This window comes from Allorhodopirellula heiligendammensis (assembly GCF_007860105.1).
GTDB classification, from domain to species: Bacteria; Planctomycetota; Planctomycetia; order Pirellulales; family Pirellulaceae; genus Rhodopirellula; species Rhodopirellula heiligendammensis.
The window spans coordinates 484,206-541,876 of the sequence record NZ_SJPU01000002.1 but is presented as its reverse complement, the minus strand read 5'-3'; the positions used below and the strand labels follow the sequence as shown (position 1 = coordinate 541,876).

Sequence of the window (57,671 nt, the reverse complement as noted above, 5' to 3'; positions counted from 1 at the left end):
TTACGCATTTCGTCATATTCGATCCGCTTTCTCGAACCACAAAAAGAGAAGCAATCTACGAAGATCTTCTTTATTACTGATGTTGACGAAGCAGCCGGTACCATCGACCTTCGAATGGAGAACCCTCCATACGGGATATTCCGAAACGTACTCAGGGTAGACGGAGACGTGCTATGGCTCGCTTCCAATCATGAAAAACATGAACAACTTCCCAAGCAGTTGTCTCCTGGGGCGGGCTTGGTCTGCCTGCTGCTGACACGTGTCACGTCACCTAAAGAAGTTACGGAAGAACCAGTCGAGGAACCGAAGAACCGGTAACCGAGCGATCTGGCAACTGTAAACTAACTCCCGCGAATAGGTTATCGTGGCCGTTCTTCGGCCTGTAATGGATGCTCCCCCGTTTGCTAGATGCCTTCATCGTGTTGGATGTCTTCACCGAACCGAAACTAAGCATCAAATGTGCATTTACCGTGATCGCGCTGGCGACGATAACCGAATGCTCCCGTGGACATGACGCTCGACCCGCTAAGACGGATGAATTGCTTCGTGTGTGCCAATATTTGTCGTACGATTACTATCGTGAACGTGGTGAATCTCCACAGACACTACGCGACCTGCAGGATTACGTTGCGCAAACGGAGTGGGAATTACCAAAACTGCTCACACCAAATACATACGAGCACGGCATCCGAATGCTACATTCTGGACGCGATGCCTGGGACCGTCCTATCGCCGTCCGGCGCCTAAACATCCCGGGGCGACCGATGGCCTGGGTCAGCGCTGGTGACGATGGAGTGTTCGGCACAGATGACGATCGCGAGCGTGAGATGATGTGGACGTACCTCAGCGACAATGAGGACTGAGTGGGTACAATGAAGTGCAACGCAAAACTCCCCTGTTTTCCGTAATGGTGACGAACCATGCGTTGGACGCCGAGTCGCTGGTAGCGTTGTTTCTAAAGTCAAAATTGATTGGCGGCGGCCGGTCAACGTGTTCGTTACGCTAATGCTGGAATTTGCACAAATGTTCAAACCGACCCGCTCGTTTATGTTGTTGCTCTTGTTCGTACCTACCTTGACCATCAAAGCCAAAGATACCCAGGCAGCAGAAACGACAGACCAAGAAGTCACACTTGTTGTGGACGAACTTGAAAATGCAATCCAGGGTAAGTCTCATCGCCCGCTTGAAGAGATCGTCACCGAAGACGCAACTTTTCAAGGCACGCGTCCTCTGAGGGCAATGCTACGTGATGCCAAACCTGTTAAGTTTGCTCCAGATAGTCGCCGGTATTGGTTGAAACTGTCAGAGATCGAGCCGAACTCGAAGCTTAGCCAGTACATTCCCAAAGGGGTGGATGCAGACGAGTCCGTACTTGTCTTCCGAAACACGGACGATCGAGACGACCGTCGATTCCGTGTGTTTTACTGGCTTTCTAAAATTGATGGAAAATGGATGGTGGTTTACAACGCGGATGGTTGGGACTCGGCGGATCCTCTTGCATCTGCTGCCAAGGAGTTGTCCGCGCACATGGTAAATCAAAATGGCGTTGCCAAGCCATGAACCGAAGTGGCGGGATTCGTGTTTTTGAAGTGGCAGATCGTTCGCCGCCTCTTGGATATGGCCAGCGACTATGAAGTCCATGTGTTTGGTGGGTGGAATGAATGTAACCGGCAGTCGCAAGCTGCCGGGATCACGGGTTTGCGCCGCCAGTTTTAACGATTGGCTTCCACCCGTCGAACCTTGGGCTTACATGGATTCGTTCGCCGACAAAGACAAACTGACTCTCAATTGGTAGTGCAAATTGGTGCGACGCTTCGTCATCTTCGCCATGCTACTTGCGGCCTCATGGGTGGTGATGATCCTCTCACACGAATGCGGGCACATTATCGGTGGGATGACCTGCGGCGCAACGCTCACCGATTTTGACCTCGCTCCATGGCGCATGCCATATAGCTTGCACTCTCCTGATCCGCACCCGCTTGTGACGCTTTGGGCCGGCCCGATGCTGGGCATTGCTGTCCCAATTTCCTTGGCGGTGATCATCCGCAAGCGATGGGCATGGTTCGTCGCTGACTTCTGCCTCATCGCGAATGGCGGTTACCTCGCGTTGGCGTGGCTATCGGGCGACCGCTTTCTCGACACGCGTCGATTACTTGACGCTGGGGCACATCCGGCAACGATCGTGATATATTGCGTGCTGACGATCGCTACTGGTTACATCTGGTTTCGGTCCGACTGTATCCACTACCTCAAACGCACACCGAAACCGCAAACCGGCGGCGTGCCATGAATTGCACCGAAGAAGGCGAGCTGGATTACGTGGCTATTTCAAAGTCGTTCACGCGTTCTCGGTGAATGTCGCCGTTGTCCGACACAACATGCTCCAGTTCAGTCTTATCACGGTCGCACTTCTCATCGCACTGCCTTTCGTTGTGGGATGCGAAAGATCGCGTCAATCGGCTGCGACGTTGCCTCCGGAGGAGCGGCAACCGGCTGCGACGTTGCCTCCGGGAAAATCGCAACTGACTTCCTCCGATGCACTTTTGATCGCGAAGAAGACTGCGACCGAAGAAGGGCTGCGACTCGAAGACTACAACACCCCGACCGTTGTTTACGACGATTCGCACGACCAACGACGGTGGTGGGTGCACTTTGATGCAAAGCGGGAAATGTTTGGCGACCATTTTTCCGTGCGCATTAGCGATAGTACTCAGACTGCAGAGGTGTATCTTGGAAGATGACCGACTCATCGAAGAATGCGATTTTGCAAACGCGGACGCACTCTCAACGGTTGCGCCGCACCCCGCGATGCACACAAGGCGTGGAGTCGTCATTTCTTATAATGGAAAATCGTTCGCCGCGACTGGGCGATCGCGGTACTTATTTGACTGACGTACTCCAATGCATGCAGCAATTGAGAACCTCTACGCAACGTTCGCCCACTGTCGAATCGGCGACGACTTCACAGGCTGTGATTGTTGCGTCGGCCCCGAACATTCGGAAAAACTCGCTGCCCCACCGCTCCGCGAGTTGACCTACGAGGATCTCGAACGCTACTCGCGTAAAGCCATGTCAACGTGGGGTAACGTTCGGCACTTCAAGCATTTTCTACCACGCCTCCTGGAACTATCGATCGAGCATCGTGACGACTTTCTCGATCTCGCTGTAGTGTTTGGCAAACTCAAATACGCACAATTCGACTCGTGGCCCCAACGTGAACGAGACTCTGTGGACCGGTTCTTCTGCGAATACTGGGAATATCAACTTGATGAACCCATCGTTGGTGCATTCGAGGACTCAGTTGATACTGTCCTTTGCTCATTGGCGAGCGCCCTTTCGTCCGTTCAGCGATTTCTCGATGCTTGGATCGTAAAGCGTACTGACAACGCCACACGGCATCTCGCTGCCTTCATTCTGAATAATAGTGACACCCTGCTCACAAAGGGATGTTTATCGAACGCCTTTTGGGACACGTCCGGCCAACCGCACGCCGAAGTGATAAACTGGCTGCAGTCGGATGCAGTTTACCGATTCGCTGACGGACCCGACGATCCCGTACTTGTTGATGATTTCGCGTATGCATGGTCACAACTAGTGGCGATCCGCTCTGCTTTGACCGTGACCGAAATGTGACAGCAATTATCAAATAACATCGTTGCGGCCCCGGTTTGCACGAGGCATAGCGGATAGTGGTAGCGGCAGAAGACTTTTTTGCTTCCAATTTTTGGTTGCGAAGGTTTTCTAGCTTCCTGCTTGTGGGGATAACGGCCTGGGGCGATCGTGCGAATGGCTGCTGGCGAGGTTCTGGGGTTGCGAAGTCGGTCGCTCTCGTAACGACGATTGCGAAGCCGCATCAGACATCTATCAGAGCTCGCTTCAAGGCGGCCCTTGCGAGTCGGGCAGAGGTCTACCCGTCACGCTCTCAATCCTGGGATTTCCAAGTAATGGGTGTCTCTATCTCCAGGCTGGTCAACTGACCAAGGCACGCTACTTTGGCGGTTGGAGCAACAGTCAACTGGCGAGATACCAGCAACATTGCGCCGCCGACCTCGACGCAGCCGACTTACCGTATGCCTAAACGCTTTTCGCTTGCTGAGCTTCTCATTCTGACTGGTGGCGTTGCTATCTGGATCGCATGGTTTCGCATACCGCCTGTGGAGTTGGCCGGTTGCATTCAGGATAGGCCCACGAAGGCTGTGGAGCATATTGACGAGTATCGTATTAACGGGAGGAGGACTATAGGCGTTGGTTCCGGCGCACCATATCCGCGTCGCCAGTTGCCTCTGTTCCCGGATACTCATGGAGACTGGTAAACCAACGGTTGGACCTACTTGTGATCCCGGTGTTGCGATGCGCAGCAGGGTATCAACCGCCAGCAAGGATTGAAGCGCGTAGCCGGCTCAATGGCTCCTTTGAGTTCATACGGCATGTTTATGTTGAGGCGTCGACCGCAGGACAGCTGCTGGTTGTTTCATCCAATGCAACTGTGGTCCGTGGAAGTCTAGCAATTCCGTTCGTTGCAGATGTGTCGATATTGGCGTTGCCTGTCATTCGGGCTTGATGGGTTCGTACTCGCGAGCTGCCGTCCGGCTATATTTGAGACCGCCAACGGTTTCCAAGCCTTCGTGGATGGAAGGCTGAACTAATTCTTCGCTGACGGCCCATTTGAAGGCCCGCTTAATACGTCCGATACGTTTATTGATCTCGGTCCGGCAAAGACGGTCGTCGACGAGGGGTTGCCGAACGGCCTTGAGCTTCAGCGGCCAGAACTCATCAGCGGGCAAGTCGATCGGAGATCATCCGGATCGCCAGCCTCCGACATCTCCGCCAGCAAGCGAGCGTCGCGTTGACGACTTTTTAGCGAGTTAACCTTGCCAAGATAGATGTGCTCGCCATTGATTGAACGAGCTTGACCGGTAGCCCAGTGCAGGCGGTAAGAGGGCACTGATTTTCGGGGCCCGTCGTATTTCCGAAAAGAGGCTGTGGCCGAAAGGGGGAGTACTCCCACTTTCAACAACCTTTCCGATCACACTGCCTCTGATGGGGCAGGTAAGCTAAGTCGTGCGTTTGACTCGATTTATAAACAGTACGCCCGGCGGGATTCGAACCCACAACCTTCGGCTTCGGAGGCCGACGCGCTATCCAATTGTGCCACGGGCGCGGCTGGTAAAGCTCCGTCAGTTTGACGCAAATGCGAACACACCGCTAGGGGCGAGTTTTGCCTCCGCTTGCGTTGCCAGACTTCAAAATCCACAATCGGGGACAATCGACCCTTTACGTTTCCGCTTCACTTTTTGAACCATCCGATCCGCTGTGGCCAATCCAATCTCCCAGACTTCCGATAGCACTGCGTCCGATTTGACCGATCCTCATGCGGCGCGGCGACATAAACTCGAGGAGATCATTCGCCGGGGGATTGATCCGTACGGCCAGCGATTCGACGACCGGCAACTCGTCAAGGAATGCCGTGATCGGATCAGCGAAATTCGCTTTGTTACGCCGTCGGGCGAGTCGCTCGAACTGCCGGATGTTGAGAGTCCCGACGTGGATTACCGTCAGTGGAAGACCGACCACGGCCCCGGGGAAGAAATCGGTCCCAAGGTCCGCGTCGCTGGCCGCATCATGCTTTCCCGGCCTACGGGCAAGCTGATTTTTATCAATTTGCGTGATTGGACTGGAGATATCCAGATCTTCGTCGGCAAAAAACAGGTCGGTGACGAGAACTTCGAGTTGGCAAAACTCTTCGATCTGGGTGACCTGATCGGGGTCGAAGGCCGGCTGGGGAGAACGAACACCGGCGAGCTGACCGTGTTCGCTGAGGAGCTATTTTTGCTCACCAAAATGCTCGAGGTGCCACCGGAAAAGCATGCTGGCATGACCAACGCCGACCTACGACAGCGTATGCGATACGCCGATCTCGCGTTCAATGACGGGGTGATGCAGACGTTCTTGGACCGGACCAAGATCATTAAAAGCGTGCGGTCGACCCTCGATGATCGTGGCTTTTGCGAGGTCGAAGGGCCAACCCTGCACACGATCCCCGGTGGTGCGGCCGCCCGTCCCTTTGAGACGCATCATAATGCCCTCGACATGGGTCTGACGATGCGGATTGCACTTGAACTGCACCTCAAGCGATTGATGGTCGGTGGGATGGAACGCGTCTACGAAATGGGCCGGGTTTATCGCAACGAGGGACTATCGCCACGCCACAATCCCGAGTTCACCATGATCGAAATCTACCAAGCCTACGGTGATTACGAGTCGATGATGGAGCTGACTGAGCGGATCGTGTGTGATGCGATCGACAAGATTGGCGGTGGATATGAGCGTGAATTCAACGGTCAGAAGATTGACTTCACGCCCCCGTTCCAGCGTGCCACCTACGCGGAGCTTTTTGAAAAAGCAACCGGCGTCAAGCCGTCCGATGAAGCTGCAGTGATGGAACTAGCGGCGCGTCTGAAGATTGAAACCGCAGACAAGCACCCCGATGTCGTTCGCAATGAAATCTTCGAAGAGAAGGTGGAGGACTCGTTGCACGGTCCCATTTTCGTCATTGACTATCCGGCGAGCATCTGTCCGTTGACAAAACGCAAACGCGACAATCCTGAAATTGCCGAACGCTTTGAGATGTTCATCTGTGGGATGGAGCTGGCAAACGCCTACACGGAATTAAATGATCCCGACCTTCAGGAGGAGCTATTCAAAACCCAGCTTGCCGGGCTCGATGAAGAAGACTCGATGGCCAAGATGGACCACGATTTTGTTCGCGCTTTACGCTACGCGATGCCGCCGGCGGGTGGTTTAGGGATCGGTATCGATCGGCTCGTGATGGTACTCACTAACAGCAAATCGATTCGGGACGTCATCCTGTTCCCCATCTTGCGACCCGAGTGAAACTCGAGAATGGGTGGCTCGGGGACGTTACCCCGAGCCCGCACAATGTGTGTTCCAGGCCTGCGATCAAAAAGACGGAAACGCCACATCCAATCCATGCCCCTGCAATGCAGTGAGCAGGGTGGAGTGGCGACGCTAGCGTTCGAGTTCGCCAGTGGCAGGTTGGTCGTAGATCGGCTCAAACGAAGGCGAGGTCATCTTGCTGTCGCTGAGCGTGATGATCACGAACAGGCCCACAAAAACGAATGACGAAAGGAATACCATGATGTTGAATGGCTTGTCGAATGCCAGGTGCATGAAGAACGCACCCACCAGGGCCGCTTTGACCGTCGCGATCGCCATCACGATGGCGATGTCGAAGGTACCGAGATCGAGATTAGCCTGCGCGACGGTCAGAATGGTCAGGAACACCAACGCGAAAAATACCGTCAGCAACGCCCATACGGGCAAGGGGTGAGCAAAATCGGTTCCGTCGTCGGAATGTCCGTGAGCAGCCATGAGGTCGATATTGAAAGGGGAGGATGGAATGGGTTGTTTGCGAGGCCTCGCAGCATGATGGCCGCCTACCGCCCTAACGAGCGGCAGGCAGTGTTGTCACGCTGTTCAGCGAATGAGATACAGCAGCGGGAACAGGTAGATCCAAATTAAGTCGACCAAGTGCCAATACAAACCGATATAATCGACAGGACCAAAGTATTGGCGATTGAAGTCTTTGCGGATCGCGCGGACGAGCAACCACACCAGCACGCCAATACCGCCCAGGATGTGGATCGCGTGGACGCCGGTCATGCAGTAGTAGATGCCAAAGAACACGCCGGCTTGGCGTTTCGTTTCGACGCTCCGCTCGATCCGATGGATACCCATATCGACTTTCGCGTCAGGAGCAACAACTTTACCTGAAGCTAGTGTGGCTTGCTGCTCCTTGGCAGCGAGCATCGCCTGGGCTCCCGTGTTGAGATCACTCTCCGCGAGCAGTTCCACGGCCGCATCATCACGACTGGCGTCGAAGGTCGTGGGTTCCGTGTAGGTCGCCGCAACGTCGACCGCGTTATCGTGTTCATCTGCAGCGGTCGCCCCATGCTCGATGTGACTGTGCTCAGCACCCTCATGTGCCGCTGCGATGTGCTCGCCACTGCCGTGCTCTTCACTGCCGGTGAGAATCATGCCCAGTCCGACGCCACCGAAAAAGCTCAGGCAGACAACGACCAAGGGTTTTGCGCAGGCAAACTGAAACTCGTTTTTCTTCACCTTGGCAATGATCGCCCAAATCACGACACCGATTAAAACCAGCAGGAACGGAGCGCACAGAAAGTACAAGCTGTGGGTGAGGAAATACGCTGTGTTCTCAGTGAATCCGTGCTGAGAAACCAGTTGTTCGGCTGTTGGGTGCGGATTGCTTTCGTCATAAAAGTACGTTCCCGGAGGAAGCAGTCCCATACCCCATTTGTGCGAATACTCGATCGTCTTGACACCGAGGAAGACCATCGCACACGACAGTGTGCTGGCGATCATGACAACTAATTTCTTGTGCTCTTCGGTCTGGGCACAACGAACCGCCCAGGCCATCGTCAGGGAACTGAATAGCAGCACACCCGTGTTGATCGCACCGAGCTTTGTATCGAGAAACTGGCTCGAGCCTTCAAAGATCTCGGGGCGGAGCATGCGAAACATCGCGTACGCACAGAACATCCCACTGAAGAAGAGGATTTCGGTTGTCAGGAACAACCAAATGCCTAGCTTGCCGCTATCGAACTGCTGTTCAGGAGTATCGAAATGGTGGGCCAGCCAAGCGGGATGATCATGGTCGTGCCCATGGTCGTCGTGTGCTTCGGATTCAGGAGATAGTGTGTCAGTGGTTGCCATGTGCCGAAAACCGTTCGCTAGGTAACCGCCCAGCTTGGGCGACCGCGGTTAGTGTGTCGAGGAAAAAGGTGGCGGTCAGAAAGGTGACCGCCAGGAATCTGTACAAACTTCTTAGTGGTGAGCGGGTTGTTCGCTCGGCTTTGGATCGGGAACCAAACGACGTGGTGGTTCCGTGATAACGTAACGCTCACCCTCGGCGTCCCAAGCGACATCATGGAAATCGTAGGGGTCGCCAACGACAGGTGGACGCTCGAAGTTGTAGTAAGGCGGAGGACTGGTGCAGCTCCACTCCAACGTGGTGCCGCCCCATGGATTAGCAGGAGCTCGCTTGCCCTTGGCCAGCGATATCATCAAGACGACGAAGGCGTAAAGCAGGCCACATCCGAGCACCAATGCACCATAGGTGCTCAGTTGGTGCAGGAACGCGAATTCGGGATCGTAGGTGGCGTACCGGCGAGGCATGCCTCGGCTGCCCAGGAGAAACTGTGGCAGGAACGTGCCGTTGAAACCGAGGAACACGATGATCGAAGCGATCCGAGCTTGTCCGTCGTTGTACATTTTGCCAACCATCTTCGGCCACCAGTGGAACACACCCCCAAGGAATGCGATCAGGGTGCCGCCGACCATCACATAGTGAAAGTGGGCCACGACGAAGTACGTATCGTGCAGGTGCAGGTCGGTCGCCAACGTGCCTAAAAACAATCCCGTTAGGCCGCCAATGGTGAACAGGAACACAAACGAAATGGCATAACACATCGGTGTCGTCAGGCTGATGGATCCCTTGTACATCGTCGCAATCCAGTTGAACACCTTGATCGCCGACGGAATCGAAACCGTGAATGTCAACGCGGAGAAGACGATTGTCGTCAGCGAGCTCATGCCCGATGTGAACAGGTGGTGACCCCACACGAGGAAGCCCAGCAAAGCGATTGCAATGGACGAGTATGCGATGAAGCGATACCCGAAAATATGCTTGTGGCTATGCACGCTGATCAATTCACTGACGATGCCGAATGCCGGCAAAATCATGATGTACACAGCGGGGTGACTGTAGAACCAGAAGAAGTGCTGGTAGGTGACGGGGTCACCGTTGTACTCGGGATCAAAAATCCCCACGTGCATCGTCCGTTCGGCGATTAGCAACAGCAGTGTGATGCCGAGAACCGGCGTGGCCAAAACCTGAATGATACTGGTGGCGTAGGTCGCCCACAGAAACAACGGCATCTTGAACCAGGTCATCCCCGGTGGCCGCATCGTGTTAATCGTCACGATGAAGTTCAGACCCGTAAAGATAGAACTGAACCCGAGGATGAATGCTCCCAGGGTCGCCAAGATCACGGACGTGTCCGTCGTCGTGCTATACGGTGTGTAGAATGTCCAGCCCGTATCCAAGCCACTGCTCAGTAGAGCGGAGACGAAGAAAATCGCGCCGACGCACCACAGGTAGAAACTGCTGAGGTTCAATCGCGGAAAAGCGACGTCCTTCGCACCAAGCATCACCGGGACGAGGAAGTTCCCCAGCGCCGCCGGGATACTCGGAATGATGAACAGGAACACCATGATCGCCCCATGCAGGGTGAACACTTGGTTGTAAATGTTGTTGCCCTCTGGGCCGGTAAACAGCATCCCGTCCGGGCGGAGGAGGTGCAGCCGAATGCCGAGCGCCAGCAAACCGCCGACGAAAAAGGAGGCCACGACACCTGCCAGATACATCAAGCCAATCCGCTTGTGATCGAGCGTGAAGATCCAGCTCAAAATACCGGAGGAATTCGTCAGGTAGTTTTCGCGATCGGTGGGGTAACCGGGGTCTCGAATGGTCACGGCGGTGGACATGGCAGGGTTGTCCTTCATAAGGGCGATCGAACTTGATTGTGGGGGCGACAGACGGGGAATCTGTCACTGCTGTGTTGTTTGTGTACCTGTCTCGTGACCGCGGCGTTAGCCGCTGCTAGAGACCATCGATTTTGTGAGTCGAGCTGCCGAAGCCGCTGAGCTGGCGACGTTGCCCGGTGCCTCTCGGCACTCGGCTCACATCGTGTCGCCAAAGTCAAGTGATTCGACAGCCCACTAGCGGCGTCGGATCCGAATTTCAGGTTAGTTGTGGTGTTTCACTTCGCCCGTTCACGAAGCAGGTGTGGTTTCTACCTCGGTGTCCGCATTCTCAGTGTCGCCGTCGGCAGGACTCTTCGCCGACTCACCATTCGCGCTGAGTGTTTTCAGGAACTCGATAATCGACGCAATATCATCGTCGCTGAGCTGTCCTTTGAACGTTGGCATCACGGGTGAGTAGCCGGCGACCACTTGGGCTTTCGGATCGAGAATCGACTCACGAATGTAATTGTCATCGGCCATTAGCTCTTCGCCGGACGCCATTGCGTGACTGAACCCATAAACGTCCTTGAATGAGGGACCGGTGTAACCATCTTTAGTTCCGTCGAGTGAGTGGCAGCCCACACATCCACGACGATTGAAGAGTGTTTGTCCCCATTCGACCATGGAGATGTCACCACGAGAGCTGTTCGCTTTGATCCAAGCGTCGAGTTCTTCTTGGGTTTCATGGACGACGACGGCTGTCTGCATTTCGGAGTGGTCTTTGCCGCAATATTCGGCACAGTAGAGGTCATAGAAACGATAGCCCTCTGGCGTGAACTGGTACTTGTCGTAATCCCAGACTCCGCCACCTTCGCTCTGCTTTTTGGCCTTGGCGAGCTCTTCGTCGGAAACCTTTTCGCTGGCGACAATTGGCTTGAACCAGAGATAATTGTACCGGCCAGGCACGATGTCTTTCTTAACCCGGAATGCGGGAATGAACAACGCGTGGATCACGTCGGTGCTGCGCATTGACAGTTTGGTGGGCTCATCTTTGACAACGTGCAATTCGTTGTGGAACGTCCCCCCACCATAATCCATGGTGAAATTCCATTTCTGTGCCTGGACTCCGATGTCGTACGACCCTTCCGGCGGCGTCCGCATGTCGAGGTATGAAATCGAACCCTGGATAAACATCCACACGAGTACGAACGATGGACCGATCGACCAAGCGAGTTCCAGCGGTGTGTTGTGAGTGACTTGGCTCTCTGCCTTTTCACCCTTCTTCTTGGTGTATTTGAACATCGAGTACGCCGTGAACGCCATCATTGGAATGAAGAAGGCGAGCGAGATGTACAGAATCAGGTCGTATACCCAGTCGACTCCGATTGCGAATGACGAAGCCTGCTCTGGAAACCAAAAGCTCTTGTGGGCGTCCGCAAGCAACGGCATCGCAATCGTCATGTTGGTAAGTGCCGGGATCATAGTCATCCAACCAAATTGGTTGTCAAAGGTATCGGTGAAGGTAATGTGTCAGTATCGGAGGCCGGAAAGCCCATCGTCGTCTTAGCCACCAAACCACTGGGTGGGTTTTAGCGGTGTCGTGCCGTCGGCTGCAGGTGTGTGTCCAGCGGCGGGTTGCTGCCGCGCTGCGGCATTCCCCTTGCGACCAAGCCAGTACGGCACCAAGGCCAGCATGAGCAGCAGCAAAGTCGCCGCGCCCCCCAAACGCATGATTTTCCACGCTTGAGGGACATAGCTATTCGCATCCGGGTCGTACGAGTAACACAGCAACACGAATTGGTCGATGAAGCTACCAATTTTACCTTGGCCTGCTTCGACCAACGCCAGTTCCATTTGGTCTGGAGGAAATGCGACACCGAGCGAATACCGCGTGATCACACCATCGGGTGTCAGGAACGCCAGAAAAGCAGGGTGCGCGTATTCTTTCGTCGCTTCGTTATAATTATACGAAAATCCAACTTCTGTCGCTAATTGATCGATCACTTTTTGCGTTGTGCGACAAAATGCCCAGCCTGTTTCAGCCTGAGGGTGGGACGGGAGCTGCTCGACATACCGAGCTTTGGTCTCGATCAATCGTTCGTCAGTTTCAGTCGGATCGATGCTGATACTGATGCAACGAAAGTCCTTGCCAATCTTCAATCCGCCCTTTTCGAGCGACTGGGCAAGTTGATTGAGTTGGATGTTACACAGCATTGGGCAATTGCTGTAGTTGAGCGTCAGGATGAGGGGTCGCTCACCATCGAGATAGTCGCCCAGAGTAACGCTCTGGCCGTCGGAGTCTACCAACGCCAGGTCCTTGCTGACGGAGTCGCCCAGATTCTGTTTGACTTCGACGCCGCGTGCCTCACGCGGTACCGAGTCGTTGAGAACGATCTCGGCATCACCATCTTGCATAATCCCCGGGGCGGGCTGTGCAGATGCCTGGTCGCCGCTGAGCACCATCGCCACCACAACCGCCAGCACTCCGAGTCGCAGGTAATGTCCAGCTACCGACGCGCTACCGTCACAGCGAGTTGCACCACCTCTGACGGACAAAGCCGTCGGTCGACAATCGAACGTGCCGGCTGCAGCGGCACCCATCGCCGCGGGGCGAACGCCTGCGGGAAGTGGTAGTCGAATGGGGGTGAATGAAGACATCGGTGCAGATGATGGGGTGAGGTGAAGGCGAATTTCAGGCTCTCGAGCCTGGCGGAGGAGTGCTAAGTCGTTAGCGCTCGTCGCGTATGACTAAGTGGATTCATTATGCGCGTTTTTGGCTTCGGCGACCATTTTTTTCATCATTTCATCGACCGGGATCGTGATGTTCCCAGTCTCTGGATTGACGCCGTACTGGGTGAGTGCCTGTGATTGCTGCTCCAGAGCGTGGTTCGAGCGGGTGTAGGCGGAATTACGGATCTTTTCGGAGTCGACCATGTCGGCCATCGCGAAATAGATCACTTGCACCGCCAAAACGGTAACCGCAGTCACCACGATCGAGATCACACTGACCGTCGCGAGTCGTTTGCCGTTGATGTCGTCGTAGGCAGCCATAGCAGATTATGAATGAAGGGTGAGGACTGAAAGAGTAGAAAGCGAGGGGACGTGAGCGGCGAATCAGATATTCTCGAAAGCCAGCGATTCCCGTAGGCGGGGGTCGCGAACCGGAATCAGGCGGGTCCGAGTACCCACAATCACAACCATGCCGAGCATCAGGCAGACCATGCCGACGACAGTCAACAAACTCGCCACAACGCCCATGGCACCGCCTGCACCAGCGCTTGCTTCAGGCATGATTGCCCAATACAGATCGACAAAGTGCATCACAAGAATGTACGCGGACCAAAACGCGACGGCCCAGGGGCGACGTCGAACGTGCCGACTCATGATCCCTAAGAAGGGAATGCCGAAATGCAGTACCATCAGCGCGATCGAAATCGGCCCGAAGCTTTCCGAAAAACCGGGGTAGCGAGTGAAGAACCAATCCGTTTCTTCGGGGATGTTCGCGTACCAGATCAGCATGTATTGGCTAAACGCGATGTACGCCCAGAAACAAATGAAACCATGAATTAGTTTTCCGAGGTCATGGTAGTGCTCAACGGTGACTTCATCCCGCATGGCACCCTGTTTCTGCAGGATGAAGCTCAGCAGCGCAATCGCACAATGCGCTGATAAAATGCTCCCTGCGAAAATATAAACTCCAAACATGGTCGAGAACCACATCGGTGCCAAGCTCATCACCCAGTCGGCCGCAGCCAGCGACGTCACGAGTCCGAACAGGATAATTGCTGGGCCACTGCGGGCCTGCATCGACTCAGTCAGTGTGATTTCGCCTGTCTCATCCTGACGCTGGCTCTTGGAGTAAAAATACCAGCCGATGCAACAGTAAACGCCCAGATACAGACAGGCGCGAATTGTGAACCACTGTGGATTGAGCCAGCGGACCTTTTCGCTCCAGGCGACTTCTGGAATATGATGATCCGCTTGATAAGTCGCTGCATCCGTCCAGGAGTACAGTGAGCCGTTCCAAACCGCCCATCCAATGGGGATAAACAACACGGCCAGCGGCACGACCATGATCATGAGCAATTCGGCTACGCGGCGGACCACCACGCTCCAGCCTACCCGAGCTAGGTGCTGGATCAGCACGAAAAACATCGCGCCAATTGCGATGGTCAGAGCGTACATGTAGGCCGTCAAATAAGTCGACATTCCGAACCGACCGCCCACGGCACTGGTGCCCAGGAACGAACCACCGACCAGGGCGATCAATCCGACAACGCACAACGGGAGTGACAAGCCCGACAGCATCGCTGGCATTGAAAATGCCGGGTCATCAGCGGGCTTGGGAGCGACTGCGTGGTGATGAGACATGGGAATCGAGTGAGGTAATAAGCACCGTCCTCATTGCCGTTGGCAAACGGGGATCAAGGACGACGTCGGGGTTGGGAATCGGTATGTCAGTAAAAGTAAATGGTGGGCGTGCCCTGCTCTCAAGCTCTCGGCCTGTGGGCAGAGTTCTCAGTCGGGCGATGGAGACTATGTTTGAGGGGCGTCCGCTTTCGCCTTGGCTTCAGCTTCAGCGGCAGCTTTCTCAATCGCTGCTTTCACTTCGGCTTGCTGCTTCTCGATCGCGGCGCGTCGCGACTGCGGTACATCTTCGAGCGTAGCGTCTTGGCTGGCCTGGAGGGCACGCACGTAGGCGACGATCGCCCAGCGATCCTCGGCGCCAATCTGGGCCCGGTATCCAGGCATTTTGCGAATGCCGTTGCTGATGGTGCTGAACAGTTTGCCGTCGGGGTAGGCGTCCTGAAACAGGGTTTGGTCGTGTAGGTTTGACGGCGGCGTCCAGGTCGTCGCCAAAATCAGTTGGGCACGCTGATTGACGAGGCCGTTACCGTTGCCGTCCATGCCATGGCAAACCGAGCAGTACACACCAAACGCCGTTTGGCCTCGACGCAGCATCGCGTCGGTCAACTCGACCGGGTTTTCAGTGAGCCATGGCGTCGTATCCACCGACGGTCCCGACGCCGGGGCGAGCGAATGTGGCTGCTCGTCGCCGGATGGTTCGCCAGCGGGCTGGTCAGCGGTGTCTTTCTCCGCAGTGTCTTTCTCCGCAGTGACATTGTCCGCAGGAGCTGCATCGGTAGCGGGCTGACTATCCGCATCGGAAGCGTCTGCCGTGGGTGGCTCCGAGCTATTGTCTTCGCTTTGCGGTTCTTCTGGATCGTCTGCCTCGGCGACGTCATCGCCTTCGTCGACAGCCGCATCGGACTGCATCATCGCAACGAGCTGGCGGGCGCGAGGGGCGTCGATCTGCGAAAGTTTCTCCAGGTCGATTCCGGTTTGGAAATCGAGGTTCCAATCCATCTCCCCCCGATTGACCGTGCCAGGCACATCGGGACGCATCGCTCGTCCGTCAGCAAACAGCGTCGAGGTTTGCTGCATGTCTTTCGCAGGCGAGAAATCCATGTCGGGAAAAATATGGAATCGTGGTGCCGTGCTCTTCGTCACCCGCATGCGGGCAACCAGCAACGCGGGGATCAGTGAAAATGCGATCAGCACTGCGATACCGACCAACAGGAATTTAGGAATCGCTTTGGGGGAATCGTCCTCGCGGACCGTCTCGATGTACTCGCCACCGAGTTCCGACAGGAATGATTTGGCACCGGCCTCTTCAAAGCGGGAGTCCTTGGCGTCCAAAAACAGAAAGAACGTGTCGTCGGTAACACGGTCAAATCGGGGGCTCGTGAACATCGGATTGCTAAATTTCGGCAAGCCGTTGAGGGCCCACATGCCCAAGAACGTTGCGAACGAAGCAAACAGAATCGTTAACTCGAACGCTACTGGAATGGACGCGGGCAGCGAGATAAAGGGTTTGCCCGAGATGATGTATTGGTAATTGACACCGTTCATCCAGGCTTGCATCGCCAATGCCGTGCACGTCCCCACGCCGCCAGCCGCCAGCGAAATCCAGGGCAACACGGTTGGTTTAATACCGAGTGCTTTGTCGATGCCGTGGACAGCAAACGGGGCGAACGCGTCGGCCTTCGTGTAACCCGCGTCGCGAACTCGCTCGCAAGCCGCCAGCAGCGCACTGACGTCAGTGAACTCCGCGACCACGCCACGCACGACGTTATCGTCATCGACCGCTTTTGGTGAAGTTTTAGGTTTTGACATGGGATGAGCCGTCGGAAGCAAACCGAATGAAATGGGAAGTTATGAAAAAATAGTACGGGCGACGTCGTTGATCGCAGGGTCGGACCCCTGGTCAGATCAAGCCTAGATCTCGGTTGCTGTTTCGCCCTGATGAGCAAGGTGCATTTCCTTCGCCAACGTTGATTTGGTCTCTGCCATGTTGACGATCGGCATCAATCGGCAGAACAGGAGGAACAACGTGGAAAACAATCCGAACGAACCGATCAACATGGCCCAGTCGACCCACGTCGGCGAAAAGTATGCCCACGCACTCGGCAGGTAGTCACGTGACAAACTGGTGCAGGTGATCACGAATCGTTCAAACCACATGCCGATGTTCACGAAAATCGACACGATGAACATGATCCACGGGGTCGTGCGAGCTTTCTTCCACCAGAAAATATTCGGCGAAATGACGTTGCAGGAAATCATGATCCAATAAGCCCACCAGTAGGGACCCAACGCGCGGTTTTTAAACGTGAAGGCTTCCTCGCCAACTTGGCTATACCAAGCGATGAAGAACTCGGTTCCGTAGGCAAGGCCGACCATCAATCCGGTAGTCAAGATGATTTTGCACATGTTCTCCAGGTGTCGGATCGTGATCAGTTTTTCGACCGCAAAGATTTTCCTCATCGGGACCATCAGCGTGATCACCATCGCGAAACCAGAGAAGATTGCCCCCGCAACGAAGTACGGCGGGAAAATTGTCGTGTGCCAGCCGGGCACTTGCGACACAGCAAAGTCAAAGGACACGATCGTGTGCACCGAAAGAACCAGTGGAGCGGCAAACGCCGCCAACAAGGCATAGGCTTTTTCGTAGCGCATCCAGTGCCGCGACGACCCACTCCAACCCAGCGACAAGACGCCGTAGACGGCACGCCGAAACGGGTTCTTGCTGCGATCGCGGAACGTTGCCAAATCGGGCACCATGCCCATGTACCAGAACAGAAGCGACACCGATGCATAGGTACTGACGGCGAACACGTCCCACAGCAGCGGGCTGCGGAATTGTGGCCACATCCATAAATTCAAGCTCGGGTAGGGTGCCAGCCAGAAGGCCAGCCATGCCCGGCCGACGTGAATGCCGGGGAACGTACCGGCGCAAATCACGGCGAAAATCGTCATCGCCTCAGCGGTGCGGTTGATACTTGTTCGCCATTCCTGGCGGAACAAAAAGAGAATCGCGCTGATCAGCGTCCCGGCGTGACCGATACCGACCCAGAACACAAAGTTGACAATCGGCCAGCCCCAAAACACAGGACTGCGATTTCCCCACACACCCACACCCATATAGAACAGATACAGGATGCACAATCCCAGCATGGTGGCCAAGTTCGCCGCCACGATGAAGCTGAAGATCCACATCTTCGATGGCGGGTTCTCGGAGATTCGGCAAACCGCTTCGGTGATCGAATGGAACGTCGAATTGCCGAGCACGAGCGGAGCACGCTGGCCGGGGCGTTCGACGGTATTGTCCAAACCGTTTGAGACTGCGAGCGACATGAGAAGAAATGGAAGTTGAAAGTGCGAAGTTTAAAAAATCAATGCGGCGAATATGTCATGGTGGAACAAAGGGATGCCCCCAAGGTTCCAGGAACTCTAAACGATCGGCAGGGTGTACCGAGCGCGATTGCGACGCGCCTGATGCTCGCCATTGTCATGAGCGTGCTCGCCGGAGTCGTGACCGTGCTCGCCACCTTCACCGTGGCCATGTTCCTCGTGGCCGTGATGCGGTGCTTTGAGATTGGTCAGGTCATCGAGCTGCGCCCGCGTCATCAATGCGACGGGGGTGTTGCGAATGCGTGATAAGTAACTGGTGCGCGGTTTGACATTGAGCTGGCCGAGCATGCCGTAGTTGCGAACATCGGCTTTCGCCTTGGATACTCGCGACTCAGGGTCGGCAACGTTGCCAAACTCAATGGCGCCCGTTGGGCAAGCCGCTTGGCAAGCAGTCACAATGGCCCCGTCGGCAACCGTGGTGCGGCCTTCCTTGCGGGCGTCGATCTTGGCACCCTCGACACGCTGCACGCAGTAGGTGCACTTCTCCATGACGCCGCGACCGCGAACAGTCACATCGGGGTTCAGGACGAGGGCCTGCAGTTTGCGGCTGGCCTCTTCGATACTGCCTGGATAAGCGTCGATCCCGTAACCCACTCCGATATCTTCGTTGAAATTGAAGTAGTTAAACCGGCGGACCTTGAACGGGCAGTTGTTAGCACAATAACGCGTGCCGATACAGCGGTTATAGGCCATCGCGTTGATACCTTCATCAGTATGCACTGTGGCCGCGACGGGACAGACCTGTTCGCACGGTGCCGTTTCACAGTGCATGCAGGCGACCGGTTCCTGCACAATATCGGCGTGATCTTCGTCACCTTGGAAGTAGCGATCGATCCGCAGCCAGTGCATCTCGCGGCTCATGCCAACCTGCTCTTTTCCAACGATCGGCACATTGTTTTCACTCTGGCAGGCGATCACGCAGTCGTTGCAGCCGAGACATTTACTCAAGTCAACGGACATGCCCCACTGCGGAACGAGCTTCTCAGTCTTTTCGATTTGATTGATCGGCTCTTGCCACAGCGAGCCATCAAATCCCACCTTAGGAACATGAGGACCTTTGGCCTCGGTGAACTCAGGCAGCTTCTCAAGCAATGCTGTTGTGCCTTCGCGAATCAGCATGAAGCTACGATCTTCCGTCTCGTCTCGGCCCAGTTCATCAATGGCCCAGTGATCCTGCGTACAACAAAGTTCGTATTCGGTCAGACGCGGACGTGCCTGCAGCGATGTCGCTAGCAGCATCGAGCTCGTCGTGCGGATTGGCGAGACATCGACTCCCACAGTCGGCACATCCTCGTCGGCCATCCCGCCGACCATGCCCACGCGATTGCGACCGTAGCCGATGGCCACGCTGACGACGCCCGGCGCGCATCCAGGGACTTCAAATACGGGCAGCTCGACCTCGCCGTCGGCAGTACGCAGGGCCACCATCAAGCCGTGCTTGGTACCCAACGCCCGAGCCGAACGAGGACTCATGATCGCGGCGTTGTCCCAAGTCAGCTTTGTGATGGATTGCGGCATTTCCTGCAGCCAGCCATTGTTGGCAAATCGACCATCGTACAGCCCATCAGCGGGCGTGAAGATGACTTCAAATCGATTGTGGAATGACTCTTCGTCGTAGTCCCATTCCAACACAGGTGACGCGGCGGGCAATTCCACTGTTGTCTCTTGCTGCTGCACCGCATCCACTGCGACGACCATGTCGTCGGCATAGCCGTCGTGCAGGAGCTTTCGCCATTGACGATCACTGATAGCCGATCCAGTAATGCTATCGGCAGTGCGGCGAACGAGCTTCTTGATGTCGTATTCTGCTTCACCCAACATCACCGCCAGCACTTCGGCTGGGGTTTGGCCCCCGAGCAGTGGTAGGATCTGCGGTTGGCAGACACCATAGTGTCCTTCGCGTCCTACGCAGTCGCCCCAGCTTTCAAACGGATGCGCCATCGGCAGCGACCATTCACACTTCGCCGCAGTCTCATCGTCGTACATGCCGAGATAGATCGAATGCTCGACCCGACTGAGGGCTTCCGCGAAATCAATGTCAGCGGGTGAGTTGTAAACCGCATTGGTGTCGACGATGAAAATCGAATCGACGTTTCCAGAGAGCATCTTCTCGGTAAGCTGACTCAGGTTGACCTGGTTCTTCAGGGCCGAGCTAGAGACAGGCGTGAATTTTTGGATCGCGCCCAAGGAACCGAGTTTGGAATTCAAATCGATTCCTGCGGCGATCATGTCCACGCCGAGAGCGTCACCGACAACCACGACACCCTTGTCGCCAGCAGCGGCCAGGTCCGACGCGGCGGAATCGAGGAATCGTTCGAGTCGATCTTGAGGATCGACTTCGTTATACGCTTGATCGTCTTCAGTCACCGTCTCCAACTTCATGCCGGCTTTGGCAAGCGATCCCGACTTTGCCTGCTCAATGCGGCGGCCGAGTTCAGCAATCAGGGCGGGCATCTGCGTCGGCCGAAGGGCGATGCGAGCGTCCGCGGCGACGCCCGTAGTCGTGAAGCTACCCTCAGCGACATACAGTCGGCTCATTTTGCCGACAACTGGATCGGCTTCACCCGTCAACGGATCACGGGATTTCGAAAAGGTTCTAGCATTGTCGCCTGCGCCAGCCTGGGTGCCGAGCAGGTCGGACTGAATCGATACAATTACCTTGGCATCGGTAAAGTCAAAGTCTTGGCGAGCTTCGGTGCCGAACACCTTTTGGGTGGCCTCTGCCATCACGCCGCCGGTAACGGAGTCGTGGAAACAAATCGTAGCGGCCGGCAATTTTTCCTGGAGCTTGGCGAGCATCCGCAGCGTGGTGGGCGAGGTCGTCGGCGACATCAATACGGCCAGACGCTCTCCCGTGCCGCTGGAGCGGGTCAGTGCAGACCCATACTTGATGAATGAGTCCCAATCCGAAGGCACACGTTTTTTGCCTTCGCGACGGATCGGAACACCCGTTTCACCACGAGCGCGATCGGGGTCGTACAGCTCCAACATGGCGGCCTGCGCGTAAGTCCCGGTCACGCCGCCTGCGGGGTGCTCTTTATTTGGTTCGACCTTGGTGGGACGACCATCGACGCACCGAACCAATAGGTGCCGGACTTCGCCGGCAATTTCAACGTTCGTCGCCGAAAAATAGGTTTCGCCGGGGATGCGGCCCTCAGGGCGAACGACGAACGGAGCGATCAGCTCCTCGGGATAGCGACACCCAGCTACGCCGGCCATCGCAAGCGAGGCACTCATCAGCTGCATCCAGCGTCTCCGCGAGACGCCCTCAGGAAACTCCGAGGCCGCTACAGGGAACTCTCGATGCAGAAAATCATTCGTAAACGACTCATCGCCGTTAAGTTCAGCCAGACTGCGCCAATAGCGAGGCGCCTTCGCCACTGCGGTAGCGTCAGGAGCGTCGGTGCTGGATGGAGCATCGGTGTGCGAGGTGGTGGTCATATTCTGAAGAATGGCTGGCGGTTAGCTGAAAACGATGTGCTGACGAAGAATCGAAAAAACGGGAACGCTTACTCAGCGGTGGCAGACCGCACAGTGGGTCTGAGGGTTGATATTGAGTTTCTCACGCTGCTCCTTCGCGAACGCCGCTTGATCCCAGTCTTCCGGCGGAACCCAATCGAGTTTGGTCACTAATTCAATCGGGCGAAGATGCTCGTCGGGGTTGCGGTGACACTCAATGCACCATGCCATCGACAGTTGTTCCGCTTGGAAAACCGTCTCCATTTGGTCAATGCGACCGTGGCAGGACTTGCAGCTCACTCCAGAATTCACATGCACCGCATGATTGAAATACACAAACTCAGGCAAGTTATGGACGCGTTTCCACGCCATGCTGCGACCCGAACGCCAGCTCTCATGGATCGGCTGCAGTCGCTCGCTCTCGGTATGCACCGCGGAGGTTGCAGGTTGGCCATTGCTACCCGCAGGAGCATGGCAGTTGACGCAGGTCGCTGTGGGTGGAACCGCTGCGTGAGCGGCGTCAAAGACGGTGTTGTGGCAGTAGCGGCAGTCCATCTTCAACTGGCCTGCGTGCAACGCGTGACTGAACGGGACCGGCTGCGTAGGCATGTAGCCCACGTTGAGGGTCTGCGGATCCGTGACCAAGCCACCCATTGCCGTCGCGTACACCAGGCCGCCAAGGATCGCTAATCCGAGTACGCCCAGGAACGGATTGACCCATCGTGGGAACAGAAATCGCTTCATGATCGACCTAATGAACTCGGTGGCAAAACAGCGTCGCGTCGGGTACTTATAACCGCCTGCCAAGTCCCTCGGGGGTGGCTGCGGGCAGGGATTATCAGCCGCAGACCGCACCGATGACAAGGCCAGCACCGCGTCCGCGACATTGTGTCGCACAGAAGATAGCACAATCTCGGCGGGCAAAATTGCGGTGGCAGTGGAAAAAGATGGCGTAAAACTATGCGCGACTATCAAATCGCACAAGCAGGGTATGGGAAAGCTTTTGGAGCTTGAATTCCAAGCCCGATTTCAGCTCTTGAGTTGGTCATTCATCTCTTCGGTGGCCGCTCGCACAGCATCTTGCCACTTCGCGTCCCCGTATTTCTCTGCAAACTCGCTGCGAGCGTGGGCGAAGATGATCCCGCGTGAGCTGTTAATCACAGCCCCACGTCCTGAATCGTCCAACGCCACCCGGACATCATCGGCGGCCCCGCCTTGGGCACCAAAGCCGGGCACCAGCAAAATGCTGTGGGGCATCGCGGCGCGTAATTCGGCGAGTTGCTCAGGGTATGTCGCCCCGACCACCGCTCCGATCGGTCCGTATCCGTCGGCATCGAGCCGATCCACGTTGAGTGACGTGACCAGCTCCGCCACCGCTTGGTAGACCATCTGCTCGCCGCACCGCAGGTCTTGCAGGTAACCGCCGCCAGGGTTGGAGGTTTTGACCAACACAAAGATGCCCGCTGCCCGCTGGTCACATACGTCCACAAAGGGCTCGATGCTGTCGCGACCGAGATATGGACTGACCGTCAGTGCGTCGCTGCCCCATGGGCTCGCCCCTGCCGGATCGCCGCCCGCTGCAGCAATTGCGACCGCACTGCCCAGATACGCGTCTGCGTACGCAGTCGCCGTGCTGCCGATATCGTTGCGTTTGCCATCGGTGATGACAATCAAACCGGCCTGGGTGGCGTGGTGAATCACCTCACCCAGAGACACCATCCCGGCCGGGCCGAGTTGTTCGAAAAACGCTGCCTGAGGCTTCACACAGGGCACAATGTCTTTGACAACATCAATGATCTCACAGCAAAACTGGGTGTAGGCTTTCGCCCAGGCATGCGGCGAATTGTCGCGGATGTGCTCGCGAAGTGGCGCGGGCAACTGTGACTTTCGAGGATCCAGCCCCACGCATGTTACCGAACCTGTGCGGGAAATGGCTTGGTTAATCCGGGTAGCAAATGTCATGATGTATAGGATTGTGGTTAAGTGTGAGCTTTGGTCGCTCGCAAAACGACGGCGGGGACGAGCGGTTTTCGAATGTTGTTGTTCGCTTTGATCGGGCTTGCACGCTGCGAATCTATACCGATTCGCTGGCATTCAAGAAATAGTCCCCAAGGAGGCGGCTTAGTCGAATGAGTCAGCTGCCTGACGGGCTCTCGATCTTACCCCAGAATTGTCGCGACCGGCATCTGTTGGAACGAAGGTTGGCGCGGTGGGGGCCACTGGATTTGATATGATGGAGTTGCCGATCGTTGCGAGCGGTGATTTGCAAAACTCTTTTTTGTCGCGAGAAACTATTGCTCTGGCACGTCACGTCGTACGCTTTGCTGATGTTAGCCGGATTTCTCGCGGGCATCGTCAACACGGTTGCGGGCGGGGGCTCGTTCCTGACACTCCCCACGCTGATGCTGTTCGGCTTGGATCCCAAAATTGCGAATGCGACCAATCGCATCGCGATATTGTGTTCGACTGCAGCCGCAGTCGCCACGTTCCGCAAACACGGGCATCTTGATCGGACGCTCACGATCCGCTTGGGTGCCCCGACCCTGCTCGGTGTTCCGGTGGGGGCTCTGCTTGCCGTGTATCTCTCGGCAGACGCATTTGAGAGCATGTTTGGCGTCCTCTTCATTGCGATGGCCATTCTCTTGATGGCCAATCCCAAGCGTTTTCTCCAGTCCGGTGAGCATCGGACATATCCTGCCGCCTTTCAGATCCCAGTCTTCTTTGCCATTGGCGTCTACGTCGGATTCATTCAAGCCGGCATGGGGATCCTGCTGTTGTTGGGGATGAGCTATTTCACGGACTCGACCCTCGCTGGTTCTAACGCAGTCAAAAACAGCATTGGGTTTGTCGTCACCTTGGCAGCGGCAATCACGTTTATCGCCTATGGCATGGTGGATTGGGTGCCAGGCTTGACGATGGCAGTTGGCAATGTGTTCGGCGGCGTGGTAGGTGCCAAGCTCGCGATCAAGCGCGGCAGCCGTTTTGTGTTTGTGTTTCTGGTGGTCGTGATGTTGGCCACTGGCATTAAACTTGTTGTAGCTTCAACGTGATTCGACACACCGCTGACGGGGCCTTGCCTGTCGACTTCCCAAATCAAGTGGCGGTCGAGAATGCCAATTCGCTGCTGTTGGTCTCCCCCCGGCTTAAAACGGAATAGGTCTCCGTGCGCCGAGCCGTCGCCCAGCCGCCATTTTCTGAGTCCTGCGGCGGCAAGCACGCATCAATCAGATGGATTTTCAGAGGTTTTAATCACGGGCCGAAAATTGAGACGTAGAGTTGGAAATTCTGGTCACACACTCTTTCCTGGAAAAGCGAAGATGTCACGCGTTACCTCCCTCTGCGTCAGCCTGTTCCTTACCATCGCCACTTCATCTGCTGAGGCTGGCGACCACCACCATCGCGCTGGTGCGGTGCGCGGCCAGTCAGTGACGATCGGCGGGGGGTATGTGAGTGGATATCGCGGATACTCTGGCCTTAGTGATTTCAATGGGATACCCTATTACGGGTATGGGTATGCCTACGATCCATACCGTCACGGAAGCTTCCACGCCCCGGACTTGCTCAATGAGCCCTATTTCCGAGCGCAACACAAGTTCGATAGTCAGTTCCCTGGTCGCTATTCACGACGTCCGCGATTGCAACTGAGAGGCGCTGTGCCTGGCCATTGATACGCAGGAATCACCACGATGTTTGCCAGCGAAGTACTCAGCGGCGTCCGCGTTGCCGACGTGGTCGACATCGCAATTGTTTCGTTGGCGCTCTACCTCCTATTGAACTGGCTGCGGAGTCGCGCGTCGCGTTCCCTGGGGATCGCGGTGGTGTTGATGTCGGGGATTTTCCTGCTGGCCCGATGGCTCGATCTGTACATGACGACGGCCGCGTTCCAGTATGGATTTATGGGAATCTTGCTTGCGTTTGTATTGGTTTTTCAACAGGACATTCGGCACGGTGTCGAACGGTTAGGCGCTTACCGATGGTTTTCCGGATCCTCCGCGAATACACCATCTGACAATGTCAGTGACGCGATTGTCGAAGCGGTTGCCGCGATGGCGAAACAACGCATCGGTGCATTGATTGTGTTCCCCGGCCGCGAACCACTCGACCGTCATGTGCGAGGTGGAATCAATGTGAATGCGGATATCAGCTATCCAATCCTGCTGAGCATTTTTCACTCCGAATCACCGGGACACGATGGTGCCATCGTGATTACTGATTCTCGGATTGAACGACTCGGTGTTCATCTGCCATTGACTTCCGAGCTACAGAAGATTGGAGGTGGTGGAACGCGACACGCTGCCGCACTGGGGCTCGCCGAACGCTGCGATGCCATGGTGGTGGCCGTTTCCGAGGAAGTCGGGACCATCACGATCGCTCGTGACGGTGAACTCGATGTCGTGGATTCGTCCGTGCTAACTGAGCGATTGCGCAGCTACTTCGTTAGCCAACTGCCGTCTCCGGGGACGTCTTCGTCACCGCTGCTGCGAAATCTTGCCAACAAGTGCCTCGCGGTCGTGTTGGCCACGAGCCTGTGGTACCTGTTCGCCTACCGGACCGACACGATCCAGCGGACGTTCGACGTGCCGGTTGAATACCGTAATCTGGCAAAGGACTGGGAGATCGACGAGCCGAAGCAAACCCTTGTGAAGGTCACTCTGTCAGGGTCCGAACCAGCATTTTCTATGTTGGACCCAGCGGACATGGTCGTTTCATTCAAGCTTGACCAGATGGGTGATCAACGTATGATCCGCAAGCCAACGGCAGCAAGTCTTAAGAACGTTCCGAAGGATTTGACGGTGGAACGCACCATTCCCACCGAAGTCGTGGTCTACATTCATCCCAAGTCGGGCGAGTGACTCACCGAGCGAAGCAGTTGTTCTATCGCGGATTTCGTGACCGGTTTGACAAGGTGGAAGTCGAATCCTGCCGCGTCGCTACGCGCCCGGTCTTGTTGCTGTCCCCAACCCGTTAACGCAAATAGTTTCACGGCATCACCGCCGGGCAATTGGCGTATCTGTTTGGCAACCTCGTAACCATCCATCTCGGGCATGCCGATATCGAGAAACATGCAGGACGGACCAAACGTTTGAAACCGCTGGATTCCTGCTGCGCCAGATTCCTCTGTCGCGACGTCGTGGCCCATTGCGACGAGCAACCGTTTCAGACTGTTCAGAGCGTCGACGTTGTCATCGACTGCCATGATTTTGAGAGCGTTGCATGCAGTGGTATCGTCGGTGATGACAGCCTCGCTGGGCGCGGATTCGCTGGTGAGCAGGGGGAGAGCAATTCGGAATGCAGCGCCCTGGTTCTCCCCGTCGCTGGCTACCGTAACGGTGCCGCCGTGCAGCTCTACAATCCGTTTGACGAGTGCCAAGCCAATGCCGAGTCCACCCTCACTTTGCTTGAGTTTTCGGTTTACCTGAGCGAAGAGTTCGAAGACGCGTTCTTGCATCTGAACCGGGATTCCGATTCCGTTGTCTTTCACCGTGATATAGGCAAATGACTCGTCCGAGGTGACGCTCAGCGAGATTTGACCACCGCTGGGTGTATATCGCGCGGCATTGTTGAGCAGATTGGAAATCACTTGGGCGAGTCGAGTCATGTCGCCGTTAACGATGAGCTGCTCAGTGGGTCCATGGATGGCGAATTGGTGTTGTCCTGCTTCGATATTGGGTTCACTTGTTTCGATGGCGTGCTTGACGACATCGGCTAGATTGATGGAGCTTGTCTGGAGGTGAATTTTGCCGCTTGTAATCCGGCTGACTTCGAGTAGATCATCGACAAGACGAACCATGTGGTGCACCTGACGCTCGATCATTTCGAGCATTTCCGCGTTCTCCTCAGGATTGCTTTCCTCGCTCGACATCATGCTCAGCAGTTGGATTCCACTGAGAATGGGTGACAAGGGATTGCGAAGTTCGTGAGCGAGTGTCGCTAAGAATTCATCTTTGCGTTGATCGGCACGCTGAAGCGCTGCGGCAAATTGCCGGCTCTCCTCGAGCAGTCTCGCGTTTTCACGGCTGATCTTCGCCATCTCGTCCCGCTGGCGAGTCACCTCCTGTCGCTCGGAGTAAAGATCAAAGAACACCGTGGCCTTGCTTTTCAAAACATCGTTTTCAATCGGCTTTTGCAGGAAATCGACAGCCCCTTTTTCGTAGCCCTCAAATCGGCGTCGTTGATCGGTCGTGCCTGCGGTGACGAAGACAATCGGGATCCTGCGAGTGCGGTCCGAACCACGCATCAACTCGGCCAATTCGAACCCGTCCATACCAGGCATTTGGACGTCGACGAGAGCCAATGCGACGTCGTACTGGAGCAACAATTCCAACGCCTCGGCACCGGATCTCGCTTTGAGCAGATTCAATCCGTCACGTTGCAGGAGTCGTTCAAGGGCAATCAGATTGGCTTCACGATCATCCACGATCAAAAAATTGACAGCGGCGGGTGTCTCGTTACTCATCTGCTCAAATCCGATCATTCAAATATTGTGAAATTTCCATAAGGTTCATCACCTTGGCAGTGGGGCAGGCCGCGATGGCTGCCTCCGGCATCGCGCGGCAATGAGCCTCACTGGGTTCCTGGACCAAGCCGTGTCCGCCGGCTCGAATGATTTCGCTGAGCCCTTTCGCGCCGTCTTTGTTCGCGCCAGTCAAGATAATTCCGAGTGCGTGTTCGGCAAATACGTCCGCGGCTGTTTCAAAGAGAACATCAATCGACGGACGCGAATAATTGACTTGTTCGTCGCTGCTCAGCGCCAATGAGACTTCGTCCTCGACTAACACGTGGTAGTCGGGGGGGGCGAGATAGACGTGTCCGGGATCGAGTGACTGCTTGTCCTCCACTTCGATCATGGGGCGTCTACATTTTGATTGTAACAAGGTAGCGAGCTGGCTGTCTTTGGCCGATGGCATGTGCACTACGATCACGATCGGGGCGCGTAGTTCCAACCTCAAATCAGATAAAATGGCGGAGACGGCCTCAATGCCACCGGCAGAGGCGCCCATCACGACCGAATGAATTTCTCGATTCATAGTTCACCTCGGCGACGATAGATTCTTTCCTTGGGATCGAAGTCGATAAAGCCATCGGCATGCTTGGAGAAACGGAGACTTTCTTTTGCTCCCAGCCCGAGGAAACCGTTGCGGGGCAACGAGTTCTTGAATAGCGCAATGGCACGATCTTGAAGTTCCTTACGAAAATAGATCAACACGTTGCGGCAGGAAATCAAATGGACCTCCGCAAATACGGCATCCGAGGCCAGGCAGTGATCGGAAAAGACAATGCGTTTCTTCAGCGTTTTGTCGAAAATTGCCGCCCCGTACGCCGCTGTGTAGTAGTCCGACAAGGAAGTTGTCCCGCCAGACAAGCGGTGGTTCTGAGTGAACAATCCTACCCGATCCAACGCGTAGCGACCCGCTTCGGCACGTTTGAGCGCCTCGGCGTTGATATCGGTGGCGTAGAAGATCGTCCGCTCCTCAAGTCCCGCTTCGCGGAACAAGATGACCATCGAATAGACTTCCTCTCCGTTGGCGCAACCCGGGATCCATACTTTCAGTGAAGGGTAGGTGCGCAGGTGCGGGATGACTTGCTCTCGTAACGCCTTGAAGTACGGAGGGTCCCGAAAAAGCTCGCTGACTTGCACCGTTAAATAGGAGAGCAAATCGGGGAGTGTCGCCTCGTTATGCAAAACCAAATCCTGTAACTGCGAGATCGTCTCACAGTCAAAACGCTCCAGAGCAAGGACCAACCGACGTTTCAATGACGCAGGTGAGTAGTTGCGAAAGTCGTAATGATATTTGAGGAAAATTGCTTCCAGCAACAACCGCAGTTCAATATCGTGAATCTTCGCTGTCAAAATATTATCCTGAATGCAAACTTGGCATTGGCTCTGGTCCTGTGATTGGTTCTTTAAAATCTTCCGTCAGCGTGCCCCACCGTCGTTTAGCGTTTGCGAATCCAGACTCTCACCAGTGACAAGAGCTTGTCGATGTCCAGTGGTTTCGCCATGTAGTCATTCGCTCCTGCATCAATGCACTCGAGTTGGTCGTCCTTCATTGCCTTGGCTGTCAGCATAATGATCGGCAGGTCGCGAAACCGAGCCTGTTTGCGGATCTCTCGGGTCGCTGTCAAGCCGTCCATCTCCGGCATCATCACATCCATCAGTACCAGATCGATTCTCGCATCGGCATGTTCGCCCGTTTCATCGAGCGCAGCCAATGCCTCTTTGCCATTGCGGGCAATCTGCACTTTCGCACCGCGAGGTTCCAGGATACTGGTCAATGCAAAGATATTGCGCACGTCATCTTCGACCACCAGGATTCGGCGATTTTCGAGTGCCGCCTCCCGACTTCGGGCTTTCTTGATCATCTGCTGCTGTGCTTCGGGCAACTCTTCGACGACCTGGTGTAGAAACAGAGTTACTTCGTCGAGCAGTCGTTCAGGGGACATCGCCCCCTTGATGATGATGGATTTGGAGTACCGGCGGAGTAATTGCTCCTGTTCGGTCGAGAGTTCACGCCCGGTGTAGATGATCACGGGAGGAAAGGAATAATCGTCGTTGCTGCTGAGAGTTTCCAGCAGGGAGTAGCCTGATGAGTCGGGGAGAGTGAGATCGAGCACCATGCAGTCAAACGTGGTTGTCTTGAGATTCTCCAAGCATTCTGCCACAGTCTGCGCCCCCACGGTCTCAACATCGCGTGAGGCCAGCAGTTTTTGAAGACTGTCCAATTGCACCGCATCGTCCTCGACTACCAACACGCGGCGAGTCCGTTGATTCAATTGGGTTTGCAGTGACTGCAGGGTCTCCAACAGCATCTCCCGAGTCACTGGTTTCACGGCATATCCAACCGCACCCAAAGCGAGGGCCGTTTCAGAAAAATCATTGGCAGAGATCATGTGCACAGGTATGTGCCGCGTGCGAGCATCCTGTTTGAGGCGGTCCAAGACCACCAGGCCGGTTTCATCGGGGAGGCCAACGTCCAGCACGATGGCTTGCGGTAAAAACTGGGCCGCCAACGCCATCGCCTCCTGGGCGGTGGTCGCGATCACACACTGAAACTCCATTTCACGAGCAACGTTGGCTAGGATTTCCGCAAACGATTCATCGTCTTCCACGATGAGAATGACACGATGGTCCCCACGCAGTTTTTGCCGGTCATCGGAGATACGGGATCGCGTCGGCGGGGGTGATACGGAATTCTTTGTCTCTGTCCCCGCCGCCATACTCCCCGCCGCCACCGTCCCCGTCGCCACGGGAGGCCTGTCTCGATCGGTGGGGTTGATCGGGGGCGAAGGTGCGAGGGCGATGTCAGCATCCTCCTCGCTGGGCTGATACGCCACGGGAAGGATGAGAGTGAAGGTGCTGCCTTCGTTTTCCTTGCTGTTGAGCCGCATCTTTCCACCGAGAATTCGCGTCAGTTCGGTCGTGATGGACAGTCCCAGGCCGGTACCATTGAACTTTCGCGTCGCCGCACTATCGACCTGCCGAAACGCTTCGAAGACGGCTTGCTGATCTTCCTCAGCGATGCCGATACCAGTGTCGGACACCTCGATGGATACGGCGTCCTGGGAATGCATTGTTATCCGTAACGCCACCTCTCCGCGATCAGTGAATTTGATCGCGTTGGATAGCAGGTTCTTCAGGATTTGTTCGAGCCGCTGTTGATCAGTGAATATTTGCTCAGGGACATCACTGCTGATGCTGGTATGGAATTTCAGTTGCTTCTGAGTGGCGAGGGGGCGCATCGTCTTGTCAAGTTCGCTGACGACGTCGGCCAGCCAGGTCTGCTCGGGGCGGACCGTCATCTTTCCGGCTTCGATTTTCGATAGATCGAGGATGTCGTTGATGAGGTGCAGAAGGTCGTTGCCTGCCGAATGAATCGTCTCGGCCGATTCCACCTGTTCCGGCGTGAGGTTGCCGCTGGCGTTTTCCGCCAGCAACTTGGCGAGGATCAGCGACGAGTTCAGCGGGGTCCGCAGTTCATGTGACATGTTGGCGAGAAAATCGGACTTGTAGCGACTGGCCGCTTCGACTTCCTTCGCTTTGGCCTGGGTTGCCAAAGTCGCACGGGCCAATTCGTCACGTTGGGACTGCAGCAGTTGTGCATGCTCCTCCAATTGAATATTACTCTGTTCGAGCTCGACTTGTTGTTGCTCCAGCTGCGCTTGAGATTGCTGAAGCACCTGACTTTGGACTTCGAGCTCCTCGTTGGAGACCCTGAGTTCCTCACCCTGTTGCTGCAGTTCTTCAGCCTGCTGGCGTTTTTCAAGCAACAGTTGATGCAGATGCGAGCGGTAGCGCGACGATGCGACGGCCACGCCCACGGGCTCAGAAATCGTCTCCAAGAACGCTAAAACGTCTTCCGACACAGGACGCATGAAGCCAAGTTCAGCAACCGCGTTCACTTCTTTTTCCGTATTCATGGGCACAATCACCACGCTATGCGGCTGGGCCTGGCCTAGCGAAGTACCGACTGTGAGGTAGCCATCAGGGACATCGGTGAAATGAATCAGGCGACCGCTCTTTATCGCTCGACCGATCAAACCTTCCGACGCGGAAGCTTGATCGAGCATGTTCGCGGCACTCGAAATGCCATGGGTTGCCGTGCGGTTGAAGACCTCGCCGTCGCTGACGAAGAACGCTCCGACATCGGCATCTACGAACTCCGCCAAAAACGTCAACACGTTCTCGCCGAAGGCCGCTGGTTTGAGATCGCCGCCCATCGTACCGGCGAGACCAGCTTTGCCCGACTGAATCCAAGCTTGTTGCCTGACAATGGTGTTATTGGCGATGTAGAAATAGCCCACCGTCCCGATGATCCAGAAGCTTGAAATTCCGAAGATGCGATTGATCTGGGCAATGTCTCGGTCGGCACCGTCAATGTCCGTCACAAATGTGACCGCCATCAGCACGGTACACGCTGCGGTCACCAGCAGCGGCATGCCTTTGGATCGGAGAAACAGTGAAAACGTGATCGGAATCAAGTAAAAAATCCAAACCGCCACCCCTAATGGAGTGAGGTAGTCCGCTAGCATCAGCCCCAGCAACGTCGCGCTGATCCCGAGATAAATAAGTGTGGAACGCTGTGCCGCTTTAGCTTGGGAATTACGGTGCAAAAGTGCGAGTTGGTAACCCGTGGTGTCGGACATGGAGAATGGTTCGATGAGGTTGGAATCGATGAGAAGCGATCGTCAGCGAAGTGCGAAACAAAAAGAATACGTGCAACTCGTTAGATCATAGGTCCAACTGGGGATGCTGTCTCCAAGCCAAGCAGGACGAGCCGCAGTCGGTTGGCTCGTGACTTAGCGAATCGAACCAACACGCCACGTTGAAGCGATCATTCCACACCGCCGCGCGGTCTTACGCAGCCGGCGACTAGCAAGAGTTTCTTAGTCGATGAACTTTCCTCGACGAACACAGATAACGAGCAAGATCACAGCGCCCACCAGTGACCCGATCCAACCGCTCGATTGGACCAACGAACCACCTTGAAACAGATATCCAAGGGCTCCACCGACGAACGATCCCGCGATACCTAACAGCATGGTGCGGAGGCACCCCAACTGCTGCTCTCCTGGTACTAAAACTCGCGCGATGAGTCCAATCAGCAGTCCGAAGACGACCCAGCCAATCAACCAAACCATGAAGATATCTTTGTTGTAACTTTGTAATTGGGACCGCGACCGCGTGAAGTGTCCAGGACAATCCGAACGCTCAATATGCGTGCTTGCGCTCAATGCATTTTGCGTGCCAAGCTTAGGCAAGACGGTTGCTGTCCAGGGTCAGTGACAGGCTAAGGTCGGATTTTGATCAAGGTGGTCGTTGAGAGATCAATTTCGGCCCTGCTGCGGCTCATCGTGGTACTGCCAAGTGTTACACTGCGGTCGCGTTTGCCCCGATGCCTACCTGAAAGGAAATTTCAAGATGACGAACAACGATCGCAATCCCACGACGACTGATGCGGGAATTGGCGTCGCTAGTGACGAGCACTCCCTGAGTGTCGGTCCCGATGGTCCCATCTTGCTCCATGATCATTACCTCATCGAGCAGATGGCCAATTTCAATCGCGAGCGCATCCCCGAGCGTCAGCCGCATGCGAAGGGCTCGGGCGCATTTGGTCATTTTGAAGTCACCCATGACGTGAGTGCCTTTACAAAAGCGGCAGTGTTCCAACCGGGCACGAAAACCGACACGCTGATCCGTTTCTCTTCGGTTGCCGGAGAGCGAGGCAGTCCCGACACATGGCGGGACCCGCGTGGGTTTGCACTGAAGTTCTATACGAGCGAGGGCAACTATGACATGGTCGGCAATAACACGCCCGTGTTCTTCGTGCGCGATCCCTTAAAGTTCCAGCACTTCATCCGCTCCCAGAAACGACGGGCTGACAACGGACTTCGAGACCACGATATGCAGTGGGACTTCTGGACGCTTTCGCCTGAGTCAGCCCACCAAGTCACATGGCTGATGGGCGACCGGGGGATCCCGAAGACCTACCGGCATATGAACGGATACTCCAGTCATACGTACATGTGGGTGAATGCAAGTGGTCAACGCTTCTGGGTGAAATACCATTTCAAGACTCATCAAGGAATTGAGTTTTTGACCCAAGCGGAGGCTGATCAGATCGCAGGCAGCGATAGCGACTACCACCGGCGTGATTTGTTCAACTCGATCAAGCACGGTGACTACCCCCGTTGGACTTTGCACATGCAGATCATGCCGTTCGAGGAGGCGGCGACCTATCGATTCAATCCATTCGATCTTACGAAGGTTTGGCCACATGCGGATTATCCACTGCAGGAGGTTGGTCGACTGACACTGCATCGCAACCCAACCGATTTCCATACCGAGATCGAGCAAGCTGCATTTGAACCCAATAATTTGGTGCCGGGCATCGGTATTAGCCCTGACAAGATGTTGCTCGGCCGCATGTTCGCCTACGCGGACGCCCACCGTCACCGGATCGGCGTCAACTACAAACAAATTCCGGTTAACAAACCTCAGTGTCCGGTCTTCAGCTATAGCAAAGACGGCCCGATGCGGGTGGAGAATGTAAGCGACCCGGTGTACGCACCCAATTCCAAGGGCGGTCCGGCGGCTGATCCGGAGCGTTATCCGGAATCAGCGACGTGGGCCGCCAATGGCGAGTTCATCCGCTCCGCCTACACGCTGCGTCAAGACGATGACGATTTTGGCCAAGCTGGAACGCTCGTCCGCGATGTCATGGACGACGCCGCCCGTGATCGCTTGGTTTCCAACGTAGTGGGGCACCTCAAGGCAGATGTCACGAAACCCGTGCTGGAGCGCGCAGTGGAGTACTGGCGGAACATTGACCAGGCCACCGGTGACCGCATCGCCAAGGAATTTTAATGCGAACAGCGGCGTCTCACTGTCGCCTTCCGGCGTCGGGGGCTGCGGGCATCATGATGTGATCTCAGCATTCACTGATGTTGACGGCGAGCCCACCTCGGGATGTTTCTTTGTAACGTGATGACATGTCCGCTCCGGTGCGTTTCATCACGCGGATGACGCGGTCGAGTGAGACGAAATGCTCGCCGTCTCCGCGTAACGCTAAGCGACTCGCGTTGATCGCTTTGACCGCTCCCATGGCGTTACGCTCGATACAGGGGACTTGCACGAGGCCTTTGATCGGATCGCAGGTCAATCCAAGATTATGCTCCATGCCGATCTCGGCAGCTTGTTCTACTTGCCGGGGCGTCCCTCCCAACGCTTCGGTCAATGCACCTGCAGCCATCGAACAGGCCACGCCGACCTCGCCTTGACAACCCACCTCCGCACCGGAGATGGAAGCATTGCGTTTGTAGAGCGAGCCGATCACGGCAGCGGTCAGTAGGAATCGTCGGATCGTATCCGGTGTGACCGAATCACAAAATCGATCGAGATAGTGCAGCAGTGCCGGGACGATGCCAGCCGCCCCATTGGTCGGTGCCGTCACGACCCGCCCTCCCGCTGCATTCTCTTCATTGACTGCCAACGCGTACAGATCGACCCAATCGAGAACCGTCATCGGGTCGCGCATCTCGGAATCGCTCTGTTCGCTCAATTTGCGAAACAAACCAGGGGCGCGGCGACGGATCTTCAGTCCACCAGGCAGGATGCCCTCGACCCGGCAACCTCGCTCCACACAGTCCCGCATCGTTTTCCAAATCCGATCAAGACCCTCGCGAATTTCCTCGTCGCTCCGCAATGCTCGTTCATTCGCGAGGGCTAGGTCACTGATGGAAATACCATGCTGCTGAGTCAATTCCAGTAACTCGCGCGCGGACGAAAATGGATAAGGAACGGGCACCTCGGGCGAAGCTGGCGAGCGAATCCCCGTCGTTTCATCGTCTGTAATCTGCGCAGGAATGACGAACCCGCCACCAATGGAGAAGTAGGTTGCTTCGTAGACTGGACTTACTGCGTCGCAAGTCTCGAATGCCTGAAACCGCATGCCATTGGAATGGGTGTCCAGCGTGGTTCTGCGGTTGAACACCAGATCGGTATTTTCATCAAAGACGATCTGTTGGTTCCCGGCCAGTTGCAATTTTTTGTCTTGGCGGATGGACTGGATCTTTTCAGCGGTTAATTCAGGATCGATCTGATCGGGAACCTCGCCTTGCAAGCCCATCAGCACGGCAATGTCGGTGGCGTGGCCGAGACCGGTCAGAGCGAGAGAACCATAGAGATCAACACGTACGCGTTGGACGCTCGCGATTAGATGACGCTCGGACAGTTCATGCAGGAACATCTCCGCAGCCCGCATAGGGCCGACCGAATGCGAGCTCGATGGGCCAATGCCAATCTTGAAAAGATCAAAGACGCTGTAATAGGGCAGTTCAGAGCTCATCGTGTCATTGCAATCGTTGCCGAGTAAGTTGGTGGTGGATCGCTCCGCCGATCCATCGTTTTGGCGACCGGCAAATTGACGGCTCGCTCACGTTTAAACCGCGAATCCATGATGCGCTTCCATGATGCGCTGTCCTACTGATCGACGGAGCGATCAGCGACTATCCGATACCGTGCGGGAACGGGTCCCCCACCTGTGCAACGAAGCAGCATTCCCCGTACACATAGGCGGTCCCGGTGATAGTGGGGAGGATGGCTCCGGGACCACTCGGCTCGTAACTGCCGACAAATCGGCTGCCGATGATGCTCTCCTGGATCCATGGTTCGCCTGGTTTCAGCTTGCCGTCTGCTGCCAAGCATGCCAGTTTGGCGCTGGTGCCGGTCCCGCAGGGCGAGCGGTCGTAGGCACCGCCTGGGCAGTAGACAAAGTTGCGGCTATCGGCGTCCTCCGCTTGCGCTGCACCAAAAAACTCGACATGATCAATCTCCGCGCCAGCGACACCGCTCACGCCATCACGCCGGAGCGCATCGCGAATGTCCTGCGCCGCGTGATTGAGTTCCCTTAGATGCGAGAGTGATAGCGGCAGCGGAGATGCAGTCAGAAAGAACCAGTTGCCACCCCAGGCGACGTCGCCACGGACGGTGCCCAAACCGTCGACATCCACCGCGATGTCGTGATGCAAGCGATAGCTGGGCACATTATCAAAAGAAACTTGATTGGCACCGGTCAGGCGAAACGTGATCACACCCACCGGTGTTTCCAGCCGATGGACGCCGGGCTCGATGCGACCAGCGTACGCCATCGCCGCAGCGACTCCGATGGTGCCGTGTCCACACATACCGAGGTAATCTCGGTTATTAAAAAAAATGACTGCCGCAACACAATCAGGGTCCGTCGGTTCGCAGAGGAGCGCGCCGACCATCGCTTCGTTACCACGTGGCTCGGTAATCATCATGCGACGAAAGTGATCGGAATCCCGCTGCATTCGTCGAACCCGCTCAATGAGCGGCCCGTTACCTAAGTCCGGTCCGCCTGCGACGACGACGCGCGTCGGCTCTCCACCGGTGTGCGTGTCGATTACTTTCACATTCTCAAACAGCTGCATCATTTACGAGACTCTAGGTGCTGAGATTTGTTGGATTCGTAGCTTGGGACCAATGTCCCGAGCGACCAACTCGACGACGGTTCAGCAAAACGAGACCTCGGACGGGACAACGGTCCCATCCTAAGGTCAGTTTTGCCAAGTCATTGAGCGAGGGGGCGGGCAGCGTTTTTCGCACCCGGCCACTGCGCCCACCAATTCTTGAACAGACGCCACTGATCGTCGATGAACGCCTGTTGGCTGTCGCTCAGCGCGTCAGAGGGATTGAAGTGGTGCTGGTATTCGGGGTCGCCTTCGAGCACCATCAGTCGCTTGTAGTACAACACGAGGTCGGCTCCCTCATCGAACTTCGACAGCACCGCCATCGCCGCTTCCAACTCCAGAGCCCATTGTCTGGCTTCGACGTCGCCGGTTGCCGCTTGCTGGCAAAGTTCGACAAGCCGGAGGACTTGAAGCGGCAGCGCATTGCCAACGCCTGTGATCGCGCCGACGGCGCCGCAGCGTACAAAGCCATGGAAGACTTGCGTGTCCACACCCACCATCAACGCCAGATCAGGATTACCACTGGTGATGTGTTCGGCCGCATAACTGAGTGATTCCGCGCCGCCAAATTCTTTGAAGCCGACCAGATTGGCATGTTCTCGGCGAAGGTCAAAGAACAAGTCAGCTTTGGTCTGATATCCGTAGTAGGGGCTATTGTAGATCACAGCGGGGACGTTGCTGGCCGCACGGAGGATGTCGCCGAAGTGAGCTCTTTGGGCCGGTACCGAGGTGCCCCGAGAGAGGACTCGAGGAATGACCATGAGTCCTGCGGCGCCCACGCGATTGGCATGAGCGGCATGCTCGGCAGCGAGTTTCGGGTTCTGGGCACCGGTTCCCACGACGACCGGAATGTCGGCAGCGACCAATTTCGCTACCCCCTCTTGCCGCTGGGCGTCGCTGAGCAAGGGCCAGTCACCCATCGATCCGCAATACACGACCCCATTCATGCCGACATCCATCAACTCACGTCCTTTGCGGACGAGCGCGTCAAAATCAGGCGTTCCGTGGGCATCGCATGGCGTCATCAACGCCGGGATACAACCGGTGAAAATCTGATTGGCAGTACTCATCGCTACAGTCAATTGCGTCGGAAGGAAGGTTAGATTGGGAAAGCAACTGCCACTTAGCGGCCCGTTGAGTTAGGTGTTCGCGAAATTCACATGCAAATACGAACCCGAAGCGATCGTCATAATTTGGATGTCGAGATGTTCGCTGCCGCGTCAGGGGTGCAAATCATCGGCCAGTTCGGCCTTTGATAGCCGGATAGTAAACTTAAAAATCCGCGCAGTCTAGCGAACCGATTTCGCCAAAATCGCGAGCCATGGCCCTCGTGATCATGCGATCGCTGAGCGGATCTTTCCGGCGATATCTCGCGGACATGGCACCACGTCCGCGTTTCATCTGTGCGTCGCGCTAACTGGCAGCAGGCAGGTCGCCTACCCGCTACGCGGATCCCAATCGCATAACCCATGCACCGCGAACAACATTTGCCGCACGATTCATCTAGACTGGTGGGATGTTGCGCCAAGGGCATTCCTGACGTGATCATTCCCCACCTAGTTTTTCCCACCTACCTTCCGTTTTTCCCACCTACCTTCCGAGCGCCAATGTCGATACACCGAAACCTCTTGCAGTTCTTTTCTACGCTTCTGCTCCCCCTGGCGATGGCCGGTCTGGGGGTGGCGGCTGCGGTTGCGCCGACATCAGCGTTCGCTGATGGAAAATCCGCCGCTGGCGTGCTCGTTGAGGCCGAGTCACTGAACACCGCCGGTGGTTGGAAGCTTGACACGCAGTTCATTCGCGAAATGGGGTCTCCCTATCTGTTGGCTCACGGGCTCGGTAAGCCTGTAGCGGACGCGTCTGGATCCGTTCAAGTACCCACGCCAGGCGAATATCACGTGTATGTGCGTACGAAGGACTGGGTCGCCCGGTGGGGAGCCCCCGGAACCCCGGGGCGGTTCCAATTGCTCATCGACGGTGTGCCCCTGGAGACCACATTCGGCACCGAGGGCGCTGATTGGCACTGGCAGGACGGTGGCACTGTCGAGATCCCTGAGAAGACAGTGGAGCTCACGCTGCGCGACTTGTCCGGGTTCGATGGTCGATGTGATGCGATCTACCTCACCCAGTCGAATGAGGCACCGCCCAACGACGACACGATCCTGCCAGGGTGGCGCCGCGAGTTACTCGGAATCGACGAAGAAGTGGCCACCCAAGATGGTTACGACCTCGTCGTCATCGGCGGTGGCTATTCCGGTCTCGGTGCTGCGATCGCCGCCGCCCGCGCCGGTTGTCAGGTCGCGCTGATCCAGGATCGGGGCGTGCTCGGCGGCAATGGCTCGAGTGAAGTTCGGGTATGGGCCAAGGGCGAGATCCGGCGTGGCAAGTATCCCCGGATTGGGGAAATAGTCGAAGAAATCTCCGACGACGCGAAGAAGTCACCTGGCACCTACGAAGAATTCGAGGATGAAAAGAAGGAGGCCATCGTCCGCGCCGAGCCGAACATTGATCTGTTTTTAAACCATCATGCGTATCAGGTCGAAATGGATGAGAACTACATCCAGAGCGTCGAGGCGTTTGACACACAAACCAGCCGGCGACTGAGGTTCGTGGCGCCCTTGTTCGCTGACTGCACCGGACATGCCACGATCGGATTTTTAGCGGGCGCTGACTTTGACATGTCACCCGATGGCCGGATGGGCATGAGTAACATGTGGGCGTGGGACGAGATGGACGAAGAGGTCGTTTTTCCCGAGACACCCTGGGCTCTCGATTTGGAGATGCAAGACTTCCCTTACCCACGGGACCACCACGCTCAGTGGTTCTGGGAGTCCGGGTTCGATCAAGATGCTATCGGCGATGCCGAAGGCATTCGCGACTGGAATCTGAGAGCGTCCTACGGTGCCTTCAACGCCATGAAGAACCGCGGTGGAGCGGCCGAGCACAAGCATGCGACGATGACGTGGCTAGCCTACATCGGCGGGCCGCGCGAGTCTCGTCGATTGCTCGGGGATGTAATTTTGGAGCACGACGATATCATCCAAAAGAAGCAGTTCGTCGACGGTACCGTGCCGAGTACCTGGTCCGTCGATCTGCACTACCCCAAAAAACAGTACGCCGAGAAGTTTCCTGACAACCCGTTTATTTCAATCGCCGTCCACGGCTCGGGTGTCGATCGCGCGGTGGGCTATCCCATCCCATACCGTTGTTTTTACTCGCGAAATATTCCCAACCTGTTCATGGCGGGGCGGTGTATCAGCGTGACCCACGAAGCGTTGGGGACGACTCGGGTGATGAAGACGTGCGGGATGATGGGCGAAGTCGTTGGGAAAGCGGCTTCGCTATGCCGACTGCACAAGTGCCTGCCGCGTGATATCTATTACAACTATTGGCCAGAGCTCGATGCAATGCTGAAACTACCCGGCAAAGCTCATCGTGAGAGCGTCGATGCGGAATTCGTGATTCCTGACGATGCCATGGAACTGGCCAAACCCCCGGTATCGAAACAGGCCAGTGACCCTTCCAAAGGAATCGATCCAAAGACGTTCAGTGGAGTTATCGTTGACGATTCCGCTGCCAAACGCACCGGTAGCTGGACTGCGGGCACTGGCTTGGCGAAGTTCGTCGGTGAACGCTACCTCTACAGCAGCAGCCCGGACGCTAAGATTCGGTTTGATTTCGTTACGCCTCCGTCGGGAAAGCAAGAGATTCTCTTGGCCTATCAAGCACATGAAAATCGTGGCAAGCGAGTTGCCGTCACTCTGCAATTGGGAAATGATTCGCTGCAGCAGACGATTGACATGACCGTCGAACCACCTATCGATGGACTCTTTGTGTCACTCGGGACCATAGATGTTAGTCAGGCAGTGCGTGGTTCGGTCACCCTGTCGGCTAAGGATGCTGGGGGGCACGTCCATGCTGATGCGATCCGAGTGAAGCCAGTCGACAAATAATGCGTCTGTCTGATTCGGCTCGTCGCATTCTGGTCCACGCAGTCCGTGTGGGCCTATTCGCGACGATCATCCTGCTCGTGCACTCGCGTTTCGCGGTCGGCACGAGCCATACCGCCCGCGATCCGGCTATCGGGATCGATGATGTCGCGCGCATCATGCCTGACGCCGCAGCGCTCGGCGACGTCAATGAGGACGGCTCACGCGCTGTGCTCAACTCCGACGATGGGCCGCTTGGCTACGTCTTGCAGACGTCCCCCATTAGCGATCATATCATTGGCTTCTCGGGGCCCACGAATATGCTCGTGGCGTTCGGACCTGACGATTCCATTGTCGGTGTCAGTATCCTTCGCAGTGGGGATACTCGCGAGCATCTAGACGAAGTGCGTGAGAGTCCCGGATTCCTATCATCGTTTGATGGCAAATCACGTAGCGAGGTTGCCGGCACCGTTCAGGTTGACGCGGTCTCCGGAGCCACTCTCACCAGTTTGGCAATCAGTGAATCCATCATTCACCGTTTGGGCGGAGCCAAAACGTCCTTGCGTTTTCCCGAGCCAGCAGAGATATCAGAACTTCAGTCTCTGTTTCCGGATGCTGATCACCTGCAATCCGGCGACCGATCAGATCTCACAGCAGTTTACGCCGCTGATCAGCTCGCTGGGTACGTCCTCCGCAGTTCGCCAGCGGCAGATAATATCGTCGGATATCAAGGCCCCACCGACACTTTTATCGGATTGAATTTAGACAAACATGTCAATGGATTCGTGGTCGGACAATCGTACGATAATGAACCCTATGTGGGTTACGTGCGCGAGGATGACTATTTCCGCAGGACGTTCAACGAACTCTCGCTGGACGAACTTGCGTCTGCCGACCTACAAGCAATGCAGGTCGAAGGTGTGTCGGGCGCGACCATGACGAGTCTTGCGGTCGCCGAGGGCATTGTTGCCGCGGCGCAAACACAGCTTAAGTCCGCGCAGAACGCACGTTCCCCAGAGCAGTCGAGTTGGCTGAGTATTCATGATTTGGGTACCGGTCTGGTGATTGTCGCGGCGATCATCATTGGATTCACGCGTCTTCGTGCGAACAAGCGTCTGCGGATTGCCTTTCAACTCATCCTCATTGTTTACCTTGGATGGACAGTCGGGAATTTGCTCTCGCAAGCCATGATCGCAGGCTGGGCCAAACACGGGTTGCCGTGGCGAAATGCAGCGGGACTGGTCATGCTATCGATTGCGGCGTTCGCCTGTCCGATCTTCACCAAACGTAATCTCTACTGCTCCCATCTGTGTCCGCACGGAGCCGTCCAGCAGCTCGTCAAGCGACGGATCGGCTATCAGGTTTCGCTGAATCGGACCCTGACGAAACTATGGAAGCTGATTCCGGGATTGCTATTGCTGTGGTGTCTCGTCGTCGTGTTGGCGGGACTCTCATTCAGCTTGGTCGACATTGAGCCCTTTGATGCGTATCTATTTCCAATTGCAGGATGGGCCACCATCGTCGTTGCGATTGTGGGGATCGTGGCATCGCTGTTCATACCGATGGCCTATTGTCGGTTCGGATGCCCGACGGGGTTGCTGCTAGAATACCTCCGCTACAATGCCAAAAGCGATCGCTGGACGATCCGAGATTGGATCGCCACGGGATACTTGGCGTTAGCGGTCGCGATCTGTTTTTTGTAAGCCGTTCTGAGGCTGATTTGACGAACCCAGGCCCAGAGTCGATAGTAGACGCCTACCCTGTACTTGCCCCTAATAAAAACACTCCATGAGCAAAACCTACTCGTTTCGTGCGGCGGTCTTCGCCGCGTTGTGCTTCACTTCGTTTGGTGGCGCTGTCCTGCCTGCTGCCACGCCTGAATCGCCCAACATTATCGTGATCATGGCGGACGATCTCGGTTACGGTGATGTGTCGTGCAACGGCGCCACGGCGCTCCAGACTCCCAATATCGATCAACTGGCGTCCGAAGGGATACGGTTTACCGACGGATACTGCTCGGCGTCGACTTGCACGCCGACTCGCTACTCATTTCTGACGGGCGACTACGCGTTTCGCACGGCCGGTACGGGCATTGCGGCACCCAACGCGCCAGCGATCATCAAGCCGGGCACCGAGACAATTGCCTCTCTGCTTGGACAGGCTGGATATGCGACGGGCGTCGTTGGCAAATGGCACCTAGGTTTGGGAGACAAAGGCGGTCCGGACTGGAATGGAGAATTGAAACCCGGGCCCCTCGAGATCGGCTTTGATTCTTGTTTTTTGTTACCGACGACGAATGACCGGGTTCCTCAGGTCTATGTACAAGACCATCGGGTATTGAACCTCGACCCCGCCGATCCGTTGTGGGTCGGCAATAAAAAGCCGAGCAAGGACTACCCGACGGGGATTTCAGAACGTGATTCATTGCGGATGGATTGGTCGCATGGGCACAACGGCACCATCCACAACGGCATTAGCCGAATTGGTTTCTACACCGGTGGGAATTCCGCCCGTTTCCGCGACGAAGACTTGGCCGACAAGTGGGTTGAAAAGTCCAATGAGTTTATCGAACAGCATCAGGACGAGCGATTCTTTTTGTTCTTCTCAGCACATGACATCCATGTGCCCCGCATGCCTCATGAGCGCTTTCAAGGCAAGACCACCCTCGGCTATCGTGGCGATTGTATTGTTGAGTTTGACTGGTGCGTCGGCGAACTCATGAAGACCCTCGATCGACTCAATCTCGCTGAGAACACACTCGTTATCTTGACCAGTGACAACGGCCCGGTACTCGATGACGGGTATAAGGACGGAGCGATCGAAAAGATTGGTGATCACCGCGCCGCGGGCGTGTACACCGGTGGCAAATACAGTGTTTACGAAGGCGGCACCCGCATCCCATTTGTCACCCGTTGGAAGGGACACATTGAGCCCGGGGTGAGTGACGCACTCGTCTGCACTATCGACCTGGCGGCGAGTTTAGCCGCGATTGTCGGGCAGGACATGCCCGCGAACGTTTGTCAGGATAGCGTTGACGTATCCGAGGCACTTTTGGGACGTGAGGACAGTCAAGGTCGCTCATGGCTGGTGCAGCAGGACAATGGGAATGGAGGCGATTTTGGATTTCGCAAAGGCAAGTGGAAGCTGCAACAGCACGCTTCGGGACAGGCGAGAAACGTTGTCGTTGAAGAGCCACTGCAGAATCGCAAGGTGCCCAAGTTCATGCTGTTCGACCTCGAACAGGATCCTGCAGAGCAGCATAATGTGATCGACGAGCACCCTGAGATTGCGGCACAGATGAAAGCGGATCTCGCCGCGATTATCGCCGGCAAAAAACCGTAGCTTGGGACCATCGTCCCGGGCGACACACCGCGTTCTCCGCAGTGGATCTTGCCAAAGATCCCGTCGGTAGAGTCTCGCGAGAAGATCCACTGCGTCTGTTTTTCAGTTAGTGCCGCTAACCAGCGCCGCGTCGAGCGGTCGGCCGTCGCTGAGTGCGTCATTCACGTTGAGAATGAATTGTCAAACGAATTCGATTCTCGGGTGCCTGGCCAATTGATTTCGGCGGCGGGAAGACCTGCGGTGTGTGCTGCATCCACGAGCGGCGGGATACGCGCCAGATCGCTCGGATCGCGATCTTTGTCAATGGTCGCTGCCGCGCCGATGGAGCCTCGGCCATGGACGCCGTTCGCCAGCACTCCATGTCGTGCGCGGCGGACGCGGGGCCGCGAGGGGCAGGCTGCGAGTCCATCGATGGAAACGGACATCACGTGACAGGTCGCATGTGCTGTTGAGGCAGGTGACCAGAAACCGCACTCAGCAATGCGATGAGACTCATGATTCGATTTCAGCTCGCGTGGAGATTCAACTGTACTAACTACTTTTGTTAAGTATTTAGGCATGGGGTGCTCATCAGATCGCGTGAGCATGTTCAGACGATTTGGCCTGTCAAGCAGCTCCATAGGCTAAGGGATCAGCAAGGTTTTTCGATGAGATCCTGCGCCGGTCTTCTGTGCACCAATCGCAACCCTGAACGCGAATTGATTTGGTTGGCAAGCTCCGCTGCCTCGAGAGCAATCGTAGAAACTCGCCGAAACCTTTGTGCGATCGTCAGGTTAGATGTCTTGAGGAAAACGAAACAATTCTCTTCCCCTCTTCTTGAGTTAGGCGTTGGAAAATGCGTAGGAAATCACTGAGTCTGTTATTGGTCGCTGGGATGGTGTGGACGTTCACCCCAGTCATATCGGCCGCGCCCCCCGAGCGAAATGTTCGCGACGGTCAGCCACCTCGCGGGGATCGTGATCGAAGTGAACGTGATCGCGGTGAGCGTGATCGAGGTGAACGTGATCAGCAGGCGGAACCTGGTCAACATGGTGAGCAGGGTCCGCAGGCTCATCCCGAGGGTCCGGGGACGCACCGCAGCCCAGAATTTTCTCGCGGCCGCGGCGGCCCCTCTGGACCTGGCAGCCTGATGCAAATGCTGCCTATGGTTGCCGCACTCGATGCGGACAAAGATGGGGACATCTCGAGCGACGAGATTGCAAACGCGTCGGAGGCATTGAAGAAGCTCGACAAGAACGAAGATGGCAAGCTCGATAAGAGTGAACTGCGACCTCGGATGGCCGGCCAATTCGGACCGCCGCAATACGACGTACGCCGGTCCGGTCGTGATGGTGTTCGCGATCGGGACCGATCACGTAGCGGGCGAGGAGTACGGGCTGGCGGTGGACACGGCCGTGGCGACTATCGCCGCGGCGAAAGAAGTCGCGGTGACTTCGCCCGTGGTGCACATCGACGCGGAGACTTTGTACGCGGTTCGAGGGGACGTGGCGATGTCGGTCGTGGTGGGCGAGGACGTGGAGATCTCGCTCGAGGGCGACGCAACTTCGGTCGTGGAGGCCTCGGACGTGGTGGCCGGGGACGAGGTGTACAACGGCAAGGCGTGCACGGGCACGGTGATCAGGCGCACGGTGATCAGCGGCGAGGCGATCAGCGGCGAAGCGATCACAATCGTGGCGGACGAGGGCGCATGGATGATGCTCAAGGTACACGGGAGCGAGGGGGCCGACCTGACGGACAGCCCCGTCAGGATGCAACACGTGAAGGTGGACCCCGCGATCAGGATCGCGGTCCGCACGGTGACAAGGCACGGGATCAGGATCGCGAGAAGCCAGCAACCGGTCAAGGTCGACCACGCGACGCTTCATCGATGACAGAACGGCTATTGAAGCTGGACGCGAACGGTGACGGATCCCTGTCCGCGGATGAACTGACCAAGCTGCCTGAGGGAGGCCAACGACTCATCAAGTTTGCAGATCGCGACGAGGACGGTGCTCTCTCCAGCGAGGAGCTGACCAACATGAAAGATCGCGGTGCGGAGATGCGGCGGGAACGCCAGCAAAACGAGCAAAGTGAGTAACCGTCCGCGATCGTTTGTCCGTGAACGCTAGATTCGCCTGGTACATTTGCCGGATCGCTCTGCCGATCCGCGTCAGGCGGAGAACGTCTCTCACATCGGGCTCCAACAGATGCTGAATCTTGATTGGCCTATTACATCTAAATGCGCAGCGTGGGCGAATCTCAACGAGACTCGCCCACGTGTCATGGGCCAAATTTTACTTCCCTGTTAGCACCAACATCTCGGTCGAGTTGAGTTCTTGACCGCCGCCGCGACTGCCCGCGCCGCCAGCGGTAAAGAGCATGTCCTGATATTGCCCGATGCCGGTTCCGTGACGACCTTCCGCGAACACCGACATCACGCGCCACTCCCCTGAGTGGGTGTCGAGTGCATGAATCTGGTCGTGAGCGTCCTGTTGCTCCGATTCACCTCCGGCGATCAGCAACTCGTCGCCCAAGCGAAATGCAAAGCACCCTGCACGGGGCGAAGGCAGGTTGCTCGTCGTCGGCAGCGTCGACCAAGTGCCACTTTCCAAATCGAGCACGTCGACTTCAGGAATGGTAAGATCAAAAACGTGTTTGTTGACCGCCGATGTTTTGCGTCCACCTGCAGCGTAGAGTTTGCCGTCGATGACCATGGCTTGGAAGTGATCGCGGACGCGGGGTGCGTCTGCTAAGCTCTCCCACGCACCCGTTTTCAGGTCGAGTCGATCGAGCCACGGCACCCAGCCGTCCCAATGACCATTTCGAATTCCACAAACTAAATACAGTGCGTCGTCATTCAAGACAACGCCCGCGCCGCCGCGTTGACGGCCTTGCGGAATCTCCGGTCCCCATGACCACTCATCTGCACGGGGATCATAGATGAGAACACGTTCGATGGAGGTTTCTCGCGGGTACTTTCCCGTCATCGCGCTCGCCAAATAGATGCGATGGTTCCAGACCACGCCTTGGAAATGATGGACTTCGATCGGCGGCTTGGCGCCGTGAGTCCACGTTTGGGTGGTCGGGTCAAAAATATCAACGGGTTGGATTCGCCGGCCACCGATCAGATACATCTTCCCGTCGCATTCGACCAATCCAGCTTCGTGCCGCGCGTGTGGCTGGTCGTTGGTATCGATCCGCTGCCAATGGAGTGGACGCTGAGCGACTTGGTCTTGTTTGGCCTTCAAAACGACCAACCAATCTTCGTTGGCATCGGCGGGCGGTAACCCCAATGAAACAGTTCCGCCGCCGCTAACTATTTCGACGCTGCCGCTGGCTAACTCGCCACCACTGCGTGGGTTGAACCAAGCGACGGTGAAATCGCTCGCCGCACCGCTTAAATCCAACTCTGCTTCTCCACCGCTAGGTAGGTAAACGAGATAAACCTCGTCGTCCTTGGCGAAGCAGAACCGCGACGTGTCGTGCTTTGGATTGCCGACCAAATCGTCCGCGTTTTTCATTTCCCAAAACGGGATCTTATGATCATGGAAAAAGTTAATCGCGATGCGGCAATAGTCCCAACTCTGGTCGCGGCTTCGCCAGTCTTCGCAAACGATGTCGTTTTGATCGAATTGGTATCCGAAGTAATATTCGCAGCCAGCACCCCCACCCATGAGTGTCCCCCACAGGGTTTCCTTGCGAACCTTATGTTGGGTGTAGACCATTTTTCCTGAGCGGTCATGGCCGTCGAAACCTTGATAGCCCAGGTCGGGACATTGGGCGTGGGCGGCAGAACCCGATTCGTCAAATGCTACGATCCACGGTTTGCCTGCTTCGGATGACTCGTTGACCCATTTGACGGTCTGAGCGTGGGTCGTCTCGAGGCTGCTGTTCTGCAGCGACACGCCCGTCAATTTGGACTGATCGCCCAATAGCGGCTTGTAGACTTTGTCCTGCTGGCTCGGGAAAGTGTGAATCACGATGTTGTGATCGTACGGATCGGTCTCGGCGATGTAGTCGATCATTGCTTTGACTTGCGCGGTCGACTGTGTGTTCTCTTCGCCAATGTTCCAGTTCAGTGCAAGGTTATGTCCAAACCGAGCAATGATCTCTCGACAATACAGTTTTCGCTGCACGCCGAGATCGCCACCGTCGAGCGACTCATTGACACGTCCACCCTTGCCGCCTGTCCCGCGGGTATGGTCATCGTTCTCAGTCTCTTGCATCTTGAAGTGCAGGTACATGCCCAGGGCAGTACCATGGTCAAAGACCGTTCCCCATTGGTCGAGTTTGCTGCAGTCGTAGTGCAGCTTGTCATCCCGATGGATGAATGGCCAAACATTGTCACCGTCGCCACCAGCGTTGTAAGTCAAGAATGAGAATGCATTGCACCCCTTGCCTGAAAGATAGTTGACGGCGCCGATCAGCCCCTTGCCTTTGCCGTTTTGCCAGGTGGGGTCACCTTGCTTCCAATCCTGTTCATGAGCAGCCCAGGTCTTCAGGGGTGCCTTTTTAGGGTTGCCGGCAACGGTATTATCAAAATCAGCAAATGCGAGCAGCGTTTCAGGAGCATCCGCACCGGCTTTGAGGAAGTACTCTTTCGATCCTGCGAACTGAAGATAGTGCTTGCCCACGTACTGCAGTCGCCCGTGAGCGCGCAAGTCGCGTCCCTGCTTGTCCGACGCTGTAATTTCGAATTTGCCTTGCTTGCCATCATAGGCTGCCAGTGGTTTCGATGGTGCCTTGGCATCCAAGGCCGCGTTTTTCCCTTGAACGAACGAGACTGAATACGACCACTCGCCCGCTTGATCGGGAGCGAATAAGGCACGCCAGACTGTTCCGTCCTGGGCGGACGTGTTGGCAGCGTTCCCGTCGGCAGCAAAGAAGCCGGGCACAATGACCTGTTGGCCACCGGAATGGGTGAAAGTCACCGTCATCCGGTCGTCGGTAAACGGATTCGGCGCGTTGTCTTGCTCATGAGCATAAGGGCCGCTCAGATCGAGTGTGACCTTGTGCCATACCTTCTGCTCTCCGCTGATGCGAACACTGCCGTCTCCATCGGGTTGGCGAGGCTCGTGCAGGGGCTTTGAACTGACTGGATTGGTTGGACTTGACGGACGGGAGTTCGCTGCTTGCGAGTTGGCAGCCCGCGCTTGTTCGGCCAAGTAGGGTTTGGCAGCGAGGCGAGTCTCGGCGTCTACCGGTGTGAAGGTGACTTCGCTCCAGCGTGCACGGCTATGCTGGTCTCCACCGACGCTGCCAATGGTCGAGCCGACGGCAATGATTGCACCTTCGGTAATATTGATGTTCTTCCAGGTGGCGTGATACTTCTTACCTTCCTCGGTCGTGCTCGGTGCCAAAGGGGATTGATAGTTGCCAATCTTCTCTCCATCGACGCTGACGACATAGTTCGATCGTCCATCGTTCTCCCCGACGGTTTTAAGCGTAACATCGTAGTGACCGGTGGGGTAGGGAAACGTGCGTTCGGCCGCACCACTGTTTGCTTGATCGGGATTGATCGCCAACCACTTTTCGCCATCGAGATAGTAGTTGCTGACCTTTCCGTCGGCGAACATGGTAGCGGGCATGCTCAACCCGGTTTGGTCGCCACTGCCCACTTGCTCGGTCGCTCGGGACTGAGTCGTCGCAGCCGCCGGAGCCGTCTGTACTGCCGGAAAACTCGTGGGCAGCTTTCCCGCCTTGATTTCCGCAGGAGGGCCTGCATCGTCAGGCCGCTGGAAATCGCGATCCGAGGTCATCAACCATTTATCGAACTCGAAACCATCTTCCCGCATCGAAAATGAAATTGTGTGCTCGCCCGCTTTCTCGATATCGAGGAAGATCTTGTAAGGCTCTCCACAGTGCACCTTTTCGGTGCGCTGCTTACTTTCCCAACGCCAAGCGTTTTTGCCCTGGCACCACTGGAGACGTTGGCCGCTTTCGGGCCATGTTCCGTCGATGCCCACATGCAATCCATTGTCTTCGCCGCCTGTTGAATAGGCCCGCACCCAGACGTAGTACCGACCTGGGTTTTGGACGTGCACTTTGTATGAGAGCACGGCCATTTTGCCTGGAGTAGGCGAGAAATTGGTGCCATGGATCAGTTTGTCGGCGTGGGTGCGACGAGTGTCCGGGAGGATTTCCAAGTAGGCGCCGCCGCTGGCCCCGGCAGAATGATTGGGATCGCCATCGGGCTGGACATCTGGCGTCGCCCCTTCGTGGGTCAGGTAGAACGCGCGCGCGTCCGTTTCCGTTTGACGAAAAAAGTGTTCGGCTTCGACGGCGACGAGACCGTCAACCTCGCCAAACACAAGGGAGTCGTCGACAATCGGCTGCTGCGCCCCGGCAAGCTGGCAGCAAGCCGCCAACAGCAGGACGGTGGGGAAAGCAATTCGATTCATGATTGATCTCAACGTAGGAGGGTTAGAAATAATCTCCGGGCCAACGGCCCAGCAATATGCCTGACAGGGCAACGCCCTGGGTACGTCAGTCGGGCCGTCGGCCCAGCATGGTCGAGGCCCGGGACCCGAAACCCAGCCCGTCGGGTCGGGTCGGGCTGGGCACACAGGTGGTCCTGTGGTTCGAAATCAGGTGTCGGTGATCGCGTCGGCAATGGCATTGGCCACCTCGGTGGTCGACGCAGTCCCGCCAATGTCGGGCGTTCGAACACGCCCGTCAGCGAGCACTTGAGCGACAGCACCTTCGAGTCTCACGGCTGCTGCCGTGCAGACGTCATCTCGATACCGGTCGCCGAGCCAATCGAGCATCATGGCGGCCGAAAGAATCGTCGCCATTGGATTGGCCACGTTTTTGCCAGCCAGTTGTGGCGCGGTACCATGGGAGGGTTGGAATAAAGCATGTTCCTCGCCGATCTCAGCGGAAGGTCCCAGTCCCAATCCACCAACTAAACCCGCCCCAAGGTCCGACAGGATGTCACCGAATTGGTTCTCCATCACCAGGACGTCAAAATCCCAAGGGTTTTGAACCATGTAAAGGCTCATGGCATCCACGTACACCGCACCGTTGTCGATGTCAGGATAGGATTTCGCCACGTCCATGAAGACTTCACGGAAGAACGCCATGCTGCGGAAAACATTTGCTTTGTCCACGCACGTGACCAGCTTCTTGCCATCACTCGGACGTCCATTGCGCCGTTGGGCTAAGCGGAATGCAAAATCAGAGACGCGCGACGTTCCCGCGCGGGTGATCACCATCGTGTCGGTGGCGACTTCCCGTCCAACCTTCGCACCACCTCCGAAGGAGGCAAACAAGCCTTCGAGGTTTTCACGAATGACGACGAAGTCGATGCCGGGCCCGTTGTCCTTCAGAACGCCGGGAGCACCTGGATAGAGTTTGACCGGCCGGACGGCGGAGTGAACGTCGAGCGCCCGGCGCAGTCCCACCATCATCGTCGGCTGAACTTCCGTACCGTCGGGAAACCGCACGTCGGGAAGACCAATTGCAGACAGCAGGACAGCATCGGCGTCGATGCATTCCTGCACGACCGCCTCAGGCAGCGTCACACCTGTCTCACGATACAGTTCTGCGCCTGCTCGATGGGGAGTGATCGCGAGTTGGAGGCCGGGTGTTTTGGCTTGCATTCGGTCCAGCACGATGCAGGTGGCATCCATGCATTCCGGCCCGATCCCATCGCCAGGTAAAGCAGCGATATTGTAGGTTTTCATCAACTAGCTCCCCAACAGCATCAGTCGACGGACGTCTTTCGACTCGACCCAGTCGGAGACCGTGGCATCAAAATCCAAAAAGTGAGGTGTCAATTTATGGTCAGCGAACGCTGCCGCATCGGTATAGGTTTCATACAACGCGAACGTCGCCGGATCCGATTCCGCGACGAGCACGTCGAACTGATGACAGCCAGGTTCACGGTCAACGGAGTCGCGTGCTTGTTCCAAGACACGCGTTTGAAACGCATCGACATGTTCAGGCTTGATGCGAAACGTAACCGCGATCGCAAAGGTGGGTTGGCTCATGGTTGTCCTAAGTAGTGCAGGCTGCCGGCCTGCAATGGAAAGGGAAATGGCTCACAGGTCGGCGACCTGTGCGTCGGTGAGGTAACGGGTCGGTAAACCGCGCAGCATCAAAAACAACTTTGCAGTTTCTTCAAGTTCTTCGATTGCGTAGACGGCTTGGTCCAAGTCAATTGCGCCGATGACGGGGCCGTGGTTGGCGAGCAAGGCACCTCGTGAGGACTTTGCGGCGCGCCCCACAGCATCGGCCAGCTCTTCGTCGCCTGGGGGAAAGTAGGGGACGAGAGGCAACTTGCCAACTCGCATAACGAAGTACGCCGTGATCGGCGGAATCGCGTTGGCAGGGTCGATGTCTGCTAAACAACTGACGGCGACTGACCACGTTGAATGCAGATGAACGACCGCCTGCTCTTGGGATCGAGCATTGTAATAGGCCAGATGCAGAAACGATTCCTTCGAAGGCGGCTTTCCCGACAGTAAATTCCCGACCGAATCAAGCCGCGAAATTTCGTCGGGGTCCAGACGCCCCAAGCACGAATTCGTGGGTGTCACGAGGACGCCGTCGGGCAGTCGGACGCTGATGTTGCCGGAACTGCCTGCGGTCAAGCCACGCTCATAAATTGAACGTCCCTGCTGCGCCATCCGTTCACGCAATTCTCGTTCACTCATGGTGACGTCTCCAGTGCATCAAAAAAGAAACGGGGGCCACCGAAATTGCCGGACTTCAACGCTAGTGATATTGAAGGGGAACCCGTGGAGGTTACCCATGGTACCCCCGGCGCAATTTCGTATCCAATCCGCACTGCGGGAATCTTTAACGCCCCGACGACTGTGCCCGATGTCTCGCCACCGGCCACAATGAGTCGTCTGATTCCACGCTCAGCCAGCCCACTGGCAACTGATGCGAAAATCGATTCGGTGCGACTGGCCGCCTCCCACTCACCCCAGCGGGCACGCGCCGCCGCGACAACTTCCGGGTTTGCTGCCGAGCTGATCAGCAACGGTTGATTGGATTGACTCCACTGCTCCTCGCACCAACGCAGCGTCTCTTCGGCAATCAAGTCCGGCGACGCCTGGTCAGCAACATTGAGGTGCCATGCCGGGTGCGTTTTCTCAAACTCAGCAACCTGGATGCGAGTTGCATCGGAACAACTGCCTGCCAACACCACGCAGTTGTCGCTGGTCGCTCCGCGATCAGTGCCGTTAAACGCGACGCGATCGCTGGCGTTCATCGCTCCTGCATCCCAACGTCCTGAGCGACGAATCCCGATCGCCTCAGCCCAGTAACGAGCGATGGCCGAACCGCCCGTTAACAGCAGGTGCTCGCTCGCCAACGAGGCGGCGGACTGCAGGTCGTCGTCAGTGATCGCGTCGACGACAATGCGAGATGCACTCGCAGGCTCTCGCCGGGCATGCGTTGACAGCCAACCGGCCGGGCACGCTGTCTGGGCTTGGAGGACGCGAACCAGGTTGCTGTCGGTCATCGGATTGAGCGGGTGATCACGCATCCCGCTCTCGCTCAGCAGCACTCCATTGACAAATAGGTGGCCGCAATGCACGGTGCGTCCATTCTCCGGAAACGCGGGGCAGAAGAATAGCTGCTCGACACCTAATTCTGCCGCTAACGCGTCGGCTACCGGACCGATATTTCCCTGGTTGGTGGAATCAAAAGTCGAGCAATATTTATAGAAAAAGCGATCAGCACCCCAGGATTGGAGAAAGTGAAGGGCGTCCAGAGATTGCTTGACGGCTTTGTCGGCGGCAATGGAACGTGACTTCAGTGCCACCACGACTGCGTCGGCGTCCTGGAGATCGATGCGTTGGTCCGGATCGGGAACTCCGAAACACTGGATCACCCGCCGACCGGCGCGCACCAGCATCGAACACAAATCGGTGGCTCCCGTGTAGTCGTCGGCGATGCAGCCGAGTCGTCGCGACATCATCGCGCTCCCTCATCACCTAGGATCGCAATCGCACGCACGGGGCAACCATCGCCGCCGCTGATGTTCAAAGGCAGTGCGATAAACTCAAACTCCGCCCCGGTGAGCTGATCGAGATTTGCGAGGCCCTCGACGATCACCACGTTACCGCGAAACAATGTCTGATGGACTTCGGTTAATTCAATTCGATTGTTGACGTCGGCGACCGACGGCGGCTCAACACCAATCAGAGCGACTTGCATTTGGACCAGCCACTGCGCTAACTCGAGTGAGATCCGAGGCAGCTCGTCGCGGTACGCGGGCGTGCCAAAACGCCGATGCCAATCCGTCCGAAAGATCAGTCGATCGCCCGCAAATACTTCCCCGATCGATTCCACCACCTCGTCAACCGTAATCAGATGACGCGGGGGTGTGTCGGGCAAGTTCACCAAGCGTGCTGCCCCGCAACATACCGAGAGGTCTTGTGCGTCCAAGGTTGCTCCTGCGGGCAAGAAATGCCTTGGCGCGTCCATATGTGTGCCCGCATGGGAGTACAGCGACAGCGTTGTTGCGTTCCAGCCCTCGGTTTCGATTGTCTTACATGATTTTATTTCAACGCCTGGCATCGTCCCCGTCACCGGGAGGCTCAAGTCGATGACACGCTTCATCGTTTCCGGGGGAGGACAGGCTCGCTGCGATCGGGGGCGGGCTGCGGTTGGAGATTTCGTCGCGATAGGGACGCGTGAAGGCTCGATTGGCTGTGTGCGAAAGCCACCCGCCGACTCATAGGCGGCTTCGACAACCTGCAACGTTTTTCGGTATTCGTCCGGGGACGTCTCGCACACGGCGTGTCCGTCGAGCACGTCAAGAAAATGTTCTTGGCAGGCCATCACGCAGTCGCCAGCAAAGCCATGACGCGTGTGAACGTAGTCGTGGTGGTTGGCGGGCTGGCCGAGCTGATGGATGGTGATTTCGCCGTCGGGTGAAAGCGTGATGGTACCGCCGTCGGCTTCGGCGCAAAATCGACCAAACGTGTACCTGGGATCTTCACAATCGGATTCGTTGTAGCGATTGGCGTCCCAGACCGCGATGACACCGTTGTCCATTTCCAAAGTCAACAGGCACGCATCTTCACCCTGGATCACATCGTTGATTCGCCGCAACCTCGCCGAACACTCCGCGACCTCGCCGGCAAGATAGCGAAACGTATCGATGAAATGCACGCCCGTCTCTTGGATCAGCAATCGCGGCATGGTGCGGAAGTAAGGCTGACGCCCCAGATATGCGTCCGCCCCCCAACCGTCTCCCATTCGCGTACGCATGGTGAGCGTATGCAGTTGATGCCCGATGACGCCGCTGTCGAGCAGCCGTTTGATTTCGCGGTACCAGGGCTGAAACCGGAAGTTTTCATGCACCATGAACGGAGCGCCCGCCGAAGACGCCATTTCCAGGATCAGCGATGCGCTAGCGAAATCGTTTGCTAAGGGCTTTTGGCAGATGATCGGTAGCTGACGCGGTATGACCTGCCGCATCAGCTCCAATCGGTGCGTGGGTCCTGTCGCGATATCAACGAAGTCAATATCACGCAGCGCCAGCGCGTCGGCAATGTCAGTAAAGACATGTTCGATGCTGTACTTGTCTGCCGCCGCGTTGGCCTTGTCTGCGTCTGTATCGCATACCGCCACGATGCTCGCTCGCGCGCTCCGCTTCCAAGCATCCAAGTGAAAGTCGCTAAAGTAGCCGGCGCCGATCAGCAGGCCGTGACGGTGGTGTGGATTAGGCGTCGGCGATTTGGGTGAGAGACTCATCAAGCGGACTCCTGTAGCGGCACGGTCGGATCAATGCGAAACCACATGCCGATCGCGATCAAGTTCAACGCTGCCGCAATGTAGAAAAAAGGTAAGGGGGAACCCGTCCAGTTCAGCAGATACGGGAATGCCAGCGAGGTCACAAAGGCCCCGATATTCCCCGCCATATTCATCATCCCCGAGACCAATCCTGCTCTCGATTTTCCGATGTCCACGCAAGTGCTCCACGATGGCGAAAGCGTCATGTCGGCACCGAAAATACACAGACTGAACCACATCGACGAAGACAAAGGTGTCGATGCGTAGGCGCTTCCAACGATCCCGATCCCCGCCAGGGCGAATCCGGTTGCTGCAGGTAAACGCCGCGATAACCGCCAATTGCCCCCGGCGTACAACCGATCAACCCACCAGCCTGCGGTCCAGTTTCCTAACGCGCCAAAGATCATCGGCACGGCGGTGAACAAACTCGCTTCCATGCCAGTTAAACCGTAACGACTCATCAACTGCGGAAAGAACCAAGTCAAGCCAAAGAAGAAGATAAAGTTGGAAGCGAAGTACTGCATGCACAACGCACGAACATTGCCCGAGCGAACAAGGGTGTGCGAGAACGAGGACGCATTTTCATTGGCCTGGGACGGTGCCGATTCAGTCTGCCGGTTGGCAAGGATGTAATCTCGTTCGTCGCTGCCAAGCCAATCGGCGTCGACAGGGTCATCACGAAAGAACACGAACCAGAGAATCGACCATACCAACCCGACGGCCATTAAAATGACGAACGTGGGTCGCCAGCCGAACTGCGAGATCATGGCCGCGACAACAGGCAGCGTGACTGCTGCACCAATTCGTGAACCCGAAAAATTGATTCCTTGGACGAGTCCCCGTTCCTGCATGGGGATCCACGAATACATGGCCCTTGCCATACCGGGAAACGCA

The 57,671-nt window shown here is 56.4% G+C and carries 47 protein-coding genes, 1 tRNA gene and 1 pseudogene (2 of these 49 cut by a window edge); 18 read left to right on the top strand and 31 right to left on the bottom strand.

The window, feature by feature from the left end; genetic code table 11:
- From Poly21_RS12360 to Poly21_RS12335, 7 genes are all read left to right on the top strand, one after another.
- Positions 1 to 318: the 3' portion of a hypothetical protein gene (locus tag Poly21_RS12360; protein WP_302118772.1), read on the top strand. It extends 183 nt beyond the left edge of the window; 318 of the gene's 501 nt are visible here — the last part of the coding sequence; its start codon lies off the left edge, out of view; it ends in the stop codon at positions 316 to 318.
- Between the two features lie 71 nt (positions 319 to 389).
- Positions 390 to 863 (top strand): hypothetical protein, encoded by a 474-nt coding sequence (locus tag Poly21_RS12355; protein WP_146407331.1) that lies wholly within the window; start codon positions 390 to 392, stop codon positions 861 to 863.
- A 160-nt stretch (positions 864 to 1,023) separates the two neighbouring features.
- Positions 1,024 to 1,560, top strand: coding sequence for a hypothetical protein (locus tag Poly21_RS12350; protein ID WP_146407330.1), 537 nt, complete (start codon positions 1,024 to 1,026; stop codon positions 1,558 to 1,560).
- A 70-nt stretch (positions 1,561 to 1,630) separates the two neighbouring features.
- Complete coding sequence (locus tag Poly21_RS27470) at positions 1,631 to 1,795, top strand: hypothetical protein (protein WP_302118770.1); 165 nt, start codon at positions 1,631 to 1,633, stop codon at positions 1,793 to 1,795.
- Between the two features lie 9 nt (positions 1,796 to 1,804).
- Positions 1,805 to 2,290, top strand: a complete 486-nt coding sequence (locus Poly21_RS12345; protein ID WP_302118769.1) for a hypothetical protein — start codon at positions 1,805 to 1,807, stop codon at positions 2,288 to 2,290.
- 88 nt (positions 2,291 to 2,378) lie between these two features.
- The gene (locus tag Poly21_RS12340) at positions 2,379 to 2,741 is read left to right on the top strand and encodes a hypothetical protein (protein ID WP_146407329.1); all 363 of its coding nucleotides are present in this window, start codon (positions 2,379 to 2,381) and stop codon (positions 2,739 to 2,741) included.
- A gap of 160 nt (positions 2,742 to 2,901) precedes the next feature.
- Positions 2,902 to 3,633, top strand: a complete 732-nt coding sequence (locus Poly21_RS12335) for a hypothetical protein (RefSeq protein ID WP_146407328.1) — start codon at positions 2,902 to 2,904, stop codon at positions 3,631 to 3,633.
- Between the two features lie 914 nt (positions 3,634 to 4,547).
- Here the strand turns inward: Poly21_RS12335 and Poly21_RS12330 are convergent.
- Both Poly21_RS12330 and Poly21_RS12325 read right to left on the bottom strand, forming a co-directional pair.
- Entirely contained in the window at positions 4,548 to 4,784 is a 237-nt protein-coding gene (locus Poly21_RS12330) for a hypothetical protein (protein ID WP_146407327.1), read from the bottom strand.
- A 303-nt stretch (positions 4,785 to 5,087) separates the two neighbouring features.
- Positions 5,088 to 5,161 (bottom strand) — tRNA-Arg (locus Poly21_RS12325).
- Between the two features lie 152 nt (positions 5,162 to 5,313).
- On the opposite strand from Poly21_RS12325, the gene lysS reads away from it, so the two are divergent.
- Positions 5,314 to 6,894 (top strand): lysine--tRNA ligase, encoded by a 1,581-nt coding sequence (gene lysS / locus Poly21_RS12320; protein WP_436967496.1) that lies wholly within the window; start codon positions 5,314 to 5,316, stop codon positions 6,892 to 6,894.
- A gap of 135 nt (positions 6,895 to 7,029) precedes the next feature.
- On the opposite strand, the gene Poly21_RS12315 is transcribed toward lysS, so the two are convergent.
- The 12 genes from Poly21_RS12315 to pyrF all read right to left on the bottom strand — a co-directional run bounded on the left by Poly21_RS12315 (position 7,030) and on the right by pyrF (position 23,745).
- The gene (locus tag Poly21_RS12315; protein ID WP_146407326.1) at positions 7,030 to 7,392 is read right to left on the bottom strand and encodes a cytochrome C oxidase subunit IV family protein; all 363 of its coding nucleotides are present in this window, start codon (positions 7,390 to 7,392) and stop codon (positions 7,030 to 7,032) included.
- A gap of 105 nt (positions 7,393 to 7,497) precedes the next feature.
- Entirely contained in the window at positions 7,498 to 8,757 is a 1,260-nt protein-coding gene (locus tag Poly21_RS12310) for a cytochrome c oxidase subunit 3 (RefSeq protein WP_146407325.1), read from the bottom strand.
- A gap of 111 nt (positions 8,758 to 8,868) precedes the next feature.
- A complete protein-coding gene (locus Poly21_RS12305) occupies positions 8,869 to 10,590 on the bottom strand; it encodes a cytochrome c oxidase subunit I (RefSeq protein ID WP_146407324.1) in 1,722 nt (573 codons plus the stop codon).
- A 288-nt stretch (positions 10,591 to 10,878) separates the two neighbouring features.
- A complete protein-coding gene (locus Poly21_RS12300) occupies positions 10,879 to 12,051 on the bottom strand; it encodes a cytochrome c oxidase subunit II (RefSeq protein WP_146408642.1) in 1,173 nt (390 codons plus the stop codon).
- 81 nt (positions 12,052 to 12,132) lie between these two features.
- Entirely contained in the window at positions 12,133 to 13,032 is a 900-nt protein-coding gene (locus tag Poly21_RS12295; RefSeq protein WP_302119756.1) for an SCO family protein, read from the bottom strand.
- Positions 13,033 to 13,317: 285 nt separating this feature from the next.
- Positions 13,318 to 13,620 (bottom strand): hypothetical protein, encoded by a 303-nt coding sequence (locus tag Poly21_RS12290; RefSeq protein ID WP_146407323.1) that lies wholly within the window; start codon positions 13,618 to 13,620, stop codon positions 13,318 to 13,320.
- Positions 13,621 to 13,683: 63 nt separating this feature from the next.
- Positions 13,684 to 14,940: a hypothetical protein gene (locus Poly21_RS12285; RefSeq protein ID WP_146407322.1), complete on the bottom strand. Its 1,257-nt coding sequence runs from the start codon at positions 14,938 to 14,940 to the stop codon at positions 13,684 to 13,686.
- Between the two features lie 165 nt (positions 14,941 to 15,105).
- On the bottom strand, positions 15,106 to 16,746 hold the full coding sequence (locus Poly21_RS12280; RefSeq protein WP_146407321.1) for a quinol:electron acceptor oxidoreductase subunit ActD: 1,641 nt from the start codon (positions 16,744 to 16,746) through the stop codon (positions 15,106 to 15,108).
- 102 nt (positions 16,747 to 16,848) lie between these two features.
- On the bottom strand, positions 16,849 to 18,267 hold the full coding sequence (gene nrfD, locus Poly21_RS12275; protein ID WP_146407320.1) for an NrfD/PsrC family molybdoenzyme membrane anchor subunit: 1,419 nt from the start codon (positions 18,265 to 18,267) through the stop codon (positions 16,849 to 16,851).
- Between the two features lie 96 nt (positions 18,268 to 18,363).
- Positions 18,364 to 21,765: a TAT-variant-translocated molybdopterin oxidoreductase gene (locus Poly21_RS12270; protein WP_146407319.1), complete on the bottom strand. Its 3,402-nt coding sequence runs from the start codon at positions 21,763 to 21,765 to the stop codon at positions 18,364 to 18,366.
- Between the two features lie 72 nt (positions 21,766 to 21,837).
- Positions 21,838 to 22,527, bottom strand: coding sequence for a cytochrome c3 family protein (locus tag Poly21_RS12265; RefSeq protein ID WP_146407318.1), 690 nt, complete (start codon positions 22,525 to 22,527; stop codon positions 21,838 to 21,840).
- A 285-nt stretch (positions 22,528 to 22,812) separates the two neighbouring features.
- Positions 22,813 to 23,745: an orotidine-5'-phosphate decarboxylase gene (pyrF, locus tag Poly21_RS12260; RefSeq protein ID WP_146407317.1), complete on the bottom strand. Its 933-nt coding sequence runs from the start codon at positions 23,743 to 23,745 to the stop codon at positions 22,813 to 22,815.
- Positions 23,746 to 24,110: 365 nt separating this feature from the next.
- On the opposite strand from pyrF, the gene Poly21_RS12255 reads away from it, so the two are divergent.
- The 3 genes from Poly21_RS12255 to Poly21_RS12245 all read left to right on the top strand — a co-directional run bounded on the left by Poly21_RS12255 (position 24,111) and on the right by Poly21_RS12245 (position 26,636).
- Positions 24,111 to 24,833, top strand: coding sequence for a sulfite exporter TauE/SafE family protein (locus Poly21_RS12255; RefSeq protein WP_146407316.1), 723 nt, complete (start codon positions 24,111 to 24,113; stop codon positions 24,831 to 24,833).
- 267 nt (positions 24,834 to 25,100) lie between these two features.
- Complete coding sequence (locus tag Poly21_RS12250) at positions 25,101 to 25,451, top strand: hypothetical protein (protein ID WP_146407315.1); 351 nt, start codon at positions 25,101 to 25,103, stop codon at positions 25,449 to 25,451.
- 18 nt (positions 25,452 to 25,469) lie between these two features.
- The gene (locus Poly21_RS12245) at positions 25,470 to 26,636 is read left to right on the top strand and encodes a diadenylate cyclase (protein ID WP_146407314.1); all 1,167 of its coding nucleotides are present in this window, start codon (positions 25,470 to 25,472) and stop codon (positions 26,634 to 26,636) included.
- Here Poly21_RS12245 and Poly21_RS12240 read toward each other — a convergent pair.
- The 5 genes from Poly21_RS12240 to Poly21_RS12220 form a co-directional block, all read right to left on the bottom strand.
- Positions 26,615 to 28,240, bottom strand: coding sequence for a response regulator (locus Poly21_RS12240; protein WP_146407313.1), 1,626 nt, complete (start codon positions 28,238 to 28,240; stop codon positions 26,615 to 26,617). The genes Poly21_RS12245 and Poly21_RS12240 overlap by 22 nt on opposite strands.
- A 4-nt stretch (positions 28,241 to 28,244) precedes the next feature.
- Positions 28,245 to 28,811 carry a chemotaxis protein CheB gene (locus tag Poly21_RS12235; RefSeq protein ID WP_146407312.1) on the bottom strand — a complete coding sequence of 189 codons (567 nt, stop codon included), beginning with the start codon at positions 28,809 to 28,811 and terminating at the stop codon, positions 28,245 to 28,247.
- Positions 28,808 to 29,635 carry a CheR family methyltransferase gene (locus Poly21_RS12230; RefSeq protein ID WP_146407311.1) on the bottom strand — a complete coding sequence of 276 codons (828 nt, stop codon included), beginning with the start codon at positions 29,633 to 29,635 and terminating at the stop codon, positions 28,808 to 28,810. Before Poly21_RS12230 ends, Poly21_RS12235 begins: the two co-directional genes overlap by 4 nt.
- Positions 29,636 to 29,721: 86 nt before the next feature.
- On the bottom strand, positions 29,722 to 32,928 hold the full coding sequence (locus Poly21_RS12225) for a response regulator (protein WP_146407310.1): 3,207 nt from the start codon (positions 32,926 to 32,928) through the stop codon (positions 29,722 to 29,724).
- A gap of 240 nt (positions 32,929 to 33,168) precedes the next feature.
- Entirely contained in the window at positions 33,169 to 33,423 is a 255-nt protein-coding gene (locus Poly21_RS12220) for a GlsB/YeaQ/YmgE family stress response membrane protein (RefSeq protein WP_146407309.1), read from the bottom strand.
- A 280-nt stretch (positions 33,424 to 33,703) separates the two neighbouring features.
- Between Poly21_RS12220 and Poly21_RS12215 the strand changes: the two genes are divergently transcribed.
- Entirely contained in the window at positions 33,704 to 35,149 is a 1,446-nt protein-coding gene (locus Poly21_RS12215; protein ID WP_146407308.1) for a catalase, read from the top strand.
- Positions 35,150 to 35,213: 64 nt separating this feature from the next.
- Here the strand turns inward: Poly21_RS12215 and Poly21_RS12210 are convergent, their stop codons facing one another.
- The 3 genes from Poly21_RS12210 to Poly21_RS12200 all read right to left on the bottom strand — a co-directional run bounded on the left by Poly21_RS12210 (position 35,214) and on the right by Poly21_RS12200 (position 38,843).
- The gene (locus Poly21_RS12210; protein WP_146407307.1) at positions 35,214 to 36,629 is read right to left on the bottom strand and encodes an L-serine ammonia-lyase; all 1,416 of its coding nucleotides are present in this window, start codon (positions 36,627 to 36,629) and stop codon (positions 35,214 to 35,216) included.
- Between the two features lie 160 nt (positions 36,630 to 36,789).
- Positions 36,790 to 37,737: a proline racemase family protein gene (locus Poly21_RS12205; RefSeq protein ID WP_302118764.1), complete on the bottom strand. Its 948-nt coding sequence runs from the start codon at positions 37,735 to 37,737 to the stop codon at positions 36,790 to 36,792.
- Between the two features lie 137 nt (positions 37,738 to 37,874).
- On the bottom strand, positions 37,875 to 38,843 hold the full coding sequence (locus Poly21_RS12200; protein ID WP_146407306.1) for a dihydrodipicolinate synthase family protein: 969 nt from the start codon (positions 38,841 to 38,843) through the stop codon (positions 37,875 to 37,877).
- Between the two features lie 537 nt (positions 38,844 to 39,380).
- Between Poly21_RS12200 and Poly21_RS12195 the strand changes: the two genes are divergently transcribed.
- From Poly21_RS12195 to Poly21_RS12185, 3 genes are all read left to right on the top strand, one after another.
- Positions 39,381 to 41,726, top strand: coding sequence for an FAD-dependent oxidoreductase (locus Poly21_RS12195; RefSeq protein WP_146407305.1), 2,346 nt, complete (start codon positions 39,381 to 39,383; stop codon positions 41,724 to 41,726).
- A complete protein-coding gene (locus tag Poly21_RS12190; RefSeq protein WP_146407304.1) occupies positions 41,726 to 43,405 on the top strand; it encodes an FMN-binding protein in 1,680 nt (559 codons plus the stop codon). The genes Poly21_RS12195 and Poly21_RS12190 overlap by 1 nt, the downstream gene beginning before the upstream one ends.
- An 85-nt stretch (positions 43,406 to 43,490) precedes the next feature.
- Entirely contained in the window at positions 43,491 to 45,044 is a 1,554-nt protein-coding gene (locus Poly21_RS12185; protein WP_146407303.1) for a sulfatase family protein, read from the top strand.
- 161 nt (positions 45,045 to 45,205) lie between these two features.
- On the opposite strand, the gene Poly21_RS12180 is transcribed toward Poly21_RS12185, so the two are convergent.
- The gene (locus tag Poly21_RS12180; protein ID WP_146407302.1) at positions 45,206 to 45,469 is read right to left on the bottom strand and encodes a hypothetical protein; all 264 of its coding nucleotides are present in this window, start codon (positions 45,467 to 45,469) and stop codon (positions 45,206 to 45,208) included.
- Between the two features lie 434 nt (positions 45,470 to 45,903).
- The gene (locus Poly21_RS27465) at positions 45,904 to 46,074 is read right to left on the bottom strand and encodes a hypothetical protein (RefSeq protein ID WP_302118761.1); all 171 of its coding nucleotides are present in this window, start codon (positions 46,072 to 46,074) and stop codon (positions 45,904 to 45,906) included.
- 99 nt (positions 46,075 to 46,173) lie between these two features.
- Here Poly21_RS27465 and Poly21_RS28300 point away from each other — a divergent pair.
- From Poly21_RS28300 to Poly21_RS27455, 3 genes and pseudogenes are all read left to right on the top strand, one after another.
- A pseudogene (locus Poly21_RS28300) lies at positions 46,174 to 46,290 on the top strand (hypothetical protein); the annotation flags it as partial.
- Positions 46,286 to 46,915, top strand: a complete 630-nt coding sequence (locus Poly21_RS27460; RefSeq protein WP_302118760.1) for a hypothetical protein — start codon at positions 46,286 to 46,288, stop codon at positions 46,913 to 46,915. The pseudogene Poly21_RS28300 and the gene Poly21_RS27460, both read left to right, overlap by 5 nt.
- Positions 46,912 to 47,121, top strand: a complete 210-nt coding sequence (locus Poly21_RS27455) for a penta-EF hand family protein (protein WP_302118759.1) — start codon at positions 46,912 to 46,914, stop codon at positions 47,119 to 47,121. The genes Poly21_RS27460 and Poly21_RS27455 overlap by 4 nt, the downstream gene beginning before the upstream one ends.
- A gap of 196 nt (positions 47,122 to 47,317) precedes the next feature.
- On the opposite strand, the gene Poly21_RS12165 is transcribed toward Poly21_RS27455, so the two are convergent.
- From Poly21_RS12165 to Poly21_RS12130, 7 genes are all read right to left on the bottom strand, one after another.
- Positions 47,318 to 51,424 carry a Kelch repeat-containing protein gene (locus tag Poly21_RS12165; protein ID WP_302118757.1) on the bottom strand — a complete coding sequence of 1,369 codons (4,107 nt, stop codon included), beginning with the start codon at positions 51,422 to 51,424 and terminating at the stop codon, positions 47,318 to 47,320.
- A 186-nt stretch (positions 51,425 to 51,610) separates the two neighbouring features.
- On the bottom strand, positions 51,611 to 52,708 hold the full coding sequence (locus tag Poly21_RS12160) for an isocitrate/isopropylmalate dehydrogenase family protein (RefSeq protein ID WP_146407300.1): 1,098 nt from the start codon (positions 52,706 to 52,708) through the stop codon (positions 51,611 to 51,613).
- A 3-nt stretch (positions 52,709 to 52,711) separates the two neighbouring features.
- Complete coding sequence (locus Poly21_RS12155; RefSeq protein ID WP_146407299.1) at positions 52,712 to 53,014, bottom strand: putative quinol monooxygenase; 303 nt, start codon at positions 53,012 to 53,014, stop codon at positions 52,712 to 52,714.
- Between the two features lie 51 nt (positions 53,015 to 53,065).
- Positions 53,066 to 53,680: a 3-oxo-tetronate 4-phosphate decarboxylase gene (otnC, locus tag Poly21_RS12150; RefSeq protein ID WP_146407298.1), complete on the bottom strand. Its 615-nt coding sequence runs from the start codon at positions 53,678 to 53,680 to the stop codon at positions 53,066 to 53,068.
- Positions 53,677 to 54,954, bottom strand: coding sequence for a 3-oxo-tetronate kinase (otnK, locus tag Poly21_RS12145; RefSeq protein WP_146407297.1), 1,278 nt, complete (start codon positions 54,952 to 54,954; stop codon positions 53,677 to 53,679). Before otnK ends, otnC begins: the two co-directional genes overlap by 4 nt.
- Positions 54,951 to 56,738 carry a cyclase family protein gene (locus Poly21_RS28295; protein WP_367302549.1) on the bottom strand — a complete coding sequence of 596 codons (1,788 nt, stop codon included), beginning with the start codon at positions 56,736 to 56,738 and terminating at the stop codon, positions 54,951 to 54,953. Before Poly21_RS28295 ends, otnK begins: the two co-directional genes overlap by 4 nt.
- Positions 56,738 to 57,671, bottom strand: partial view of an MFS transporter gene (locus Poly21_RS12130; protein ID WP_146407296.1) — the 3' portion only. Its footprint extends 335 nt past the window's final position; 934 of the gene's 1,269 nt are visible here — the last part of the coding sequence; its start codon lies off the right edge, out of view — the gene reads right to left on this strand; its stop codon occupies positions 56,738 to 56,740. Before Poly21_RS12130 ends, Poly21_RS28295 begins: the two co-directional genes overlap by 1 nt.

Bases quoted from the DNA above. Each gene is read 5' to 3' on its own strand.
- Poly21_RS12355 (WP_146407331.1), top strand. From the start codon at position 390: ATGCTCCCCCGTTTGCTAGATGCCTTCATCGTGTTGGATGTCTTCACC.
- Poly21_RS12350 (WP_146407330.1), top strand. From the start codon at position 1,024: ATGTTCAAACCGACCCGCTCGTTTATGTTGTTGCTCTTGTTCGTACCT.
- Poly21_RS27470 (WP_302118770.1), top strand. From the start codon at position 1,631: ATGAAGTCCATGTGTTTGGTGGGTGGAATGAATGTAACCGGCAGTCGC.
- Poly21_RS12340 (WP_146407329.1), top strand. From the start codon at position 2,379: ATGCTCCAGTTCAGTCTTATCACGGTCGCACTTCTCATCGCACTGCCT.
- Poly21_RS12335 (WP_146407328.1), top strand. From the start codon at position 2,902: ATGCATGCAGCAATTGAGAACCTCTACGCAACGTTCGCCCACTGTCGA.
- Poly21_RS12315 (WP_146407326.1), bottom strand. From the start codon at position 7,392: ATGGCTGCTCACGGACATTCCGACGACGGAACCGATTTTGCTCACCCC.
- Poly21_RS12310 (WP_146407325.1), bottom strand. From the start codon at position 8,757: ATGGCAACCACTGACACACTATCTCCTGAATCCGAAGCACACGACGAC.
- Poly21_RS12305 (WP_146407324.1), bottom strand. From the start codon at position 10,590: ATGTCCACCGCCGTGACCATTCGAGACCCCGGTTACCCCACCGATCGC.
- Poly21_RS12300 (WP_146408642.1), bottom strand. From the start codon at position 12,051: ATGATCCCGGCACTTACCAACATGACGATTGCGATGCCGTTGCTTGCG.
- Poly21_RS12295 (WP_302119756.1), bottom strand. From the start codon at position 13,032: ATGGTGCTCAGCGGCGACCAGGCATCTGCACAGCCCGCCCCGGGGATT.
- Poly21_RS12290 (WP_146407323.1), bottom strand. From the start codon at position 13,620: ATGGCTGCCTACGACGACATCAACGGCAAACGACTCGCGACGGTCAGT.
- Poly21_RS12285 (WP_146407322.1), bottom strand. From the start codon at position 14,940: ATGTCTCATCACCACGCAGTCGCTCCCAAGCCCGCTGATGACCCGGCA.
- Poly21_RS12280 (WP_146407321.1), bottom strand. From the start codon at position 16,746: ATGTCAAAACCTAAAACTTCACCAAAAGCGGTCGATGACGATAACGTC.
- nrfD (WP_146407320.1), bottom strand. From the start codon at position 18,267: ATGTCGCTCGCAGTCTCAAACGGTTTGGACAATACCGTCGAACGCCCC.
- Poly21_RS12270 (WP_146407319.1), bottom strand. From the start codon at position 21,765: ATGACCACCACCTCGCACACCGATGCTCCATCCAGCACCGACGCTCCT.
- Poly21_RS12265 (WP_146407318.1), bottom strand. From the start codon at position 22,527: ATGAAGCGATTTCTGTTCCCACGATGGGTCAATCCGTTCCTGGGCGTA.
- pyrF (WP_146407317.1), bottom strand. From the start codon at position 23,745: ATGACATTTGCTACCCGGATTAACCAAGCCATTTCCCGCACAGGTTCG.
- Poly21_RS12255 (WP_146407316.1), top strand. From the start codon at position 24,111: ATGTTAGCCGGATTTCTCGCGGGCATCGTCAACACGGTTGCGGGCGGG.
- Poly21_RS12250 (WP_146407315.1), top strand. From the start codon at position 25,101: ATGTCACGCGTTACCTCCCTCTGCGTCAGCCTGTTCCTTACCATCGCC.
- Poly21_RS12245 (WP_146407314.1), top strand. From the start codon at position 25,470: ATGTTTGCCAGCGAAGTACTCAGCGGCGTCCGCGTTGCCGACGTGGTC.
- Poly21_RS12240 (WP_146407313.1), bottom strand. From the start codon at position 28,240: ATGAGTAACGAGACACCCGCCGCTGTCAATTTTTTGATCGTGGATGAT.
- Poly21_RS12235 (WP_146407312.1), bottom strand. From the start codon at position 28,811: ATGAATCGAGAAATTCATTCGGTCGTGATGGGCGCCTCTGCCGGTGGC.
- Poly21_RS12225 (WP_146407310.1), bottom strand. From the start codon at position 32,928: ATGTCCGACACCACGGGTTACCAACTCGCACTTTTGCACCGTAATTCC.
- Poly21_RS12220 (WP_146407309.1), bottom strand. From the start codon at position 33,423: ATGGTTTGGTTGATTGGCTGGGTCGTCTTCGGACTGCTGATTGGACTC.
- Poly21_RS12215 (WP_146407308.1), top strand. From the start codon at position 33,704: ATGACGAACAACGATCGCAATCCCACGACGACTGATGCGGGAATTGGC.
- Poly21_RS12210 (WP_146407307.1), bottom strand. From the start codon at position 36,629: ATGAGCTCTGAACTGCCCTATTACAGCGTCTTTGATCTTTTCAAGATT.
- Poly21_RS12205 (WP_302118764.1), bottom strand. From the start codon at position 37,737: ATGATGCAGCTGTTTGAGAATGTGAAAGTAATCGACACGCACACCGGT.
- Poly21_RS12200 (WP_146407306.1), bottom strand. From the start codon at position 38,843: ATGAGTACTGCCAATCAGATTTTCACCGGTTGTATCCCGGCGTTGATG.
- Poly21_RS12195 (WP_146407305.1), top strand. From the start codon at position 39,381: ATGTCGATACACCGAAACCTCTTGCAGTTCTTTTCTACGCTTCTGCTC.
- Poly21_RS12190 (WP_146407304.1), top strand. From the start codon at position 41,726: ATGCGTCTGTCTGATTCGGCTCGTCGCATTCTGGTCCACGCAGTCCGT.
- Poly21_RS12185 (WP_146407303.1), top strand. From the start codon at position 43,491: ATGAGCAAAACCTACTCGTTTCGTGCGGCGGTCTTCGCCGCGTTGTGC.
- Poly21_RS12180 (WP_146407302.1), bottom strand. From the start codon at position 45,469: ATGTCCGTTTCCATCGATGGACTCGCAGCCTGCCCCTCGCGGCCCCGC.
- Poly21_RS27465 (WP_302118761.1), bottom strand. From the start codon at position 46,074: ATGTTGACCAGGTTCCGCCTGCTGATCACGTTCACCTCGATCACGCTC.
- Poly21_RS27460 (WP_302118760.1), top strand. From the start codon at position 46,286: ATGGCAAGCTCGATAAGAGTGAACTGCGACCTCGGATGGCCGGCCAAT.
- Poly21_RS27455 (WP_302118759.1), top strand. From the start codon at position 46,912: ATGACAGAACGGCTATTGAAGCTGGACGCGAACGGTGACGGATCCCTG.
- Poly21_RS12165 (WP_302118757.1), bottom strand. From the start codon at position 51,424: ATGAATCGAATTGCTTTCCCCACCGTCCTGCTGTTGGCGGCTTGCTGC.
- Poly21_RS12160 (WP_146407300.1), bottom strand. From the start codon at position 52,708: ATGAAAACCTACAATATCGCTGCTTTACCTGGCGATGGGATCGGGCCG.
- Poly21_RS12155 (WP_146407299.1), bottom strand. From the start codon at position 53,014: ATGAGCCAACCCACCTTTGCGATCGCGGTTACGTTTCGCATCAAGCCT.
- otnC (WP_146407298.1), bottom strand. From the start codon at position 53,680: ATGAGTGAACGAGAATTGCGTGAACGGATGGCGCAGCAGGGACGTTCA.
- otnK (WP_146407297.1), bottom strand. From the start codon at position 54,954: ATGATGTCGCGACGACTCGGCTGCATCGCCGACGACTACACGGGAGCC.
- Poly21_RS28295 (WP_367302549.1), bottom strand. From the start codon at position 56,738: ATGAGTCTCTCACCCAAATCGCCGACGCCTAATCCACACCACCGTCAC.